The organism is Leptospira fainei serovar Hurstbridge str. BUT 6 (genome assembly GCF_000306235.2).
Lineage (GTDB): Bacteria > Spirochaetota > Leptospiria > Leptospirales > Leptospiraceae > Leptospira_B > Leptospira_B fainei.
Genome location: NZ_AKWZ02000012.1, coordinates 57,672 through 100,707 on the forward strand (window position 1 = coordinate 57,672; position 43,036 = coordinate 100,707).

The window sequence follows — 43,036 nt, forward strand, 5'->3', positions numbered from 1 at the left end:
AAGCAAAGCGCCGAAAATCGCAAAAGATAATGTGAAAGCCATCGGCTTAAAAAGCCGGCCCTCGATTCGCTCGAACGAAAATATAGGAAGGTATGCTAAAATGATGATCAGAATCGCAAAAAGAATTTCCGTTCCGACTTCCGAAGCGCATTCGAAAGTAAATCGAATAATGCCTTTTTGTTTCTCCTGCAAAGTTGCATTCTTGTATCGCCTCATAATGTTCTCTACCATCACGACGGCGCTATCCACGACTATGCCGAAATCTACGGCACCGAGCGAAAGAAGACTCGCTGAGATACCGGAAGAATTCATCATCGTAAACGAGAATAAAAGAGCGAACGGAATCGTAGCCACGACGACAACGGAAGCTCGAATACTTCCTACAAAGAAGATAACGACCAAACTAACGACGGCAATTCCCTCCAGTAGTGTGGTGCCTACCGTGCGTAACGTATATTGAACTAGATCTCCCCTATCGTAAGTGGTACGCAATCGTGTCCCGACAGGCATGTATTTCTCGTTGATCTCTTTCACCTTTGCCCGAACTCTTTCTAAGAAAGCATTCGGCTCCACCCAACGACGCATCGCGACCAAACCTTGAACCGCCGAATCGACGTCGATCAAACCTTCTTGATCGTTTTGAATGGTATACCCCAAGACCCCGCTCGGAATGGGAGGGGCGATTTCTACGGTTCCGATATTCTTTACGAAAACCGGTACTCCGTTTAGATTTTTGACAACGATATCCTCGATCTGGTTGATGTCTCGGATCGCTCCTAGAGACCGAATCGGTAGTGATTGCTCTCCCTGTAGAAGAAAATTTCCACCGGTATTCAAGTTATTACTTTGTACGGCCTCGATCACATCGGCGACGGTAGCTTGGTATCGAATCAAATTTTCCGGGTTCATCACGATATGAAACTGCTTCGGTAATCCTCCGAAAGTCACCACGTCCGCAATACCTGAAACTTGGAGCATCTTAGGAATCACGATCCAGTCCTGAATACTTCTAAGTTCCATAGGAGTATGATTGCCGCTCGTCGATTCCACTACGTATCGATATACCTCGCCTACCGGAGAGCTCATCGGAGCCAACGTCGGAGTGACTTCTTCCGGAATCACCGCGTCTCGAACCTTTTCCATCAATCGCATTCTGGCAAAATAATCGTCGGTTCCCTCTTCGAAGACGAACTGAAACACTACGAGTCCGTTAATCGTTCTGGAACGACGCACGATTACGTTCGGGGTGGAATGGAGAACCCTCTCGATCGGCATCGTGACCCTTTCTTCCACTTCCAAAGTCGCCTTTCCGGGAAATTTAGCGACAACCCGAACTTGCGTATCGGCGATGTCCGAATAAGCTTCCTTACGAATATCTATCCACGACCAAATTCCGATTAATAAGGCAACGGCGCCGGCCACCAAAGTGAATATTCTATTCTTCAATGCCGTTTCGATAATACTATTGATAATTTTCATCTAAGGTGAACCTCGTAATAAGCGACCGAGAACTTTTCTAAGCGGAATAAGAACCGACTTATTTTCCTAAACATAAATCCGATCTCTGACAAAAGGATAATAAATAAAACTAACCTATTAATTATAGATATGTAATTGATAGGTTCCTGATTTTCCTTTCTATAAACGCTGGAACCGAAATCTTCCCGAATGAGATTCGGCGTACGCGATCTATTGCAATGGAGCGAAGAAGAGGAGCGTCTTTCAAAATATTCTTCCAACATTTTCAGAAACCGAAGCTTAATCCTTTCAAGAGAATCGCGCCGTCGACTACGACTCGTTCCCCTTTTGCCACGCCTTCGAGAACACTTACGACGTCCTCGTCGGAAATTCCCACCGTGATCCCCCGGCGAACGAACTCACCGGACCTTTTCTCTACGAACACGTAATTCCTTCCTTCCACCGATATTACTGCGATCGCTGGCAGGATAATCGCGGCAGAACTTAAACTCTCGGGAAATTTTACGATCGCATACATCCCGGGTTTAAGTTTTCGATCTATATTAGTAATCGTGATTCGTATTCTAACGGTTCTAGTGATAGGATCCACGTTATCCCCTAACGCTTCCGCTTTGCCCCGCCAGATTTCATTCGGAAGCGAGGAGAACTTTAATTCCACGTCGATTCCTTTTTTCAAATTACGTAGTTGTGATTCAGGAACATCGCCGATAATCCAGGCCACGTTCGGTCCGGCTTTACTCAAGATCGAAGGATTTAATCCTAAATCCTGGAGCTTTCCTTCTAACTCGGCGAGCTCGGCAGCGCCATTCTCCACGTCCGTTTCTGCTTCTATTAAATCCTTTTCATTAGCGACTTTATGCCGAAACATATCGCGGATTCTCTCTAGATTCTTACGCGACTTATTCAAGGTATTCTTTGAATGAAGGTATCCCTGATATAATTCGTTAATTTCAGAGGATTCGAATAGCACAAGAGGGTCGCCACCCGACACCGACGTTGTAGTGGACGCAGTCAGTCTTGCGGGAGCATGAATGTTTACGAAATTTCCGTTCGTATCGATTTCTACGACCTTAATCATTGCAAGACCGGGACTTCCCTCCTTGAATTCGATTTTCGAACCGTCGGCGGAAACGCTGGGTTTCTCCGGAAATGGATTCGACTTGTTTTTTGTTTTTTGCGTTAATAATATCGCGATGGTTAGCAAAAACGTTAGTCCTGCTAAAAATCCGATCAATCGCGCCCTAGTTCTAAAAAGCACGTTCATTCTATAATCAAAACTCCTGGCTACGAGTTCGCTCAAGGCGCGTAGCGGCTAAAAACCGGCATCGTTTCCCTGCCGATTTTGCTTGCGGGTTCGAATTAGGATCCCTCAGTTTATATGAAAATTCTTTAATGCTATATATCGGTGGAATACGACTCCCCTATACATGAATGAGATTTGCACCTATTTTCATGACAAGGATAACGCCGCATAGGTATGCTTGAGCCTTAGCGTTATATATATTCGAGAAGGCATTCGCCGTCCCAGGCCTACAGATTCTTTTCCCGGGAGAAAATAGCTCCAGCCTATCCGAATATTAGCTTTAAATAAACAAATTTAGGTATGAATCGGGGGCGGTATATTGAGTAAGAGAACGGAAATCAGACGGGCATAGTAGTAGGTCGTAAAGGAGATCTCGTTCGAATAAAACGAGACCTTGAATCTCTCCGATTCCGCAAAAACTTCATAGAAGTAATCCATGAAGTCATATCTACTTCTAAAGGAAATAGCTAAATGCCTGGAATCTTCACCCGAGATTGACTGGACAGCATTTTTATGAGTGGCGGTAGCAAACCCGATCGCGAATGGAGATTCAGTTCGATCGAATCCGAGGGAGGAAAGATCTATCGATCCGTCCTGCTCCATCGGCAACGCGATAAGCATCGTCAAAACAAAGACGAGCAATCTGTTTAACCACACCAATCCCACGCTTTCTACTTTTTGAATGATCTTTAAGCAGACAACTCTTTTTCAAAAAGTACGCAACTTCGGGATAATTTTTGATTTATAGTATTCAAAACTAGGCGGAAAGATATATCTTCTCGTTTTAAACTTGGCAATGCTTTATATTCGAAGGATCTTTCGATAACAAGAATTTAGGCAATCAACACGATATTTCCAATTTCTCAAAGCTTGTATGGATGGATTACCTAAAATTCTCGAAACGATTCGAATCGCGTTACTTAAATCGATCTTGAAGGAAGCGATCAATCGATACCGATCCGCCGCCGAAAATCATTAAAGCAATTGCGATTGCTACGGCTAAGACATGATATTCAAATCCTTCACCCGATTGATTACCGAACCAATTCATGAAAAAACCGTTTTTACTTTGGAATATAGCGGCTCCGATCATTACGATTCCGATTCCAAGAGCGGAGAATCTCGTAAAGAAACCGAGTATCAACGAGAGAGCTCCGAACGATTCCGCAATTATGATCAAGAATCCGATAAGGGAAGGAATTCCTTCGGATGCAAAAAATTTGATGGTCGAAGAATAACCGTATCCTCCCATCCAACCGAACAGTTTTTGAAGACCGTGCGGCAGCATTACGACTCCTAACGCTATCCTAAGAAACGTTATCGCAAGATTCGCTTCGGTAGCTAAAAGTATCTCGAACATTCTTATCTCCTAAATTCGGCGAATAAAAATCGTCGCCTGAATGAAGAGGATCATAAGCTGACCGGCAGCTAAAGTAAATGGACGAAAAGCGAAAGTTATTGCACTTTTCGGTTTTCTGCCCTATATCGTTCCGGAGAGATTCCCGCTTGCGAGCGGAAGAAACGACTTAAGTATGCATTATCGGAAAAATTAACTTCTCTTGAAATCTCCGAGATACTATTAGAGGAGTGAACCAACAAGCGTTTGATCTCCAATATGATTCTATCATTGATTATCGACTTCGCATTTCGGCCGAGTCGCTTCTTGCAGGCGGAATTTAAAGCAGAAGCGGATACGGTAAGTCGTCTCGCGTAAAATGATGTCGATCTTTCGCGAATAAAATTCTGTTCCAGAATTTCCTCGAAGTCGGAGATAAGTTCGTCGATGATATCGGAAGCTTCGCATCCGGATTCGTATTCCCGTTTGACCTCTAACAAAATAAGCTGAGTTAAGGTAAATAGAATTCCTTCTTCCGATCCATTCTCTCTTTCCAGGAGTAAGCGATCCCAGTCCCGAGCCAACACTCCGGGTTCCCGAATTTGCATCGCGGAACGAGAAGTCACAGATTTGAAAAAAGGGAAACCGAAAATAGCGGAACGCGTCGCCGAATTTCTGGCATAGAACTCCGGAGAGAATTTTAAAGCGTATCCGATAACTGGAGAATCGAATCTCCAGGAATGCACCTGCCCCGGCCGTATGAAAAAAAGCGAATTATCCGCGATCTCATAATCCACGAAATCGATTCGATGATTGCCCATCCCTTTTAAAAAAAAGAACAGCGCAAAGTAATCGTGTCTATGTCCGCTAAAGTATTCGATAAAATTAGAAGGTAAACTTTGTAAGCGACTGACTTGCAAGAAAGGAATATTCGAGTCCCGATATAGTTCGGTCAATCGAACCGTTGATATTAAACTCTGATCGATCTTTATTCGATTTCTCATCGACTCTCTCGAATGTTATGATACATTTCTAAAAAAATCAAGTTGAACGGAAGTGCCTTCCTCACTGATATCCGTCTTTAAACTTCCCTTTAACTGGCGGACAAATAATTGGATCAGGGTATGTCCGATTCTATTATGAACCTCCCAAGTTTCCGGATCTCTTACGCTCGAATCGTAAATACGTAAACGATACGAGCGGTCCATCTGTCCTAATTCGACAACAACTGTCGCAGAATGAATCGAATCTTTGTGAGGTTGCAGGAAGTTTAATAGTATCTCGTTCAGAATTAGCGCAAGAGGAATCGCGTCTTCCACGGATAAATTAACGTTTTGGATTTTTTCTTCGACGCGAGGAGGAAGTCCGCTAAAAGAAAAAACCGATATTAGATTGGCGATGATCTCTTGAAAGACGACTTTACAGTCCACCTTAAGATAACTTCCCGATTTATATACGTAGTTATGCACTTTCGAGATGGCAAAAATTCTATTTTGAATTTCCGTAAAATGATGCATCACCTCCAAATCCAACTCGGCTTTCTGAACTTCTATTAAACCCGAAAGTATTTGCAAATTGTTCCTGACTCTATGGTGAATTTCCTTGATTAGGATGTCTTTTTCGTCCGAATATACCTTAATCACCCGAACAGTCATGATCGATATCAAAGCAAATATGGAATACATTACTAAAGTGTCGGAAAAGGAAATAAGACCGACTTTATCGGTATTCCCAGGCGACCATCCTCTAAACACCAAAAGGCCAAAGCAATAAATAGAAACTAATATAGTATTTCTAATATTTGAAAGATACAAGAACACGATGATCAAGGTGGATATGGAAAAAATAAAATTCCCGTCCTTAGCCCCGAAAAACCATCCTGCGGTGACCGAAAAAAGACCGGCAATCAAATTCACATATACTGCGGAATCGAATTTTTTTCTGAAAATCAAAACCATCGAAGCAATCGACGATAGAATGATGATCAGATATCCGGGTCGAACTCCCTTACTGATATAGAGAATACTGGCAAAGATACTTAGAACCAAAGTAAAAAGATTGAAGAGAAGTATATGTACCGCTTTTCGTTTTGTAAGATAATCCTTATCCTCGTAAATAATCGCTATTTTTTGAAAAAGCATACAGTATACATATTCGGGAACGGGCGCGCAAATAAACGAAAGGTATTTTAATATAAAAGGAACTAATTTGTAAATATATTTATAAGACGCGGGAGATCCGACGAAAAATCGCAAACCCGAAAATGCTCGATATCGGCGCCGATCGGCGGATCATCAAACTATCTGAACGGTTTTCGCAACCTATTTTTTATCTTTGAAAGCCGCTCGGAAAGTTCCGGCAGCTGCTGCCGCTCGAATAAGGAACTTTTCCGGAAACTGCCGGCTCAAGATTCCTTTCCGTATCTTTCTTAAATTTCTTGAAGAAAGATACGGACTTTTGAACAAGGCAGGTTCGATCTTTAAATTGGTAGGTTCCCCATTTTTAAGAACGTTCTCCCCTTCGGTAAAAATGTCCCTTTTCCTAGCCGAATGTTAATCGAAGAGACTTAAGCCGAAAAACTTTCGAAAAGTTCTTACGAAGCGAGGAATTCGAAAGATCAAGAGGATCTCTTGTCAATAGTTACCAAATCGAATGCAGCCGACTCCGCATGGTTTCCGCCATCGTCGGTTACGCGTAAGAAAGTTTTCTCATATTCCGGATGTACCGTTCCGAAGATGGAATCCCAAATAGTAGTATATAGTCCGAAATTGAATTTAAAATATTGATGGTGCATATCGTGATTGGTATTAGTATTCACGTATTTCAAAATCCTGTTGGATATTATCCAACTAGGAAATATCTCATAACCGCTATGGCCCAATACATTCCTGATGATTTGGAATGTCATAAAGAGCAAAAGAGCAAGTGTATGAACCGGGAATAAGGAAACTACAATCGGCATGATCATTGCGTGTACGAGCGCCTCCCACGGGCTGAATGAGTATGCAGTCCAAGGGGAAGGCGTAACCGATTCATGATGAACCTTATGAAAGACCTTAAAAAACAAACGAGTATGCATCAATCGATGGGTCCAATAAAAGTAAAAATCTTGAATCGTCAAAATTAGAATTACGCTGAATAGAAGATAGCCCCATCCATGTTCTTCTATATTATTATAAAATTTAAAATATCCATATTTTCTCAAGACCAAGACAACGAAGGTGACCATAGTGTAGACGAGAACTGAAGATACGGAATACAAAAACTCTTTTTTAAACTGGGCCGGTTGCGCTTGTCTAGTTTGAATTTTTCTACTCCGAAAAGGATGTTTCCAGACATAGAAAACGAAGAAAGCAATACCAGCAAATACGAAATATCTCAGAAAATCTATCAGGAATATTCTTGGTACGTACGGAAGTACTTCCGAAACTCTTTGAAAAAATTGAATTGGTTCGTTCATAATGGTGTCCTAGCAAATTCCGGATAAAGATCGGGAATTTGCTAGGATTAGAATCTATTTCGCTTCGCAGTTCCTATCGAATTCGGGAAAAGGGAGATCGAATCCGGATTCGATCAGACTTTTTTCGCTGCTTTTCGTTTTCTAAAATCGGACGGAGTAATTCCCATCCTTTCCTTAAACGCTCGATTGAAAGGTGCAAGGGATCCGTAACCCAAGTCCATAGCGATTCTTAGCACTTGTGCGTCCTGTTTTGCAGGATCGATTAGAATTTTTGCGGCTTCCTGAATTCTATAATGGTTTAAGAATTCGTTGAAATTTCTGTAACCTAATCCTTTATTGATTAATCTTCTAACCTTCTTTTCAGGAGCGCTCAGCTTCCGTGAAAGATTCAAAATAGTCAGATTTTCCTGCAGAAAAATTCGTTCCCGATCCATTAAAAGAATCAATTTCTCCAGAAGGCTTTCATCAATCTCCTCTTCAAACGGCTGGTTTTTCGGTATGAGAAAGATATTCTCTCTAAAATCGAATAGTTTATAAGAAAAAAAGAAAACGAGTATCGCAATAAAAAATGAATTCACAAAATCAAAAACCGCGGAATAACTTTGGTTTTTGGTGATAACCTCCATGAGTATGACAAAGATACAATATATGCCGGCGATCCAAACGAAGATTACTCTGAATTCCCGCCTGGATTCCATTAAATCTATATTTTTATCTTTCAAGACCTGCGCGAGCGTGAATAGGACGATCCCAAGATAGAAAAGTTGAGGTAGACTAAAAAGGATTTGTGAAACCTGAGAAGAATCGTTCCTGATATCGGACGCTACGAAAATATAAAAGCAAAACGAATTAATAAAAATAAAGAGCGCCCCGTGCCAAAGTTTCAAACGAAAGGTATCCGAAAACAAACTCGAAACGAACAGATAGAAAAAAGTAGTTACCGAAAAACAACCGATGTGAATCGAATAAAATAGAATCGGATTTAATTCTCTATGATCCAATAGAGGACAGATAAAATAAGCGATTAAACTAGCGCAGAATAGACTTCCTAAAATTCCCTGAAGCGATCCCTTAAGTCTAGCCAGAAAATTCAGGATCAGAAAGCACAACTGTGCAACAGAGACTGTCTTCAAAAAAGCGATATCTGTCAGCAAATCGGGCATTGTATCGATTAAAATACCGCACCAGGATTTTCAACCAAAGAATTACCGGACGATTTTAAAATCCTGGATATCCCGCTTCAAAAAACTAGGAAAACCGGCGTTTGAAACCAAATCCGACTTCAAACGCCAATCGAAAAGGCGGCCCTTCGAGAAATCGGAAAACTCAAAGATTTCAATCCACCATTCCGTCTCTGTTGGGAATGAAAGTCAAAGGTCGCCGATCATCTTAAAATTCGCCAAGGAGAACAATTCAACGGAAAAAGATATTGATCACTTTTTTCGAATACTCTTTAACATGATCGGCGATGCCGCCCTTCTTCATATAAACGGATTCAATCAGCATTTCTGATTGTAAGGCGAATATTTCCTCTTGCCTCTTTATTTCAAATTGATCGCAAATTTCTTTGAAAGCTTTCGGGTCCATTTTGTTCAACAGGAATCGATTTATGGAAATAATCGCGGACGATAGGCGTGGATTTCGAAAATCTTGTTTAAAATCAGTTAATTCAATATTAAATAATCGATATTTAGTGACCGGAATCCAAGCGAACCATAGAAAAACAATAACGCCTAAAACGGCCATCGAAGTTAAGGATATACCGAACAGAGGCAAAACGACTACGAAGATGGAGGAGACCCCTCCTCCTAAAACCACTCCGGTAAATAAATAAATGGAATGAAGTCTTACAAAATAATCGCCTATGAAAATATTCCGTAGCAGGATTCCCGCGCAGATAAGTATGGACGCATAAATGTAAGCGCACGACGGATAATAAAACGATCCCGGATCGAAAACTCTTTCCGTTCCGGCCATCCGAAATGGGCTAACCGATCCTTCTAACGCCAACCAAGAAAAAAATAGGATCGCTATCACATGAACCAGCATCAATAGCGTTGGAGGGAACACCAACGCATAAGGTTTAGTATAATTGAAAATTACGTAGGTCAATAAAATCGGAATAAACAGCGGAGGTATCGGGATTAAATTCACGATCAGGATTCGCGCAGATAGAGGAAACGGGATTTCGCTTAGAACCAATAGAGCAGACCATAGCCCCATCGAAAATGTCATGAGTGAAAACGCCAAACTTAGGTAATTTCTTTCCGACCATTTATAAAAGTAGAAGGCGGAGAGAGTTAAAAGAATAAAAGTTAAGAGCGCCAATATTAACTCCAAGGAGCATCCGAATAAAATTAATTATGGAACTTGAACGCTCAAAAATGCACGTTCAAGTTACGATCCGAATTGCAACATTCTTGAACAACACTTTCAATAAGCATTAAGTGAAAAGGGAGTTTGATAAAAGAACTCGGTCAACTAAATAATTTTTTACATATGAATCGAATTTACAATCCCGAACTGAAACATTAAACGGCGACTTAAAATTTCAACAATACGATCCTAAAATCGGAATAATTTATCAATATGTATTTGAAGACCGGATGGAAGCTCGATCTTCTCCTCGGTTAACGAGTTGAACGTAATCTTTTTAATCGAATACATATTTCTAATAATAAGAACTAGTCGGATTCCGTTTAAAATAAGAGAATGCAGAATAGTTTTCCCGTCCTCGCTCGACTTAAAGAGAAGGCTCCAAGACCGAATAACATTTAATAGATCGATCGTACCAATAATAACCTGAGTCCGCAAACTCATACCCAATGAATGACTCCCGTCACGACGCCCAAAACCCTGACCCCGCTGAGCTCTAAAGAAATGCGAGAGGAGTTTTCCTCCGGTCCGTTTATAAAAATTTGATCTGCAATTTTTGAGACTACCTTAAGAAGATATTCTCCTTTACTATATACAATGACAATGGAGCCATCCTTTGCTTCTTTATAACGATCGATCAAGAGTCGATCCCTGTCTCGAATTCCAAAGTCTACCCAAGCGTCCCCTTTCACTGTCGCGAAGATTTTTCTTCCGACATCTGATTCCGAAAAACTCAACAAATCGAGTTGACTTTCCGGATCGTTCGGACCGTCCGCAGGATATCCCGCATAAAGAACCGTTTTTAGCACAGGTATCCAACAATTTCCTTCCGAATAGACTATATTTATCATAAGTAAACATATATATAGCTGTTTTTCCCCTTTTCAAGAGATTTTCGCGGGAAATTTCGAAATAAATCCGGTGGGAGGTCCTCAAAAACGAAGAAGATATGTCGCTTATCATCTCAGGATGGAAACCGGTCGCGCGGAGTTTCCAAATCGAAAGATCTGTGCAACATCTTAACCCATTAGATTAAATGAACGAGCGAATTCGTTTGGGATTGAAAGATTTGTTCGAGGTAAAGTACCGTAAATACTTTATTTATTCATTAAATAGATACGCGTCTTGCCTAACCGAAATCGCCTTAAACGTAGAATAAATAAAATTCTTTCGGAACCGTCGGTAGAAGTACGAATCGCGGATAATAGAGCTACGTAGTTCTACGGATTGACGATATTGAACGATCCTGCTACATTTAAGCACCTTTTTTAGGTTCAATTTCAGATATTATTTGTGAGGGCAAAATGGCGATATATTATAAATCAGCCGACTTAAACGCAGTACTTCCTACGCAATGGGCCGATATCCCGCAACTGACGCCGTTGGTTTTTAAAGGAATGGAGTTAGTGGATGCGTTTAACGTTACATTAACTCTTCCGATGATCAAACTTCATGGACCGCCGCCTTCCGGCGCATTAATCGCCATTCGGCTTGTCCAAGATGGAGGAACAGTTTTGAGTGAACTTGAATGGGTCGGTAATGGCCAGATTATGTTTTACCCTTTCCTATCCGCAACAAGCGATATTGTTTCCCGAGGAGGAAAAGTCACTATTTCGGCTCAGTGGCGAGTAACGAACACTTCGTTACAGTATAAAGCAAGCGGCTTAGGTTATTTGACTGTCATCGTGGATCAAAAATCACAATAGTTTCCGATTAACCCTCTACCTTCGGAATGCTTGGAGCAGGGAGAACCGGCTATTCTGCGTTGACTTAAAAAGTCCCTAATGACTTTTGCTCGAAGAATCGAACTATCCGATGTCGCGGTCAAAATGATCCATTAGAGAAAGTTTAATTAATTAAAGACGCTGTTCGATCGCTGGAGGAATAACCGGCGATTTCCCTTTAATGATTCTTGAAATTTCCGGCCGGCAACTTCCGCAACCCGTCCCGGCTCCCGTGTTGACACCAATACCTTCCACCGTTAGAATTCCTTTTTGAATCTCGGCTTCGATATTTCCGCTACCCACACCGTTACAAGAACAGACAAGCGTGCCTTCCATCGGTTTCAAAGGCCGAGAATCTCCCAAAAGCGATTCCCGTTTTTCCCCCAGCTCCATTCCGGAAGCGATCATCGCTTTGAATTCCGAAAATTGATTCTTATCGCCGATCAGAATCGCACCGACCAACTTATCTCCTTTGATGATACATTTCTTATATTTTTTCCGTTTGCGATCGAGAAAAATGATTTCTTCGTATTCGGAAGCATCGTTTTCCATGACCACTTCCGGTAACCTTAGAGAGATCAAGTCCAGACCCGGGATTTTCAGGATATTCGTATGCAAAGATCCGGTGTAAGAATTTACCTTATATCCGTAGATATGATTCGCGGCAATCTTGGCTTGTTCGTCGGTCGCCGCAACGGTTCCATACATTCCCGATTCGTGTTCCGCGACTTCACCGATCGCATAAATATCGGGATCGCTGGTTTGCAGATATTCGTTCACCTTCAATCCGGATCCTATTTTAAGGTCGGTTCCATTAATTACCTTTAAGTTGGGAGAAGTTCCTACTGCAAAGACGATTCCGTCCGGCTGCAAAATCGATCCGTCGCTTAGTTTTACCTTGTCCACCCTAGGAACGCCGACGATTTTAGAAATTTCCGCGTTGAAAATAATTCGGATTCCTTTCGCTTCTATCTCTTCTTTCAGAATATCACAAGCAACCTTATCCAATTGCTTCGACATCAATCGGTCCGTTCTAACTAAGATGGTTACATTTACCCCTACAACGCGAAGAGCCGCCGCCAACTCTAATCCCAGTAAACCTCCCCCGACGATCAAAGCATGAGAATCTCTCACGAAAAAACCTTTTATTCGTTCGGCATCTTCCTTCGCCCTAAGACTAAAGACACCCTCCATATCCGGGTTTACGAATTTCGGTATCGATGGGGAGCTCCCCGTCGCAATGATGAGTTTATTATACGAATGAAGATTTCCTTCCGAATCTTTTACTTTCTTCCCCTCCCTGGAAATTTCGAGTACCGAGGTTGAAGGGAATAAATTTATATTCCAAGATTCGATTTCTTCGGGCTCCACACCCATCAACTGGGTGAAATTTTTTTCCCCGCTGATTAAGTCCGGTAATAGAATTCTATTATAGAAGGGATGCTCCTCTTTGCAGATTACGGTAATTTCGTCGTCGGGGACCAAAGCACGATAGTGTTTTAGAAAGGATAAACTTCCGTTCCCCCCTCCGATAATTAGAATTTTCTCTTTTACTTTTTTATACGGTTTTACTTCTACTGCGGATATCTTAAATCCGGGTTGTTTGGAAAAAGGATCGTAATTAGAACTGGTAAGATTATTGGCTCTCGACTCATCGTTGCCCTTCATTCTACCCCAGTGCATCGGTAAAAAAACGACACCCTGCTTGATCGATTCGGTGACGGAGGCTTTTACCCGAACGCTGCCTCGAATATTTTTTATCTCCACGACCTGCCCGTCGGAGATATTTCTAAGCCGCGCGTCCTCTGGATGAATCTCTAAATTTGGCTCCTTTCGATGTTCTTTTAACTTCCGTACTTTACCGGTTTTAGTCATCGTATGCCATTGATCTCTAATTCGTCCGGTCGTAAGTATTAACGGATATTCCGGTGTTGTCTTTTCGGACGAATCTTCGATTCCTACATCCGATAATTTAGCCTTACCGCCCGGCCTGTAAAAAATATGATCCGTAAAAAGGCGAGGAGTGCCCCCATGATCCTTATGCGGATAGGGCCACTGAACGGAACGATTTGACTTTAGTATGGAATAATCCAAACCCGATATATCGATTCTTGTTCCTTTCGTAAGTTGAGAATGTTCCAAAAAAACATCCTCTTCCGATTCATAAGAAAAAGATGATGTATAACCCATTTCGCGCGCAAAATCCCGAATAATCCAGGTATCCGCGACTGCCTCGCCCGGCGGGTCCATAATTTTGGGCAGATAGGTGATCCGGCGATCCGAATTAGTCATCGTGCCCTGCTTCTCGACCCAACCTGCGGCGGGTAAAACAAAATCGGCAAAGGGAATTGCGCCGGAGTCTTTAGAAATATCTTGAACAATTACGAGTTCGGCTGCTCGTAATCCAGCTTCTACCGCTCTCGCGTCCGGCATGCTAACGGTCGGATTGGTGCAAACGATCCAAATCGCCTTCATTTTTCCGTTTCGAAGATTTTCGAACATTTCAGTCGCGCTAAATCCCGGCTTACTCTGAATATCAGATACTCCCCAAAAATCCGCCACTTCCCGCCTATGTTCGGGATCGTTCAAATTTCTATGGGCAGGCAATAGATTGCAGAGGCCGCCGACCTCTCTCCCACCCATAGCGTTCGGTTGCCCGGTTAATGAAAATGGTCCCGATCCGGGTTTACCGATTTTGCCGGTTATCAGTGAAAGATTCAATAAAGCTAGATTCTTATTTACTCCGATTACGCTCTGATTCAATCCCATCGCCCAGAGAGAAAGGAATCCTCTAGATCGGGCAATCAATCGTGCGGCTTCTATAATTTGCTCGGGTGGAATGCCGCAGTCTTCCGCGGCATCGTCCAAAGTAGATTCGAAGACTTTCGACTTTAGTTCTTCGAAACCCTCCGTATGTTTAAGAATAAACTGATGATCGATCCATTCGTTCTCGATTAGCACTCTGGCGATCGCATGGAACAAAGATATATCCGAACCGGGACGAATTTGAAGATGCAAATCGGCGTCTTCGGATGATTCCGTTTTTCTAGGGTCGACTACGATCGTCTTTACGGAAGGATCCGACTTTTTTCTAGCTTCTATTCTACGAAAAAGAATAGGATGACACCAGGCCGGATTTGCTCCCGCTATCAGAAAGCAGTCGGCTAATTCGATATCGTCGTAGCTTATCGGGACGCTATCTTCTCCCAAGGCCATCTTATAGCCGACGACCGCCGAACTCATACACAGCCTCGAATTCGTGTCGATATTATTCGTTCCCAAGAATCCTTTAGTTAACTTATTTATAATATAATACTCTTCGGTTAATAGCTGTCCGGATACGTAGAATCCGACGGAATCCGGTCCGTGTTCGGCGATTATTTTACGGAATCTAGCGGCAATGCTCGAAAGTGCGGATTCCCAAGTAATCCGCTCTAGATTCGAATTTCTATCCCTTCTAACCATCGGATAGAGTAAACGATCCGAACGATCCATTGCAGTATAATGCAAGTTCAATCCTTTTGAACAAAGCATTCCCTTATTTGCAGGATGCTCCGGATCACCCTTTACGCTTATTTCATTCGAACCGCTCTTTTGAACGATTATTCCGCAGCCTACTCCGCAATAAGAACATGTTGTTTGATAGGATTCATTTTCGGCCACAAACGGTTTACTGCAATTTTTATACCTATAAAACGATTTTATGAATTTTATTTTCAATTTCTCTCCCTTTTCCCAGTTGCATAGGCTATGACGAATAATACAACCTCAAATCCAAAAGAAAGCCCCCCTTACAACATAGGTTCTGGCTTATTTATGATTCGTACTGTATATTTTTTAAGCGTTATCTAGCAATATCCGCTAAATTTCCCTCTTCTTTTAGCAGCATCGCTGAAATTTAGATGGGCTGACCTCAATCCTTCCGCCCAAATCATCCACAGGAGCCTGCGGCACTCTATCGATTGAAGTTTTTTATTCTTTATTTTTAATCTTGGCACAATTTATGCTTATAGAGGAATAGGCACCGAATTTTTTACTACGAGAGGGTCCACGATATGCAAAAATTACAACAGTTCCTACGAGCAGGCCATTTCCCGACTTTGGTCAGTTCCTTTCTTTATTTCGATTTTAGCTTTATGATTTGGATGCTATTAGCGGCCTTGGGGATTTTTCTGTCGGAGGAATTCGGATTAGGCCCCGCGCAGAAAGGTTTGATGGTTTCCATTCCTTTATTAGGAGGAACTCTATTGAGAATTCCGATGGGTCTACTGTCCGATCGATTCGGTTCTAAAAAGGTAGCTCTTTCCGGTATGGCCGTCACGATGATCCCTCTCGTTTGGGGTTGGCAGGCCGCCCAATCGATTCCGGAAATCGTATGCATCGGTCTATTATTGGGAGTCGCAGGAGCAAGTTTTGCGGTCGCCCTCCCGCTCGCGAGTCGTTGGTACCCCGCTAAATATCAAGGTTTAGTAATGGGAATTGCCGGAGCCGGTAATAGCGGATCGGTCCTTGCGACTTTATTCGCTCCAAGTTTAGCCAAAGCTTACGGCTGGCATTCGGTCTTCGGCTTGGCAATAATACCCATGAGCATCGTGTTCATATTCTTTCTTTTTACGGCGAAGGACTGCCCAGGAACCGTCAATCGAAAAGGAATTCTGGAATATTTTACCCCTATCAAGTCCAGGGACGCCGTTACTTTCTGTTTATTATACAGTGTGACTTTCGGCGGCTTTGTAGGAATCGCGAGCTTTCTACCGATCTTCTTTTACGACCAGTACGGTATCGAAAAAGTTACCACTGGCCTTTACACCTCCTACTGCATTATCGGCGCAAGTATGCTCCGCCCTGTCGGCGGTTACTTATCCGATAAATTCGGCGGAGTAAACGTTCTCAGCCTAGTTCTCCTCACTCTAAGCGTAATATTGATCGGTATATCCTACCTTTTTCCGGTCAATATTACGCTTCCATTGTTTATCGGACTAATGGCTTGCTTAGGTTTAGGGAACGGCTCGGTCTTTCAACTCGTTCCGTTGCGCTTTAAAAAGGATATCGGAGTGGTAACGGGCTTTGTAGGAGCATTCGGCGGTTTAGGCGGATTCTTAGTTCCTAACTTACTCGGATCCTTAAAATCCGTTTCCGGTAGTTTTGCCGCCGGATTCGTAGTGCTAGCAGTAGTAACGATCTCTTCGGCAGCTTTGGTATTTTTTACCAACATGTTGATTTGGAAAAAAGCGGATTCGAATCAAACGGAACTCGGGCTTGAAGGAGTTTAAACTTTTATAAAGTATAAGTTTGACTCTAAGGAAATATAATATGAATAAACGGAAGTTAGTAATCATTGGGAACGGGATGGTCGGCCATCGCTTTGCGGAAAAGCTGGTCGAATTCGGCGGAGCGGATAAGTTCGAGATTACGATTCTCGGAGAAGAGCCGAGACGTGCTTACGATCGAGTACATCTTTCCGAATATTTTGCGAATCGATCGGTCGAAGATTTGTATTTATGCAAGGCGGATTGGTATCGGGCAAACGGAATAAGATTATTGCTTTCGGAACCGGCGATTTCCATAGACATCGTTCGACGAATTGTCAGCACTTCTTCAGGAACGGAACTGCAATTTGACGAACTCGTCTTTGCCACCGGATCGGCTCCGTTCGTTCCTAACTTCGAGGGGATCGACAAGAAAGGAATTTTCGTTTATAGAACCATCGAGGATTTGGAAAAAATTCTCGAATACGGCAAAGGAATTAAAAGAGCCGCGGTTTTAGGAGGCGGGTTGCTCGGATTAGAAGCTGCGAAAGCCCTGGTCGATATGGGAAAAGATACCCATGTGGTCGAGTTCGCAACCAGGTTGATGCCTAGACAATTGGACGAAGCTGCCTCATCCATATTAAAACAAAGAATCGAAGAACTTGGCGTTACGATCCATCTCGAAAAACAAACGGAAAAGGCAATCGGAGAAGCCGCTCTTAAAGAATTGAAGTTTATAGACGGCGGCTCTCTTGAAATCGACATGTTAGTGGTTTCCGCGGGTATTCGTCCGAGAGATGAACTTGCTCGCAAGTCCGGAATCATTACCGGCGAACGAGGAGGCATCATCATCGACGACGAGTTGAGAACGAACGTATATGGAGTCTATGCAATCGGAGAGGTGGCTTTACATAGGAACTTCATTTACGGGTTGGTGGCTCCGGGATATGAAATGGCGGAAGCATTAGCGTATAATCTTTGCAGTCCGCATCATACTCCCAAATCCTATTCAGGTTCGGATCTATCTACTAAACTAAAATTGATCGGAGTGGATGTCGCCTCGTTCGGAGACGCGCTAGGGCAAGCGGAACATATTCCTATCGTTTTTAAAAACCCGAGAAGCGGAGTATATAAGAAACTTGTAATTTCTCCGGACGGAAAGCACCTTCTAGGCGGAATTTTAGTCGGGGATGTAAAGGCTTACGGAAATCTTCTTTCTCTCTATCTAAACAGAATGGAATTACCGGAGGAACCCGAGACCTTAATCGTAGGCACCGTATCCTCCGAGAACCTTTTTGGCGCGGATTCATTACCTGAAGAAGCGAAGATATGCTCCTGCAATAACGTTTCAAAAGGGGATATTTTACGCGCGATTCGGGAGAAAAGCTGCACCGATATAAGCTCTCTGAAAGAATGTTCGAAAGCCGGGACCGGTTGCGGTGGATGTATTCCTCAAGTAAATTCGATTCTTAAGACGGAATTAAAAGCGCAAGGGAAAGTCATTACCGAGCATGTTTGCGAGCATTTTAAATATTCCCGTCAGGAACTATTCCAAATCATTAAAGTAAAAAGTCTAAAATCGTTTACGGACGTAATTAAAGACTCAGGCAAAGGGAACGGTTGCGAAATATGCAAGCCTGCCGTAGCGTCCATTCTTGCAAGCGTCTGGAACGAACCCATAATAAAACACAGGGAAATCCAAGACACTAACGACAAATATCTCGCGAACATCCAAAAGGGAGGAACCTACTCTATCGTCCCGAGGATTCCCGGCGGTGAAATCACTCCTGAAAAATTAATCCAAATCGGAGAGATCGCAAAGAAATACGATCTATATTGCAAAATAACCGGCGGACAAAGGATCGATCTACTCGGAGCCAAAATGGATCAACTTCCGGAGATCTGGAAGGACCTCGTTGAAAAAGGTTTTGAAAGCGGACACGCTTATGGCAAAGCGATGCGAACCGTGAAAAGTTGCGTCGGTTCCACATGGTGTCGATACGGCGTTCAGGATAGTACTGCGTTCGCGATAAGAATAGAAGAGAGGTATCGGGGAATTCGAGCACCCCACAAAATTAAGTCCGCAGTTTCAGGATGTATCCGTGAATGCGCGGAAGCTAGAGGCAAAGATTTCGGGGTCATTGCGACCGAGAAAGGTTGGAATCTATACGTCGGCGGAAACGGCGGAGTAAACCCGAAGCACGCAATTCTATTTGCGGAAGATTTGGATGAGGATACTTGCCTTCGTTACATAGATCGCTTTTTAATGTTCTATATCCGAACTGCGGATAGACTTATGCGTACTTCGACATGGCTGGAACAGCTTGAAGGAGGAATCGATTATTTAAAGGACGTCATTATCAACGACCGATTGGGAATAAATTCTCAACTGGAAGCAGAGATGGAAAGTCTAGTCGACACTTATATCTGCGAGTGGAAGGATGTGGTCGAAGACCAAGAGAAACAGAAAAAATTCAAACATTTCGTGAACAGCCCGAATTCGGATTCTTCCGTAAAGTTCGTCGAAGAACGGGGACAAAAGCGCCCGGTCAGTCATCGAAATTTGGATTTAACTCCGGCTAAGTAGGAGAGAACGATGAAAACTACGATAGCAGAAAAGATATGGTTTTTGGTAGCGCCGGTATCGGAATTTCCCGAGGACGGCGGCACCTGCGCGAAGGTAGGCGATCAACAAATTGCCGTTTTCCATTTTAGCTCAAGAAATGAATGGTTTGCATGCGATAACTCCTGCCCGCATACGGGCGATATGGTATTAGCGAGAGGCCTGATCGGAGATTCGGCGGGAGAACCTAAAGTCGCATGTCCTTTACATAAACGTAATTTCTCTTTAAGAACCGGCGAATGCCTAACCGGCGAAACGTACAAAATAAGAACCTATCCGGTCATCATCGAAGAAGGATTAGTATACATCGAGATCGATGCGCCTCTAATCGATGAACATAAAACGGTAAAAGGATGAACGCCCCCGGATTCAAAACCCCCGGTGATGCGGGGAAGATCTTTCTTGTCGGCGCCGGGCCTGGAGATCCCGAACTTCTGACAGTTAAGGCTATTAAGATCCTCCGGAAGGCCCAAGTCGTTTTATATGATGATTTAGTATCTCCCAAAATCCTGCACGTCTGTAGGAAGAATACGGAATTAATCTATGTCGGTAAACGACTCGGGCAGCATAGCTGCCTCCAAGATGAAATTAACGCTAAGATAGCCGATGCAGCCATGCGCTACGATGTTGTGGTCCGCTTGAAGGGAGGAGATCCTTCCATATTCGGTCGAGTCGGGGAAGAATGCGCATATTTGATTTCACGAGGGTTTGGATGTGAAATCGTCGCAGGAATTACGACCGGGTCCGCAATCGCCGCAAATCTCGGATTTCCTCTAACTCATCGAGACTATGCGGGAGAGATCGTTTTTCTGTCGGGACACAGAAAGGAAGGTCAAAACTCGACCGGATTCCGCAATCTAATATGCAAAGATAAAACGATAATCGTCTATATGGGATTGAACTCTCTCGGATCGATTGTAGATCAACTTTTGGAAGGCGGAAATTCCAAATCGACCTTCATCGCGATCGTCGAGAATGCCACGCTGCCGTCGGAAAGAATTGTTATAGGAACCCTCGGCACCATTTTAGAAAAAGTAGAGAGCGAAAAAATTCAATCCCCCGCTTTGATCGTCATCGGCGAAGTGGTTCGTTTCTACCTCGAAATGAAGGACGCGAAGGAAAGAAATTTACTCAAGTCGGTAGTCGCTTAGTACCGCAAGTTTGAAATTGAATCGAATTAAACTTTGATAAAGGAAAGAACGAGAAGTTTCGTTCTCCGATACTCGTTATACCTTTTGTATGACGCTTTTTAAAAGATTGGAGATTTCCGAGCGGCAGCTTCCGCAACCGGTTCCGGCTCCAGTTCGCTTACCGATTCCCGATAAAGTGTGCTCACCGTCATAAATAGCTTCCAAAATATTTCCGTCTCCGACACCGTTACAAGAGCAGACGACTTTTCCCAATAGCGGCTTAGTAAATTCTCCTCCTAAAAAGAGTTTCTTCCTTTTTTCTCCCAGCTCAATGTGGGATGCAATCCACTCTTTAAATTTAAGGAATTCGGAAGTATCTCCGATCAAAATGGCGGCGACAAGGCGGTCGTTTCGAATAATGCATTTTTTATAGATTCGTTTTTTACGATCTATAAACGTGATCTCTTCGAACTCATCCTTATCCTCTGCCTTTATTTCGAAGGGAGTGTTCGGCAATCTGACCGAAACTAGATCCAGCCCGGATACTTTGAGTAGATGCGTATGAAGAGATCCTTCGTATTCGTCGAACGAATATCCGAAGATATGCTGAGCGGCTATTTTAGCTTGATCCTCGACCGCCGATACGGTTCCGTAACTCTCATTCTCGTGTTCGGCCACCTCGCCAATCGAATAAATATCGGGATCACTGGACCTTAAAAAAGAATCCACGATCACTCCGTTTCCGCAGGATAAACCGCCATCTTTCGCAATTTCGAAATTCGGTTTAGTGCCGATCGCGTAAATTATTCCGTCAGGATTAAGAACCTTGCCGTTAGTTAACTTTACTTTGGAAATTCTTTCGGTTCCTTCCAATTTAGAAATTTCGGCGTCGAAAATAAGCTCTATTCCTCGTGCTTCAATTTCTTCGCGTAGCAATTCGCTTCCCATTAAATCCAATTTCTTCGACATCAATCTATTCGTTCTAACGACTAGCGTTACACGAATTCCCGTTGAGACGAGAACGGAAGCTATTTCCAATCCCAGCAGACCGCCGCCTACGATCAGTGCCCAAGTTCCAGGTACGAAATAATTGCGAATCCGATCCGCATCTGACTTGTTTCGAAGACTAAAAATCCCGGTCATCGACGAAGGCACCAACGAAGATTTTATCGCGGAACTCCCGAGAGCTAATATCAGTTTATTATAAGAATGCAATTCACCATTCGAATCCCGAACTTTCTTTCCCTCGATATAAATCTTAGTTACCGATGTGTTTGGAATCATATTCAAATCCCAGGAGAGAATTTCCTCCTGATCACTGGGTAGGAGTTCCCCGAATTCCTTTTCACCCCCGATATAATCCGGTAATAAAACTCTGTTATAAAACGGGTTCTCCTCTCGGCAAATTACGGTAATCTCATCTTGAGGAGCCATAGCTTTATAATATTTCAAAAAAGCTAATGTAGCGCTCCCGCCTCCGACAATGACGATTTTCTCCTTCGGTTTTTTATACGGAAGGACCTTAACTGCTGCAATTTTGAAACCGGGTTGCTTCGAATGAGGATCAAAAGAGGAACTAGTAAGATTATTCGATCTCGGTTGATCCGAGCCGCTTTTTTTGCCCCAATGCATCGGCAAAAATACGACGCCGGGCTTGATAGATTTAGTCAGACTCGCTTTCGTTCTAACGGTTCCACGGGAATTGATCACATCGACTATCGTCCCTTCCTTAATTCCATATTTCAATGCATCGGAAGGATGTATTTCAAGGTTCGGTTCTCTCCTATGCTCCCTTAATTTTCGAACTTTTCCGGTTCGAGTCATTGAATGCCATTGGTCTCGAATCCTACCCGTCGTCAAAACTAGAGGATACTCGACGTTCGTTTTTTCGGAATCATCTTCAAAGCTGACCGCATGAAGTCTTGCCTTGCCACCCGGTCGATAGAAGATTTTATCCTCGAATAATCTAGGACTGCCCGAATAGCCTTTTGTAGGATATGGCCATTGAGCAACCCGCAAATTCTGAATTTCACGGTAATCTAGTCCGGAAATATCGATCTTAGTTCCAGTTGTTAAACGACAATGCTCTAAAAAAATTTCCTCTTCGTTCTTATAGGAAAAGAAAGATTCAAAACCCATTTTTTTGGCGAATTCTCGAATGATCCAGGCATCGCCCATAGCCTCGCCGGGCGGCTCCATAAATTTTGGAAGAAAAGAAATTCGACGATCAGAACTGGTCATCGTTCCCTCCTTTTCACCCCAACCTGCCGCAGGTAATACAACGTCGGCAAAAGGTATGGCTGCGGAATCTTTGGAAATATCTTGCACAACTACGAATTCGGCCGTTCTGAGAGCGGACTCCACGGTCCTTGCATCGGGAAGACTTACCGTCGGATTCGTGCAAACGATCCAGACCGCCTTCATCTTCCCGGACCTCAAGCTATCGAACATTTCGACGGCGCTAAAACCGGGCTCTGCGGGAACGGAGTCTACACCCCAAAACTCCGCGACTTCTTTTCGATGCTCAGGATTACTCAGTTCACGATGAGCGGGCAATAAATTGCATAATCCTCCGACTTCTCTTCCGCCCATCGCATTCGGTTGACCTGTCAACGAAAACGGCCCCGATCCCGGTTTCCCTATCTTACCTGTAATTAAGGAAAGATTGATTAAAGCTAGATTCTTGTTCACACCGACAACGCTCTGATTCAATCCCATTGCCCATAAGGATAAAAATCCTTTTGAACGGTTGATCGCCTCCGCGGTCTGATATATAAGTTGAGCGGGAACGCCGCAAATCTCCGAGACTTCCTCCAGGCTCTTTTCAAATACTTTGTCCTTGAGTTCGTCGAATCCTTCCGTATGATAAACGATAAATTCTAGATCAATCCAATTATTCTCTATTAAGATTCTTGCAATTGCATGAAACAGATAGATATCCGTTCCAGGATGAATCTGCAGATGAATATCCGCGTTTTCGCAGGTTTCGGTTCTTCTCGGATCGACTACTATGATTTTAATACTTGGATCGCTCTTCTTTCTGGCTTCGATTCTTCTAAAAACGACCGGATGGCACCAGGCAGGATTAGCCCCCGCAATTAAAAAACAATCTGCCGACTCGATATCGTCGTAACTAACGGGAACGCTATCTTCTCCGAACGCCATCTTATAGCCGGACACGGCGGAACTCATACATAATCTCGAGTTAGTATCGATATTATTCGTTCCTATAAATCCCTTTATTAATTTATTTATAATATAATACTCTTCGGTAAGTAGTTGTCCGGATACATAAAAGCCTACCGAATCGGGACCGAACTCTTTTATGTATCTTTTGAATTCGGCGGCGGCTTTATTTAAAGCCGAGTTCCAAGTCACTCTCTCCAACGGAGAAAATCGATCCGGGCGAACCATCGGAAAAAGCAATCGGTCCGATCGATCCATCGCCGAATAATGCAAATTCATCCCTTTAGAACAAAGCTCGCCTCGATTTGTGGGATGATCCGGATCGCCTTGAACCGTAAAATCCGTCGGACCGGATTTACGAACAAGAACTCCGCAACCAACCCCACAATAAGAACAAGTGGTCTGATATGACTCCTGAATTTGCATATACAAAAAATATGCAAATTTCACGCCAATCTATCTGAAAATACTCGATTCGACAGATAAACTGGGCCTGAAGGCAAAATTTTTCATGGTCGAAGGGGAATTCATTACGAACTTTCGCTACATATCAATCGAATTGTATAAATTTCATACACGTACTTAATCTGTCGGTTATAGAATCCTAGACAAAGCATACGAATGCTCAATTTCTCCCTAATGACTTGAGTTCATCTCAAGGATTTACGTTGATTTTCGGAACATTCTTCCTAATAAAAAAACTATACCCATTCCCTATTTTTTTCAGACGAATTGGCACTAATCCTGCTTTGAAATACACAGAAATCTTTTTTTGTCGAAAAAGACCTTTATCAGATGAAGGCATTTCTGAAATTCAGACAGGTTCCGACGGCATGCGTTTTCCCATGCTTCTTCAATGAAGTTTTAGATTGCAATATGTCGATTTAAGTATAGAGCTGGAGGTTGCATTTTCCTTTCTAAACGGAATGAATAAGCGAAGTTCCCCGTTTTAAAAAATAAAGCATGAAAGAAAAAAGCGACTATGAGATTCTATACTACTTCTATCTCCACTCCGATTTGATCGAAGAGGCATGGACGGAGTATAAATTAAATCCGACTCCCCTCCGGGCGTTAAATTTAAACAGTTGGATATTATCTTCATTCAATATCTACGACGATATATCGAGAATGCTGCCCGGCGTATTAAGCAGATCTAAATCGCAAAATCTATCTCCGGAGGAAAATGAATCCGCCTACGAATTGAAACGAATTAAATTATCAATTCAAATGAACCCCTTACTTCTATCGATACGCAATAGGGTTTTTTATAGCAAACAGGGCAATAAAAAGATCGGAGGCCAAAATGGTCGCTATTTCTGGGAGCTTCAAAAAGAATTAATCTCCAACAATAAGGGAACTTCCATAAACCTGTTAGAGGAATCCACGAAAGAGGTAATTCGATTCAATAACGAACTTGAGCTGGATTTGATAGAATACTACGGATTCAATTATAGAAAAAAATTGAATATCGACTCGATCTTAAAATAATTCGACCGAACGCGGATATACATATCGCATACCATCCCGTCGTACCCCTCAAATCAAAAACCCCGTTAAAATAAATCCGACTTAAACGATCCTATGCAACCGAATCTTGATGACTGGCCTGGATTAGATAATGAAGCATTTCTTTTCTCAATTCGTTGTAAGATGGATCCTCTAATATCGACTCCCTATCCCTTTTTCGAGGAAAGCGGACGTTCAAAATCCTATCGATCGTCGCCTTAGGTCCGTTAGACATTAAAATAATTCTATCCGATAGATAAAGCGCTTCATCGATATCGTGAGTGATCATAATTACGGTTTTGCGGAACTGTTCCCAAATCGAACTTAACTCGTCCTGCATTTTCCCTCTAGTTAACGCATCAAGTGCTCCGAACGGCTCATCCAATAGTAGGACCTTAGGGTTTGTGGCGAAAGCTCTAGCGATCCCGACCCTTTGCTTCATACCGCCCGAAATTTCCGAAGGCTTTTTCTTAGAGTGCGCGGATAAATTCACCATTTCCACGAACTTCAGGGCTTCCGCTTTTCTGAACCCTTTATCGCGCTCCGGATAAACGCTATCTACCGCAACTCTCACGTTTTCTTCGACGGTTAACCAGGGAAGTAAGGAGTGCGACTGAAAGACAACGGCTCGATCTAAGCCGGGCCTTGTAATCGCAACACCTTCCACTTCGACTTTTCCCGAAGTAGGAGTTATTAAACCGGCGACTAGATTCAATAAAGTTGATTTACCGCATCCTGAATGACCGATAATGCTTACAAACTCCCCTTGTGCAATATTCAAATCTATCCCGGCTAACGCATAGTAACGATTCTTCCCCGATCCGAAAATTTGATGCACATTACTAATCTGAACGAAATTTGTATTTTCCGATTTTTCCATACAAAGCCCTCTTATAATTTTTGCCGAATTATTAAACTTCGGACTTACTCCCGAAGAATTTTCCCACGAACCCCATCCCTCGATCCAAAAGCAAACCTACAAGCCCTACGAAAACAAGTGCAACGAGCAAGTCGCTTAACCTTGAGCTGTTCCAGGAATCCCAAATAAAGAATCCGATTCCGACTCCTCCAGTCAGCATTTCGGCGGCCACGATCGCAAGCCAAGCCATACCGATCGAAATTCGCAATCCCGTAAAAATATAAGGGGCCGCTGCCGGTAACAAAATCTTATAGAAATATCGCATTCCATTAATTTGATATACTTTCGAGATATTCTCGTAATCCTTCGGAATCCGCATAATCCCAACCGAAGTGTTGATGATAATCGGCCAAAGCGAAGTTATGAAGATAACGAAAACCGCGGAGGGTCCCGCCTTGTTGAATGCCGCCAAGGATATCGGAAGCCATCCTAAAGGGGGAATCGTCCGTAAAACTTGAAAAATCGGATCCACGGCCTTAAAAGCTAAACTCGATTTACCGATCAAAATCCCTAGAATTATTCCCACAAAAGCCGCGCATGAATAACCGATACCTACCCTTTGCAATGAGGAAAGTAATTGCCAGCCGATTCCTTTATCGTTTGCCCCGTTATCGAACCAAGGATGAAGTATGAGATCTTTCGACTCCACTATCGTTTGGATCGGCCCGGGCAGCGTAACATCCTGCATTTGGGAATAAAACTGCCAGACAATTCCGAAAATCAGCAAAGCGAAACCGGGTAATAGAATCGACATGACCGTATTCTTTATCGAAGCCGAACGCTCCGAATCGACTGCGGTTCCGAATTCAAGCGAGTTTAGCTTATCCGTGGAATCCAAGACAGATGAAGCTACCGGAACAGATTGCATCTCGATCGTATTCATTTCTTTTTCCTGCCTTTAAACGCTCTCTTTAAAGAGAAATTTACGCGTCTCATTTCTTCCCGTGGGACGTTTTCTTACCGTCTATATTCTTAATTGCTAATTTATTTAAATAACCTTCCGGATCGTTAGGATCAAATTTAACGCCGTCAAAGAAAGTTTCGATTCCTCGCGAATCGCTTTTAGGGATTGCCTTTTTCTGTCCGATTTCTGAGGCGCATTCTTTCCAGATATCGGCGCGATTCACTTGATTTACGACTTTATCATAATCCACTCCGTTCGGCAAAAAACCCCATCGCCTGGTTTCAGCTAAGAACCATTTGTCGTGGCTTTTATACGGAAAGCTAGCGTTGCTGCTCCAATATTTCATCTTCGGAATTTTGTTGGTCATATCCCGACCATCCCCGTAAACAAACTCGCCTTTCAATCGAGGAAGAATATCGGCTTCAGGAACATTCACCCAATTTTTTTGGGAAAGAATTTTCGCCATTTCCTTAACGTTCTCCGCCTTCTCCGCCCATATTTGAGCTTCCATCACGGCTTTTAAGATTGCCTTGGCGGAATTCGGATTTTTATCCACCCAATCTTTACGCATTGCGAAAGATTTTTCAGGATGATCCTTCCATATTTCTTGGGTCATGAGCGCGGTGTATCCCACCTTCTGATTGAGAAGTTGTTGATTCCAAGGCTCACCCACGCAAAAAGCATCCATCGTTTCGACTTTCATATTTGCCACCATCTGCGGTGGAGGAACAACGATGGTAGTTACATCTAAATCCGGATCGATTCCGCCTGCCGCTAACCAATATCGTAGCCAATAATTGTGGGTTCCTGTTGGAAATGTCATTGCTACCGTGAGCGGCTTTCCGTCCGCTTTTGCCCTCATGGCAACAGCTTTGAGCGGAGAACTATCCACAGAGAGACCGATATCTTTGTATTTCGTCGCCGCAGAAATTCCCTGGTTATTCAAATTCAAACGAGCCAGGATGTACATCGGAACCGGTTTATTTCCTTTCGTGTTGATCCCTAACGCCAACGCATAAGGCATCGGAGTAAGTATATGAGCTCCATCGATGCCGCCATTTTCGGAACCAAGTTCAAGATTGTCTCTGGTCGTCCCCCAGGAAGCTTGCTTAACGACCTCTACTTCGTTCATTCCGTATTTCTTAAAAAGTCCCTTTTCGGCCGCTATGACGAGCGGAGCGGAATCCATTAGCGCGATATAACCTATCTTCGCCTTAGTAGTTTCCAATTTTCCTTCCGCGAATATTCCGGGAATGTTTACGGAATATGCAATCATTCCGATCATGAACGCTATATATTCGATTCTTCTTCGCATTGTTATTCAATACTCCATTAGTTTCTGAGAGAATTCGACGCGAACTTTCGATCTCCGAAATGAAAGGATAAAATTATAAATTAATAATATACTATCGTTTTCGCAGGATTATTTCGTCGATTCGATTCTTAATAAGCAATTATCATACCAATAAATATAATTTATTTTGATTTCAGCGAATTTTAGAGCAATTCCCATAAAATAATTAATCGCCGAGCTATTAAATAGCACAAAATATGCCGTTCGCCAAAAATATACACAAACTACGCGGCCAAGAATGAGCAAAATAAAGGCCATAAAAAAGAATCACGTACATTTAATGAGCTTTATTACTATTTTTAAGACAATTTCTAGAATAGGAAAGGACCAAGCAACCGCCGCAAAAGCTCGATTCTCTTATTAGATGCCATTTTTATAATTATTTATTAATTGGCACAATTATTGCTTAAATCGGTTTTAAGCAACAAGGAACGCCGAATGAAACAATTTATAGCACCGGACCGGAGCTTTAACGTCACGAGAAGCTCTCAGATACAAGCAAAGATAGGAATCCGAAAAGAAGTAAACCGCATGTTTAACAACATCAGGAAGTATATTTCCAATTATAATACCCGTGAATTAATTATAATTTTATTAATTAGTTTAATTACCTCCGGGCTGAATTCGCAAACATTGGAAAATCCCGTTCAAAAACCGGATCCTATTGTCCCGCAATCTCAAAATCAACCCGAACCTCCTAAATCTGAGCCGCCAAAAACGGAAACTCAGGAGCCTAAGAAAAAGTCGGAAGAGGTAAAATATGCGACTCCTCTTAAAGGAGACATTCCTCTTGATTACTTAAGAACACTACTCGTCACACCGGAACAAATGAAAGACACGCAAAAATCCAATTTGTTTTGGCTAGACAATCTTAAAATGGGATTTTCAGCGAGACCTAGATACGAATCCCGGGAAAACTCGACTTTTAATAAACGGATAGACGACTATACTTCGTTCGTCGGCCAAAATACCCAGGTTTGGTTTTTGCTCGATCCATCCCCCTATTTCTCCGTAAAGATTACGATGCAGGATAGTAGATTATGGGGAGGAAGTCAGGGTGCACAAAATGCGGGGAACTGGTCTTACGCACTTACGACCGGGGCAGGAACAACAGTAACACCAGGGACTACCACTAGCACAAACGTTCGAAGCAATACGGATATTAGAGAAGCGTTTATCGTTTTAAAAAAATCCGAGAAACTACCGGTTTCAATTTTCATCGGGCGACAAGTCTTCGCATTCGGAGATCTAAAAATCGTCGGTCCGTTAAACTGGTTAAACACCGGGTTTTCTTTCGACGGTGTCCGCTTTGTTCATGATTCGAAATGGTTTCGTTCCCATGTTTTCGGAACAATCCTATCCGATCAATACAATGCCCCTTACGGACTAACAACGAGTAACGGGCAAGCTAAAGGTACTATCGATGAAGCGTATTTTACCGGAATGTACAATACGATCAAAGGCGGCGACATAGCGCATCTCGATTTGTATGCGTTGGATATTTCCAAAAAATGGATTGCGAATCCTAATCCTACCGACTTCGACAGCAGACTGAAGCAGAGAGACAACTTATTAACGACAGGATTTCGATTAACCAATAGAACGAATATGAATAACTTACCCGCCGGCAAAGTATGGGATTGGACGATAGAATCGGCCTGGCAATCCGGATACACCGGTGATCGGGTAAAGGCGGATTGGGATATTTTAAATCTCCAAACCGCTTCGGGTAAAAACATATACACACAGAGAGTCCAATACGACACTCATTTTCTATCCCTCGATACGGGTTGGAAAGTTTTAGATAATGTTCGACTCGGCGCAGGATACACTTTTGGATCAGGGGATCCGAATCGATCCGATGCGAAAGTAGGAACTTGGCAAACTCTCTTCCCTCAAGTTGCCGGTTCTTTCCCGAATTGGAATACGATGAACGGTCAGTCGCTTTTGGCGGGATTTCAGAATACGAAATCGTACTCGGCTAGGATGAATATTAAAACGGAATCCTACGGAACTTTTATTTTCGCATTTTATGATACGCTAAAAGCCACTCCGCAGGATGCATGGTACAACGTAGCCGGAGTTCCAAACACCGGAAACAGCACTGAAAACTTTTCGAACAACAAATTCACGATCGATAACGGTAGACTTGGAAAACGATTGTTCTATCAATACGATTTCACATGGATTTACAATTATTCCGAATTCATCTCCGTCTGGTCGGGCTTCTCATTAGTAAGAGCGCAGGACGCAATTAGAAATGCAAGGGATAATCCGTACGCTCCTAATCCTCTGGACCGTTCCACTTTCGAACCCAATTCGAAATTCTTCTATCTAATGGTCTCCGTTTCTCTATAAATAATACGTTTTAGAAATGGCAGCCATACGGTCTTCTAAAACGGCAAATTAAGATTCTCTTTCATATCCTTCTTTAAACTCTTTAAAGAAGGATAAAGATTTTTTCGCCAAAGCAAGTTCTGCCTTTAAATTAGCGGCCTCCCATTTTAAGGAACTTACCTCCCCCTTCAGCAAAGTAGCTTCTCCGAGTTGTTCCATTATTTGCGATCTTAGCCAGTTGATCTGATTCTTTTGGAGCTTTACTTTTGCCAACAATCTGAATATAAAAATGCTATTTTTTAAGGCTCTAGACGTCTTTCTTAGTTTAGTAGAGGCGAGCGTTTTTTCGCGGAGAGTTAATACCCTTCTTAAGGAGTGAACCTGAGAAACGTTTCCTAAATTCTCCTCAAAATACTCTATGCTATACCACTTAGAAAAATACATAACCTTAATATACCGGACCACTCTCCGTAACCCTCGCTTTTTAAAATGCGTGAAATACCTGAAATTTTTGCGTTATAGAACTTAAATCCTTCGCCCAAAGACCCTCAATTCTCCGATAGGAGCTATCTTTTAAGGTTGATCTTAAATCCCTTACTGACTAATATCCAAAGTGAGATATAATTGTTCGCCTACACTTTAGTAACATTTTAACAATATTCAAGTAACTATTTTATCAAAATGTCAAAAAAATTGAAAAAGACAAACACTATCGGAAATCGGCTACAAATAGCTTTCAAAGAACTCGAAATTTCCAGAGAGGAAGGTGCAGAGACCATCGGCACTTCTTTAGCGACCATAAATCGATACTTATGCGACCAAGAAACGATACCGGAATTCAGAATGGACCTACTCTTAATTAAGAAAGGGGTTTCAAAAGTATTCGTATTTAAGAACAAGGGAATACCGAAAGCGACCTGGGAAGAACGACTCAATTTCATCGAAAAAGAAAAGGCCTTAATTAACGAAATTCGGCATAATGCCACTTTAAAAGAGTTAATTTCGAAATTGTCGAAACTTTCCGACGAGAATCTGAAATTCATCAACATACTGTTATCCAAATTGAAATCCTAGAAGAATACGTTTTTAGTTTATAAAAAGATCCGTTACTTTTTGCGAATATTGTCTGACATGATTCGATATGGTTCCTTCCTTCGAATATACGAACTCTAATAACATTTCGGCTTGCAGCGCATAAACCTCTTCCCTTCTCTTAGCCTCAAATTGATTGCAAATTTCCGCAAAGGTCATTGGATCGATTTTTTTCAATAAAAATCGATTGAGAGAAACCAGTGTGGACGAGAATCTCGGGTTTCGGAAATCGTACTTAAAATCGGAAAGATCTATATTAAATAATCTGTAATTAGTAATCGAAAGCCAGACGATCCAAAGAAACGCCAAAGTACCAAGCATAATCGTCGGAATTGCGGAAATCCCGAAGCTGGATGAAAGAATTATAAAAAAATAAGAGATAAGTCCGCAGAAGATCGCTCCGGCAGATAGATAAATGGAATGAATCCTCACAAAATAGTTTCCGATGAAGATATTTCGAATTAATATCGCAAGGCATAAAAAGACTGAAACATAGATATATGTGCAGGCAGGATAATAAAGCGGGCCCGGCTTAAAAATTCTTAGCCTTCCTTCCATTCGATACGGACCGACTTCCCCTTCGAAAGCATACCAAGAAAAGAATACTATAGCTATCACATGAAATAGAGTTAAAAATGCAGGTGGAGACGTCGGCGAATTCGGTTTGGAATAATTAAAGGTTATATAGATTAATAAAATCGGAATAAAGAGAATCGGGATCGGAATTAGATTTATAAGAGAAGATTGCAAAGTAAAGGGAAGCGGAATTTCACTTAAAGACAAAAGTGCGCACCATACCGACATTAGTAGCGCAATGAGTGAAAAAGATAGATTCAGATAATTTTTTTCCGAACCCTTATAAAAATGCAATGCCGATAGAGATAAAAGGACAAATGTTACGATTGCCAAAATCAGCTCCGGGTCGTTTTCACAAATTGAGGCACAAATAATCTTGAGTCGGTGAGCAAAATCGGATCTTTTTTTAAGTTGCAGAATCGGATTAGAACTATTCTAATCATTAAAGTGCTCGAAATTGACATATATTTCTTCACATATTCGTATAAATCATTAAATTTTGACAACCTTTTTATATAAATTATTTATATGATAAAATCATCAGGGGAGCGGGTAAAATTCGTCCGGATAGAGGGTCGAATCACGGAAATCAATCAAAAGGATTTTGCAGAGGAAATAAAGATCACTCAAGCAATGCTGAGCTTAATCGAAGCGAATAAACAACCTCTCTCCTACGCTATCGCACTTAAAATCGAAAAGGCGACGGGATATAGAGCGGAATGGCTGATCGACGGTACCAAACCTGAAAAACTGGCGAAAAATTCTCAAGAGATAAGGAATCCGAAGGATCAGGAAGACCTTCTAAGGTTAATTTCCAAAACGAATGCCGGCGACTATGTTATACTTCTACTTTCGAAGCTCTCTAATGCCGATCGGGAAGCGGTTTTTAAACTGATCGAATCCTTAGCTAATAAACGAAAGAAGTAATTTCATTTAAAATAACGGCCAAATTGCTCGGCAATGACTCTAGATTTTTCATCGCCTTCAAGTGACGTTCTTGCAACAAGTTCATAGTTAAACTCGATTAACGAACTGGCTATCTGAGACCTAGTATCCAATAATTTTTTATCATAATCTCTTGGATCTGCCAAATGGTATAAAAGTAGGACGGCAGGTAAACTTGCGCGTATCAAAAATGGAATCTTTTTCCCCGAAAGCAATTGGTCCTTTATTGCAAACGCATCGTAATGCAATATCGCAATCGCCCACAGGAAAAGAAAGAGAATGATTCCGATCGATACCAAATGCACGTAAAAAATCTGAAATAACGGTAGTAGATAAATGAAGACTAATGCGAAAAACAAAGAGACACTAATTCCGCTTAATAATAGTATCATGCGAACCCGCATCAATCCTTTCGAAATGCGAATTCGATTCCCTAAATTTAAAATAGAAAGCCCCAAAATGGTCGTCGCATATATTAACAAAAGATGATAATTGAATGTAGGTCGGTAATAAAAATTATACGAATCTATCAGTACGCTAAATTTACAAAAAACCGCACAATAAACAAAGTACCCCAATAAGAATACATGAGCAACGCTTCCTGCTTTTTGAATAAGAAGAGTATCCGCCACCTCCCCTTTTAGTTTTCGAACAATCGAATTTAGAGTAGAGGGTATGAAAATTGACGGAAGTAGCATCCAATCGAATGCAAACGGCCTAATTCCCAGAGGTAAAAAGTCCCGTATCAGGAAACAACCTATCCAGAGTGAAATTAATATGCAGAGAGTTAAGAATCTTCGATTCAAATCACTGGTAGGCGAAATTTTAAATACGTAAACCCCAAAAAATAAGGAGAATAATATGGCTACTGTTTCTACAAATTGTATCGAGAGCATGTCAATTTAGTTTAATTATACGATATTTTTCGCCAAATACTGTAAAGAACTTTTATGCATTTCGATAATTCTAAATTTCGAAACTCTTCCCTTTAATTTGCAATGCGGGTAGTAAACTAAATTCGGAAATTCATCCGATTCTTTTGCTCCGTAATCCAAATACACTCGATGCAATCCCAACCACTCCGGATTAATTAGCCCGTAAACTATTTCAAAACCTTTCGTAAGGCAGTATTTCGCGACCGCGCTCGCGCACATTTTCATCGCCCTGAGACCCAGAACAGTCGGACGAAATGAAACCGAATTCCAATCGGCTGAATTAGTTTTGACTATTGCGTATCTGATATTCGGTGCGAACTTAATATAATCTTCCGCTCTTTCCATTTCTTCCTCATGAAGCGGAAAGTTTAGAAGCGCAAATTCAATCGGCACAAGATTGTCATCCCGTTTTTCCACTAATCTAGTGGCTGCCTGAATATTACCGTCCCGATCAGTAACATAAAACCAAATCGACCATGGATCGAAATTCATAAACGGATACTCATTGTATCCCGCACTTTTGTATATTTTGGCGCTAAAATTTTTTATTTTATCCAAGATATGAAATTCGGAACCCGGAAACCAGGTATTCAACGTTAAACGGGGAGCTCTTTGGCTGACGGATTGAGCAATCTGGTCAAAAACTTTATGTGACATAATTTAATTATTTTGACCATAACTAAATATTTGCAACGAAAAAATCCGCGTTCAGTCAATAATTTGCCATGAAAATTTACACTGATCCCGCCGTACATAATATTTCTAGTTTATATTAAATCAGTAATTATTAAAACTCTAAACATAACCCTTTTAAAAACGAGTCTTTATCCGTAACTTTTATATAAGCGCTAAACTATTTTTGAATATTCGGAAGTCCGATTAAATTCTATTCCTGAACTGCTCCGAACAAGAGCGACGGATTTTTATCGTTCGTGATTACCCTTCCTTCAATGGAAGCATCGACGAAAATATTAAGAATTCATTTTACGTCATCTCTGCAATTTCCGAGGAGAAACTTACGCGTAAAAATGTATCGAATTCGAATAAAACATCCGGTCGTTTGATTAGGATCAAAGACAATCGTATCTTATCTCAGTATGATTGCCCAATGACAACGCTATTCAATCCCCAAGCAAGTATCTGGACGTTTTCTTTCCGTCCTTTTTTTCTCGGGACGGCGCTGCACGCGATGCTTGCCATCTTAATTTGGATATTCTTTCAATTTTCCAATTTTTCACCGCCTTACATGACCGTAAGCATTCAATTTCATATATATGAAATGGTTTTCGGTTTTGCTCGGGCGGCAATTCTCGGTTTCCTTTTTACCGCAGCTCAGAATTGGACAAAAACCGTACTATTAAAGGAAAAAAGTCTAATCGCTTTATTTCTGCTTTGGCTCGTGGGAAGATTCGGATTTCTCTCCAATTCCTATCTTTCTTCGATCGCTTTTTCGGCCGACGTACTTTGCGATATATTGGCCCTCTATTACCTTCTGCCTGCATTGCTGAAAAAAGGTCAGGAGCATAATCGGATTATCGCGTTTATTTATGGAGTTTTTTGTCTACTTCATGTATCGACGGTTTTTTCCGTTATCAACCTAATTCCATCCTATTTGAGTCTGCATTTGATACATATTTCCATTTTTGTAATACTATTCATTATCATCATCATAGCGGGAAGAATTATTCCCTTTTTTACGTCCGTAGCAATTCCGGCCTCCTTCCCTCAAAAATTTCCGAAGTTAGAGCAGACTCTACAGTATTTTGGAGTCCTTTTATTATTCGAGGAATTCTTTCTATTTTGGGTTCCGAAATGGCTTCCCCTTTCCGGCGGCCTTTGTTTTATCTATGCAGTGTTAAACGCAGTTCGCTGGCTATATTGGAAACCTTGGAAGTCGGCGCGAACTCCCATTTTGCTCATTCTGCATTTGGGCTATTTTTGGATCGTCATAGGACTCTTGGTATACTCGTCATCGCGTTTCGGGCTCGTTTCAAGTTCGCCCGCCTACCATGTACTCACTACGGGGGCGATCGGAGTATTCATATATGGAATGATCACGCGGGTATCTCTCGGACATACCGGCAGACCAATCCATGCAACTAAGCTCACGATCCTCGGATATGTATTCATAAATTTAACGGTTCTTGTCCGCGGATTTCTACCGATTTTCGGTCATAATCGAGAGGCTTATATTCTATCCGCTTTATTTTGGATTTTATCTTTCCTTATATTTTCTTTACAATATACTAATATATTAATTCAACCTAGAATGGATGCAAGACCTACTCCTCCCTGACTCGCTTTGATCGATTCGATGCAAGAAATAGAATTCATCAAATCGGATCCGGAATTTCAGTAGGAAAATAGGCTAAGTTTAATATATTAATTTGCGAAAGTATCGGGCGATGGATTCGAGTCATCCGATCGCTTTTCCCCTATCGGATAAGGGCCTTTTTCATCTAAACATTAATTGGTTTATTTCCTTTTTTAGATTCTTTCAAATTAAAAAGTCTAAAAAAAATAGGCCGCCAGGAATAATATGAAATTTTGAAGTTTTATTCTTGATTTGCATCAATGTTAATAGAAAATTCTTGGGATGTTTTTAAAAGCGCACCCTAAGTAATTGGTTATTAATCGTTCGCTATGCAACCTTTAACCGAAATCAAATCCGTTAGCCCTAATCATTGGAAGACGATTCGTCAAGAATATCCGGTCCAGCTCGAATCGATAGAGATCCGAAGGAAATATAAAAAAGGCGAATTAATCTTTAGCGAAAAAGAACTTTATCGCGGGTTTTTTACCGTTTCATCGGGTATTTTTAAAGTATATTGCCTAAACTCGGACGGAAGAGAAGCAACTCTTAGGATTTTTACGGCCGGTGAGGTCATCGCAGCACATCCTATATTTTATATGACGGAAACTTGCAATTACCCTGCGTTTTGCGAAGCATTGCAAGACGGCGAATTACTATATTACCCGAAGGATGAATTCACATCTTTTTTACTTCAAAATACGCGAGCATTGTTCTTGTTCTCAGCTTTAACCGTAGAACATTTGAATTATTTCAGAAAGAAGATGATGGAGAACCTTTTTTTATCGGTCAAGGACAGAATACTCGGCTTCTTACGCGAATCAGGTGCGGAAGAGGAATATATCTCCCTCCCGATTACCAAGCAACAACTTGCGTTATTATTAGGAACAACTCCCGAATCCATCAGCAGGGCATTCCGCTCTCTATTAGAAGATTCTCTTATTGAGGAAAAAGGCGATTCTTATCGCGTTAAACGAACAATACTATCTCAAAATTAAGTTCGATTCCGATCCTTATTTTAAACGATTTTAATACCGGTAGCCTTTTCTTCTTAAGGAGAAAAACGGAGGATGAACATTTAAGAACACCCTCCGTCTCCCAAGAGAAAATCTTATCGAGTAAGAGTTTCTAACCCGTTTCCATGAGCCCAAATCCCTACCAAAACTCGTCCTCCTTCTTTTACAGTATAGGTGATCGGAGTGCTATCTCCCCAATCCGCACTAACAGTATCTCCGTCTAACATAGCCGTTCCTTCCAGACGGATGCCCACGGACCAAACGACATCATAGCTACCAATATCGTTTTTCTTGAACACGACCGTTCCTTTGTATCTGGTTCCATTCGGGTTTATGCCGCTCGCTTTGTATGTTCCGCTTAGATCGAGCTGAGGATCTGCTTTCATTACGCTTACCGAGGTCACTAAAGCAATGACCGCTAAGATAGCTAACATTCTTCGTGAATTCATAAACATAGTCTCACCTCCAATCGGCGATGCTTAAGAATTCTATACCTGATTCCTAAATTAACAATAGAGAATTTTCTGATTCATAAAAATATTTCTTTTATATAACATTATTTTTACATTTTTATTACAATAATCCATGAGTTTAATTCTCATTTATAAGGAGAGGTATTCTATTCGCTTGTCATTCGTTGATCTTACAACCATCAATTTCTTCCGGTGGCGCTATCGATTGGAAACCGCCGATATGACTTAAACCGCATCCTGCTTATCTACGGGAAACGGCGATTTCCTTGGAAAATCCGGCCGTCCGAACTATCGGATATCCTCGGTAATCCCGATTTAACGCCCAGATTGGCAGATAAATTAATAATCCTTAATGTCTATATAATAATAATTTATTGATAAATGATACGAAGCCGTCGCTTTCTTATTGCTTTAGGGACAATCATTCTGTCTCATCCCTAAAAAACAGGCAAATATCCGAAGATATTCGATCGCTTAACAATAAGGAAATAATTTCGATACAGATTTTCAGTCAATTATTCGTCGATTGAATTATACCTTCTTGAGGTCGAAATCCGATGAACTACGAAGAAAAGTCTATTAGGAACTTGGAATTTATTTTAGACCAGCATCAAAAGTTGCAGGTAATTAAGAAGCATCTTTTGAATCAGAGAATGTTCATAAAAACACCTCCTTTCACCCAAGAAGTCAGAATCGTAAAAGTATTGGATGGCGGGAATCAGTTGGTCTTAACGATGCCTGAGACGTTTAACTCACATCGAGGAAATCGAATCGCTTTCTTCCGGATGTTGGCCGCTTACATAGAAGTAAATTGTATATTTATGGAACAGTTAAATAACGGGAACTGTATATTCAAATTAGAGAGTTTATGTGTCGCAAAAAAAGGACGCGACCTTGAGCGCCTTCCTATGCCTATCGAAATAGCATACGTCACCAATATCCTTTGCCATAGGTCGATTATTGATGAAACTAAGTTCGCATTGCCGAATATCGTATTTGAATCTTTTGAAAAATATAAGAGACTTCTCCAAAATACGAACCTTGGCGACGTTGTTATAGACATTTTTAGGGGAGGACAAAAAGGCAAATTTGAATCGGTAAAAAAGAATCAAAAGTCGTTATTCATCGCGGATACGTCCGATCCTAATTGCTTCCGCTCGCAAGAGGTCTCTCTTAACGATTGCGAAGGAACTGCTGACGCAGATATTTTATCAAGAATACGGGAATACAGAGCGAACGGAATTCTTTCCGAACTTATCGTTCCGATTCTCTATCCGAATGATAACGGAATCCCGGTCTCGATCGGATTTATACAGATGCGCAACAAATCAATTCAATATACTCCTGATGATCTTTCGAATATAGAATCATTGTCGCAGGAGATCACTAATTTAATTTTGAGTTCCAATTCTACGAAAATTGCCAACCGCTTTAAAATAATGGACATTTCCAATTCAGGTATGCGCCTGAAGATAGACGACCCGGCTATCTCCGAAAAACTTTCCAAAAGAAAAGAGCTTAACTTTGATATTGTTTTTCGAGGACAGACAGCTATTCCATTATCGGGCACCGTTAAATGGACCGCCATAGAAAAACCCAATACCTTATACTTGGGCCTTGAGTTCAAACTTGAAAACGGGCAAGAGCTAAACAGGAAAAGATTGGAAGCCAACTTAACCGCACTTCGAAAAGAGTATTTAAAAATATTGAATAAACGTGTTTCGTAGAAATTATCGTCGACGCACCTTATCCCCTCTCAAATTACGAAGCGGACAAGAGCACCCGAAATTATTCGCGTTATGCGCCGTCACAATCCCCGAGCAGGATGCTCGATAAATGCTTCCGATTCTCTCTAGTGAAGCGTTGATAAGTTCGACTGAAGGAAAATATACCTGGTTTTCCTACCCTTTGAGCGTAATCCATTCTCATTCTTATGTGTAATTATCGATAAACAGCTTTATTTTGGATTCTACTCTTTCACGGCATATTTACGCTCTATCGAATTGCGGATTTTTGATAACTTGATGAATGCAAAATTTTTTACGGGGAGTGGCAATGAATTAAATAGTTAAAATGCGGTGAAAAATTGAAAAACCGGAAACTTACGCTTGTTAAATGAAATCAGCGGAAAATATCTCAGGCGGAAATCTTTTACTAACCGTGATAAAGATTTCTAATTACTTTAGTCTATACTAAGATTTGGGAGATTCATTTATGGATAGCACATTCCAATTTTTTGTTCAAATTATCGGGTTCATTTTTTCGATAATTGCATTACTGTATTTAAAGAGACTATTCTCCGCAAAAGTCGACCGCCACGAAGGAGGAAAACTAAAAGAATCAAACCTCCAAACTACTGGACCTTTCGGACAAAAGCGATCACCAAAGTAAATCGCTTCCGACCTCACTCAAGTTAGAATTATTCAAAATACTATTAACTCTTTATGTGAAGGTCCGGTTGCTTTCCATTTCAAAGTTGCCCTTTAGTCAACATATACATGGCAGAAATCTCACAATTCCATAATTTACCCAGCGCAAAAACCATCGCGAAAATAATCGATTATACATTTTGGAAATAAATTTCTTTTTGCTAAACGGAAATTTCAGGTTATCATTGGACATTAACCGACATCGATTTCTGCAAAGGGCGATGGGATGAATAATTGAAACGCTTACTTACCGATGAATAATACATTCCGAGGATTGCGAGACTGACATGAAATATAAAAGGGAACGTGAACGAATAATTTCGAAAGAGCTGTCGGAGCTATCTGCAACGTTAATTTACGAAGATATATCTATATCGGGATCTGTCGCGAATATCTCCGAGATCGGAATGGGTATTTTAGTGCAAGATGAGTCAAAGGCTTCACCGACCGTCGGATCTCCCGTATCCGGAAAAATAACGGGAGAAGTATTCGGCGAGCTCGATTTTGAAGGGATTATCGTTAGAAATGAGAAAGGCAATAATCTCAATGCAACTAATTATATTATTGGAATAAAGTTTACGTCTGAAATTTCGCTACCTGATAGAGTGATTGCCTTAAGCTTAACGATAGACGAGTGAGAAATAGTAAAGCCCCTTTTAATCTGACCGTTTTGCCCAGGATTTGAGAATATAGCGGTCAATTATTAATTTCAACAGGATGGATGTCCCGACAATTTTTAAATAATGAATTCTAAAATTACTAAAATGTACAGGATGATTCTTCCGAAGAGTGATCCGGATTCTCGAAAATAAAAAATCACCGCAGTATTACTAACATATTAGAACACGTTGCCCATCTTGGTACAAATGGATCTGCGAGTATCAAAACCTCCCAATCATCTTAATTCAAATTTTTATCGAAAAACTTCCGGCAAAATAGCGTTGACCGATTGTTTATAGTATTACAAGGATTAGGCGTACGGTAGAACTCCGTAATGAGTAACGAGATCTTTATAATGGAAGAACAACCAATAATCCATCAATATATCTTAACGAACTCATGCCAAAACGGCAATTTTAGGAAGCTTTATTAAATCCGATTCGCGAATAGGTCACCGGAAAATTGGAAGAAGACATTAAACAGGCCTTGGAATTAGCGGAGGAAATCAAAAGAATTCATCTTCGAACGGAAGATCCAATTCCCTACTCCGATACGTTCGTTCGTGAAGCGAGCGCACTTATTTATCAAGATGCATCAAAAGTACGGAAAATTCTAGAAATTCTTAGGGATGCGAAGTATATTTTTATAATCAAAGTCGTTTTACCGGATCCTTATGGCGGAATTAAAAATCAAGATATGGGCGTGGATGCTTATATTTATGCGGATTCGAAAATAGTTAGTGAAATAAGATCGTATGCCGAGAAAAAGCTGGAGCAAATATACGAAGCTACATTCTTCAAAAAGAAATCGCCGTTTTTAATTACGAGAGAGTTATTCCCTAAAATCAGAGAGCACAATAATACCCTATTGGGACGATATGTTAACGTCACTGTCATGCTCCAGGAATTCCAAAGAGTTCTTAATTCATTCCCTTTTGATTACGAAGATACTTGCCGGAAAGAAATTCTTACGAGTATCATCGAAAGAGTCGAGCTGAAAGAACCGACGGAAATTGATATCCCCGATCGCATTATAACGACGGACTATTCCGCGCTTCCTAGCGACGATCGGATCCCGGAGAGATTGACGCCTCTTGAATCCCAAATGAATGCCGGTGGCCCGTGGGCAAAGCTGATATCCAGAGTTCCGATAACGTTCTTGATTCAAATTCATTTAAGAAAATTTGAATTTGATACGGTTAGAATCTTGATACAATCCGGAAAGATCTCCGAGATGAATGATCTTAAATGGATACGAAATAGTTTGCGAAAAATGGAAGAGGAAGTTCCGTTTGACGCCATTGTCGGAAGAGCGTCGTTCAAAATAACGGACCTTCGTAGGCTAGTTCAAAAGAAAATTAATACGATGGCCGGCGTCGTTGCCCCTCGACTTAAATAATCGATAGCGTGATGGCATTCACCTGACACTTCTTTCGAAACTCGAATTCACGAACGCTGTGCCGAAATAAGCTCCGCTCCGTCGTCAAACTTAGTAACGATAATTACCGCATAATTTAGTAGCGTATTTTCTTAGAGAACAAAAAAGCTTTCCGCTTATTTGTTATCGGAAAGCTTTCGAATTGAAACGTCTTAGGAAATATAATTTAATTGGTCTCAATCGATATTATGTTTTTCTTTTAGATTCCAGATACTTTGTAAGTTCGTCTCGGAAAGAATATTTTTAGTTCCCATCAGATAACGAAAGGCGCTAATC

General features: G+C 41.5%; 34 protein-coding genes (1 of these 34 running past the window's edge). 14 read left to right on the plus strand and 20 right to left on the minus strand.

What is annotated here, in order from left to right; translation table 11 throughout:
• The 10 genes from LEP1GSC058_RS19550 to LEP1GSC058_RS19610 all read right to left on the minus strand — a co-directional run.
• On the minus strand, positions 1-1,479 hold the start of the coding sequence (locus tag LEP1GSC058_RS19550) for an efflux RND transporter permease subunit (RefSeq protein WP_016551462.1). The gene continues 1,848 nt to the left of window position 1, outside the view; the window shows 1,479 of its 3,327 coding nt (coding positions 1-1,479); its start codon is at positions 1,477-1,479; the stop codon falls past the left edge of the window.
• A 265-nt stretch (positions 1,480-1,744) separates the two neighbouring features.
• The gene (locus tag LEP1GSC058_RS19560) at positions 1,745-2,743 is read right to left on the minus strand and encodes an efflux RND transporter periplasmic adaptor subunit (protein WP_016551402.1); all 999 of its coding nucleotides are present in this window, start codon (positions 2,741-2,743) and stop codon (positions 1,745-1,747) included.
• A 333-nt stretch (positions 2,744-3,076) separates the two neighbouring features.
• Complete coding sequence (locus LEP1GSC058_RS19565; RefSeq protein WP_232224754.1) at positions 3,077-3,439, minus strand: hypothetical protein; 363 nt, start codon at positions 3,437-3,439, stop codon at positions 3,077-3,079.
• A gap of 259 nt (positions 3,440-3,698) precedes the next feature.
• Positions 3,699-4,142, minus strand: coding sequence for a DoxX family protein (locus LEP1GSC058_RS19570; protein WP_016551419.1), 444 nt, complete (start codon positions 4,140-4,142; stop codon positions 3,699-3,701).
• Positions 4,143-4,237: 95 nt separating this feature from the next.
• Positions 4,238-5,122 carry a helix-turn-helix domain-containing protein gene (locus tag LEP1GSC058_RS19575; protein ID WP_016551430.1) on the minus strand — a complete coding sequence of 295 codons (885 nt, stop codon included), beginning with the start codon at positions 5,120-5,122 and terminating at the stop codon, positions 4,238-4,240.
• 15 nt (positions 5,123-5,137) lie between these two features.
• Positions 5,138-6,259: a sensor histidine kinase gene (locus tag LEP1GSC058_RS19580; RefSeq protein ID WP_039948916.1), complete on the minus strand. Its 1,122-nt coding sequence runs from the start codon at positions 6,257-6,259 to the stop codon at positions 5,138-5,140.
• Positions 6,260-6,735: 476 nt separating this feature from the next.
• Positions 6,736-7,578, minus strand: coding sequence for a sterol desaturase family protein (locus LEP1GSC058_RS19590; protein WP_016551405.1), 843 nt, complete (start codon positions 7,576-7,578; stop codon positions 6,736-6,738).
• A gap of 113 nt (positions 7,579-7,691) precedes the next feature.
• Positions 7,692-8,711, minus strand: a complete 1,020-nt coding sequence (locus tag LEP1GSC058_RS19595) for an AraC family transcriptional regulator (protein WP_232224755.1) — start codon at positions 8,709-8,711, stop codon at positions 7,692-7,694.
• A 280-nt stretch (positions 8,712-8,991) separates the two neighbouring features.
• Positions 8,992-9,906 (minus strand): histidine kinase N-terminal 7TM domain-containing protein, encoded by a 915-nt coding sequence (locus LEP1GSC058_RS19600; protein ID WP_016551479.1) that lies wholly within the window; start codon positions 9,904-9,906, stop codon positions 8,992-8,994.
• Between the two features lie 488 nt (positions 9,907-10,394).
• The gene (locus LEP1GSC058_RS19610; RefSeq protein WP_039948908.1) at positions 10,395-10,805 is read right to left on the minus strand and encodes a LexA family protein; all 411 of its coding nucleotides are present in this window, start codon (positions 10,803-10,805) and stop codon (positions 10,395-10,397) included.
• A 453-nt stretch (positions 10,806-11,258) separates the two neighbouring features.
• Between LEP1GSC058_RS19610 and LEP1GSC058_RS19615 the strand changes: the two genes are divergently transcribed.
• Positions 11,259-11,660 carry a hypothetical protein gene (locus LEP1GSC058_RS19615; RefSeq protein ID WP_016551398.1) on the plus strand — a complete coding sequence of 134 codons (402 nt, stop codon included), beginning with the start codon at positions 11,259-11,261 and terminating at the stop codon, positions 11,658-11,660.
• A 150-nt stretch (positions 11,661-11,810) separates the two neighbouring features.
• Here LEP1GSC058_RS19615 and LEP1GSC058_RS19620 read toward each other — a convergent pair whose 3' ends face one another.
• Positions 11,811-15,341: a molybdopterin-dependent oxidoreductase gene (locus LEP1GSC058_RS19620; protein WP_039948918.1), complete on the minus strand. Its 3,531-nt coding sequence runs from the start codon at positions 15,339-15,341 to the stop codon at positions 11,811-11,813.
• Positions 15,342-15,733: 392 nt separating this feature from the next.
• Here LEP1GSC058_RS19620 and LEP1GSC058_RS19625 point away from each other — a divergent pair, with 392 nt between their 5' ends.
• From LEP1GSC058_RS19625 to cobA, 4 genes are read left to right on the plus strand one after another with little or no spacing between them, the layout of a single operon-like run.
• Positions 15,734-16,951, plus strand: coding sequence for a nitrate/nitrite transporter (locus LEP1GSC058_RS19625; RefSeq protein ID WP_016551457.1), 1,218 nt, complete (start codon positions 15,734-15,736; stop codon positions 16,949-16,951).
• A 40-nt stretch (positions 16,952-16,991) separates the two neighbouring features.
• Positions 16,992-19,514: a nitrite reductase large subunit NirB gene (gene nirB, locus LEP1GSC058_RS19630; RefSeq protein WP_016551426.1), complete on the plus strand. Its 2,523-nt coding sequence runs from the start codon at positions 16,992-16,994 to the stop codon at positions 19,512-19,514.
• A 9-nt stretch (positions 19,515-19,523) separates the two neighbouring features.
• Positions 19,524-19,907, plus strand: coding sequence for a nitrite reductase small subunit NirD (nirD, locus tag LEP1GSC058_RS19635; RefSeq protein ID WP_016551467.1), 384 nt, complete (start codon positions 19,524-19,526; stop codon positions 19,905-19,907).
• Positions 19,904-20,701: a uroporphyrinogen-III C-methyltransferase gene (gene cobA / locus LEP1GSC058_RS19640; RefSeq protein WP_016551470.1), complete on the plus strand. Its 798-nt coding sequence runs from the start codon at positions 19,904-19,906 to the stop codon at positions 20,699-20,701. The genes nirD and cobA overlap by 4 nt, the downstream gene beginning before the upstream one ends.
• 75 nt (positions 20,702-20,776) lie before the next feature.
• Here the strand turns inward: cobA and LEP1GSC058_RS19645 are convergent, their stop codons facing one another.
• Positions 20,777-24,292 (minus strand): nitrate reductase, encoded by a 3,516-nt coding sequence (locus tag LEP1GSC058_RS19645; RefSeq protein WP_016551446.1) that lies wholly within the window; start codon positions 24,290-24,292, stop codon positions 20,777-20,779.
• Between the two features lie 537 nt (positions 24,293-24,829).
• Between LEP1GSC058_RS19645 and LEP1GSC058_RS19650 the strand changes: the two genes are divergently transcribed.
• Positions 24,830-25,354, plus strand: a complete 525-nt coding sequence (locus LEP1GSC058_RS19650) for a hypothetical protein (RefSeq protein ID WP_016551477.1) — start codon at positions 24,830-24,832, stop codon at positions 25,352-25,354.
• Positions 25,355-25,445: 91 nt separating this feature from the next.
• Here LEP1GSC058_RS19650 and LEP1GSC058_RS19655 read toward each other — a convergent pair whose 3' ends face one another.
• The 3 genes from LEP1GSC058_RS19655 to LEP1GSC058_RS19665 are packed head-to-tail and all read right to left on the minus strand — an operon-like array spanning position 25,446 to position 28,510.
• The gene (locus LEP1GSC058_RS19655) at positions 25,446-26,252 is read right to left on the minus strand and encodes an ABC transporter ATP-binding protein (RefSeq protein WP_016551414.1); all 807 of its coding nucleotides are present in this window, start codon (positions 26,250-26,252) and stop codon (positions 25,446-25,448) included.
• A gap of 31 nt (positions 26,253-26,283) precedes the next feature.
• The gene (gene ntrB, locus LEP1GSC058_RS19660; protein ID WP_016551400.1) at positions 26,284-27,174 is read right to left on the minus strand and encodes a nitrate ABC transporter permease; all 891 of its coding nucleotides are present in this window, start codon (positions 27,172-27,174) and stop codon (positions 26,284-26,286) included.
• Between the two features lie 49 nt (positions 27,175-27,223).
• A complete protein-coding gene (locus LEP1GSC058_RS19665) occupies positions 27,224-28,510 on the minus strand; it encodes a CmpA/NrtA family ABC transporter substrate-binding protein (RefSeq protein WP_016551441.1) in 1,287 nt (428 codons plus the stop codon).
• A gap of 477 nt (positions 28,511-28,987) precedes the next feature.
• Between LEP1GSC058_RS19665 and LEP1GSC058_RS19675 the strand changes: the two genes are divergently transcribed.
• Complete coding sequence (locus tag LEP1GSC058_RS19675) at positions 28,988-30,907, plus strand: alginate export family protein (RefSeq protein ID WP_016551448.1); 1,920 nt, start codon at positions 28,988-28,990, stop codon at positions 30,905-30,907.
• Positions 30,908-30,955: 48 nt separating this feature from the next.
• On the opposite strand, the gene LEP1GSC058_RS19680 is transcribed toward LEP1GSC058_RS19675, so the two are convergent.
• Positions 30,956-31,330: a hypothetical protein gene (locus tag LEP1GSC058_RS19680; protein WP_016551455.1), complete on the minus strand. Its 375-nt coding sequence runs from the start codon at positions 31,328-31,330 to the stop codon at positions 30,956-30,958.
• A 237-nt stretch (positions 31,331-31,567) separates the two neighbouring features.
• On the opposite strand from LEP1GSC058_RS19680, the gene LEP1GSC058_RS19685 reads away from it, so the two are divergent.
• Complete coding sequence (locus tag LEP1GSC058_RS19685; RefSeq protein WP_016551442.1) at positions 31,568-31,960, plus strand: hypothetical protein; 393 nt, start codon at positions 31,568-31,570, stop codon at positions 31,958-31,960.
• 12 nt (positions 31,961-31,972) lie between these two features.
• On the opposite strand, the gene LEP1GSC058_RS19690 is transcribed toward LEP1GSC058_RS19685, so the two are convergent.
• The gene (locus tag LEP1GSC058_RS19690; RefSeq protein ID WP_016551440.1) at positions 31,973-32,887 is read right to left on the minus strand and encodes a histidine kinase N-terminal 7TM domain-containing protein; all 915 of its coding nucleotides are present in this window, start codon (positions 32,885-32,887) and stop codon (positions 31,973-31,975) included.
• Between the two features lie 195 nt (positions 32,888-33,082).
• Here LEP1GSC058_RS19690 and LEP1GSC058_RS19695 point away from each other — a divergent pair, with 195 nt between their 5' ends.
• Complete coding sequence (locus tag LEP1GSC058_RS19695; RefSeq protein WP_016551420.1) at positions 33,083-33,481, plus strand: helix-turn-helix transcriptional regulator; 399 nt, start codon at positions 33,083-33,085, stop codon at positions 33,479-33,481.
• A gap of 2 nt (positions 33,482-33,483) precedes the next feature.
• Here LEP1GSC058_RS19695 and LEP1GSC058_RS19700 read toward each other — a convergent pair whose 3' ends face one another.
• Together LEP1GSC058_RS19700 and LEP1GSC058_RS19705 are read right to left on the minus strand one after the other, a co-directional pair.
• On the minus strand, positions 33,484-34,395 hold the full coding sequence (locus LEP1GSC058_RS19700; protein ID WP_016551421.1) for an LIC10906 family membrane protein: 912 nt from the start codon (positions 34,393-34,395) through the stop codon (positions 33,484-33,486).
• Between the two features lie 15 nt (positions 34,396-34,410).
• Positions 34,411-35,091, minus strand: a complete 681-nt coding sequence (locus LEP1GSC058_RS19705; RefSeq protein WP_016551476.1) for an LBL_2463 family protein — start codon at positions 35,089-35,091, stop codon at positions 34,411-34,413.
• 451 nt (positions 35,092-35,542) lie between these two features.
• Here LEP1GSC058_RS19705 and LEP1GSC058_RS19710 point away from each other — a divergent pair, with 451 nt between their 5' ends.
• On the plus strand, positions 35,543-36,730 hold the full coding sequence (locus tag LEP1GSC058_RS19710; protein WP_016551396.1) for an NnrS family protein: 1,188 nt from the start codon (positions 35,543-35,545) through the stop codon (positions 36,728-36,730).
• Between the two features lie 347 nt (positions 36,731-37,077).
• Positions 37,078-37,743 carry a Crp/Fnr family transcriptional regulator gene (locus LEP1GSC058_RS19715; RefSeq protein WP_016551473.1) on the plus strand — a complete coding sequence of 222 codons (666 nt, stop codon included), beginning with the start codon at positions 37,078-37,080 and terminating at the stop codon, positions 37,741-37,743.
• A 113-nt stretch (positions 37,744-37,856) separates the two neighbouring features.
• Here LEP1GSC058_RS19715 and lfb1 read toward each other — a convergent pair whose 3' ends face one another.
• A complete protein-coding gene (lfb1, locus tag LEP1GSC058_RS19720) occupies positions 37,857-38,210 on the minus strand; it encodes an LIC10280 family protein (protein ID WP_232224756.1) in 354 nt (117 codons plus the stop codon).
• Between the two features lie 581 nt (positions 38,211-38,791).
• Between lfb1 and LEP1GSC058_RS19725 the strand changes: the two genes are divergently transcribed.
• From LEP1GSC058_RS19725 to LEP1GSC058_RS19735, 3 genes are all read left to right on the plus strand, one after another.
• Positions 38,792-39,961, plus strand: coding sequence for a PilZ domain-containing protein (locus LEP1GSC058_RS19725; RefSeq protein ID WP_016551411.1), 1,170 nt, complete (start codon positions 38,792-38,794; stop codon positions 39,959-39,961).
• A gap of 989 nt (positions 39,962-40,950) precedes the next feature.
• Complete coding sequence (locus LEP1GSC058_RS19730) at positions 40,951-41,301, plus strand: PilZ domain-containing protein (RefSeq protein WP_016551444.1); 351 nt, start codon at positions 40,951-40,953, stop codon at positions 41,299-41,301.
• A gap of 484 nt (positions 41,302-41,785) precedes the next feature.
• Positions 41,786-42,721, plus strand: coding sequence for a hypothetical protein (locus LEP1GSC058_RS19735; RefSeq protein WP_016551397.1), 936 nt, complete (start codon positions 41,786-41,788; stop codon positions 42,719-42,721).
• The last annotated feature ends 315 nt before the right edge of the window (positions 42,722-43,036 follow it).

Coding starts and splice junctions, on each gene's coding strand:
- LEP1GSC058_RS19575 (WP_016551430.1), bottom strand. CDS start 5,122: ATGAGAAATCGAATAAAGATCGATCAGAGTTTAATATCAACGGTTCGA.
- LEP1GSC058_RS19705 (WP_016551476.1), bottom strand. CDS start 35,091: ATGTCACATAAAGTTTTTGACCAGATTGCTCAATCCGTCAGCCAAAGA.
- LEP1GSC058_RS19695 (WP_016551420.1), top strand. CDS start 33,083: ATGATAAAATCATCAGGGGAGCGGGTAAAATTCGTCCGGATAGAGGGT.
- LEP1GSC058_RS19710 (WP_016551396.1), top strand. CDS start 35,543: ATGACAACGCTATTCAATCCCCAAGCAAGTATCTGGACGTTTTCTTTC.
- LEP1GSC058_RS19685 (WP_016551442.1), top strand. CDS start 31,568: ATGTCAAAAAAATTGAAAAAGACAAACACTATCGGAAATCGGCTACAA.
- LEP1GSC058_RS19645 (WP_016551446.1), bottom strand. CDS start 24,292: ATGCAAATTCAGGAGTCATATCAGACCACTTGTTCTTATTGTGGGGTT.
- LEP1GSC058_RS19655 (WP_016551414.1), bottom strand. CDS start 26,252: ATGGAAAAATCGGAAAATACAAATTTCGTTCAGATTAGTAATGTGCAT.
- nirD (WP_016551467.1), top strand. CDS start 19,524: ATGAAAACTACGATAGCAGAAAAGATATGGTTTTTGGTAGCGCCGGTA.
- LEP1GSC058_RS19650 (WP_016551477.1), top strand. CDS start 24,830: ATGAAAGAAAAAAGCGACTATGAGATTCTATACTACTTCTATCTCCAC.
- LEP1GSC058_RS19615 (WP_016551398.1), top strand. CDS start 11,259: ATGGCGATATATTATAAATCAGCCGACTTAAACGCAGTACTTCCTACG.
- LEP1GSC058_RS19725 (WP_016551411.1), top strand. CDS start 38,792: ATGAACTACGAAGAAAAGTCTATTAGGAACTTGGAATTTATTTTAGAC.
- LEP1GSC058_RS19610 (WP_039948908.1), bottom strand. CDS start 10,805: ATGATAAATATAGTCTATTCGGAAGGAAATTGTTGGATACCTGTGCTA.
- LEP1GSC058_RS19700 (WP_016551421.1), bottom strand. CDS start 34,395: ATGCTCTCGATACAATTTGTAGAAACAGTAGCCATATTATTCTCCTTA.
- lfb1 (WP_232224756.1), bottom strand. CDS start 38,210: ATGAATTCACGAAGAATGTTAGCTATCTTAGCGGTCATTGCTTTAGTG.
- LEP1GSC058_RS19730 (WP_016551444.1), top strand. CDS start 40,951: ATGAAATATAAAAGGGAACGTGAACGAATAATTTCGAAAGAGCTGTCG.
- LEP1GSC058_RS19625 (WP_016551457.1), top strand. CDS start 15,734: ATGCAAAAATTACAACAGTTCCTACGAGCAGGCCATTTCCCGACTTTG.
- LEP1GSC058_RS19570 (WP_016551419.1), bottom strand. CDS start 4,142: ATGTTCGAGATACTTTTAGCTACCGAAGCGAATCTTGCGATAACGTTT.
- LEP1GSC058_RS19590 (WP_016551405.1), bottom strand. CDS start 7,578: ATGAACGAACCAATTCAATTTTTTCAAAGAGTTTCGGAAGTACTTCCG.
- ntrB (WP_016551400.1), bottom strand. CDS start 27,174: ATGAATACGATCGAGATGCAATCTGTTCCGGTAGCTTCATCTGTCTTG.
- nirB (WP_016551426.1), top strand. CDS start 16,992: ATGAATAAACGGAAGTTAGTAATCATTGGGAACGGGATGGTCGGCCAT.
- LEP1GSC058_RS19680 (WP_016551455.1), bottom strand. CDS start 31,330: ATGTATTTTTCTAAGTGGTATAGCATAGAGTATTTTGAGGAGAATTTA.
- LEP1GSC058_RS19715 (WP_016551473.1), top strand. CDS start 37,078: ATGCAACCTTTAACCGAAATCAAATCCGTTAGCCCTAATCATTGGAAG.
- cobA (WP_016551470.1), top strand. CDS start 19,904: ATGAACGCCCCCGGATTCAAAACCCCCGGTGATGCGGGGAAGATCTTT.
- LEP1GSC058_RS19665 (WP_016551441.1), bottom strand. CDS start 28,510: ATGCGAAGAAGAATCGAATATATAGCGTTCATGATCGGAATGATTGCA.
- LEP1GSC058_RS19560 (WP_016551402.1), bottom strand. CDS start 2,743: ATGAACGTGCTTTTTAGAACTAGGGCGCGATTGATCGGATTTTTAGCA.
- LEP1GSC058_RS19675 (WP_016551448.1), top strand. CDS start 28,988: ATGAAACAATTTATAGCACCGGACCGGAGCTTTAACGTCACGAGAAGC.
- LEP1GSC058_RS19580 (WP_039948916.1), bottom strand. CDS start 6,259: ATGCTTTTTCAAAAAATAGCGATTATTTACGAGGATAAGGATTATCTT.